This is a genomic window from Gordonia sp. SGD-V-85 (genome assembly GCF_001456905.1).
Lineage (GTDB): Bacteria > Actinomycetota > Actinomycetes > Mycobacteriales > Mycobacteriaceae > Gordonia > Gordonia hongkongensis.
In genome coordinates this window covers 173,015-230,685 of record NZ_LNQO01000005.1, presented here as the reverse complement: position 1 = coordinate 230,685, position 57,671 = coordinate 173,015, and the positions used below count along the sequence as shown (strand labels likewise).

At 68.1% G+C, this 57,671-nt stretch carries 54 protein-coding genes, 1 tRNA gene, 1 other RNA gene and 1 pseudogene (2 of these 57 running past the window's edge); 33 read left to right on the top strand and 24 right to left on the bottom strand.

Features of this window, described 5'->3' with window-relative positions:
• From leuA to AS181_RS08045, 6 genes are all read left to right on the top strand, one after another.
• Positions 1–400: the 3' portion of a 2-isopropylmalate synthase gene (gene leuA, locus AS181_RS08070; protein WP_058251144.1), read on the top strand. The gene continues 1,451 nt to the left of window position 1, outside the view; 400 of the gene's 1,851 nt are visible here — the last part of the coding sequence; its start codon lies beyond the left edge, outside the window; the stop codon is at positions 398–400.
• Between the two features lie 104 nt (positions 401–504).
• Positions 505–1,524: an LLM class flavin-dependent oxidoreductase gene (locus AS181_RS08065; protein ID WP_058251059.1), complete on the top strand. Its 1,020-nt coding sequence runs from the start codon at positions 505–507 to the stop codon at positions 1,522–1,524.
• A 137-nt stretch (positions 1,525–1,661) separates the two neighbouring features.
• A complete protein-coding gene (locus AS181_RS08060; protein ID WP_058251058.1) occupies positions 1,662–1,982 on the top strand; it encodes a putative quinol monooxygenase in 321 nt (106 codons plus the stop codon).
• A 176-nt stretch (positions 1,983–2,158) separates the two neighbouring features.
• Positions 2,159–3,352, top strand: a complete 1,194-nt coding sequence (locus AS181_RS08055) for a thiolase family protein (RefSeq protein ID WP_058251057.1) — start codon at positions 2,159–2,161, stop codon at positions 3,350–3,352.
• The gene (locus AS181_RS08050) at positions 3,345–4,016 is read left to right on the top strand and encodes a TetR/AcrR family transcriptional regulator (protein ID WP_058251056.1); all 672 of its coding nucleotides are present in this window, start codon (positions 3,345–3,347) and stop codon (positions 4,014–4,016) included. Before AS181_RS08055 ends, AS181_RS08050 begins: the two co-directional genes overlap by 8 nt.
• A 51-nt stretch (positions 4,017–4,067) precedes the next feature.
• Positions 4,068–5,219 carry an acyl-CoA dehydrogenase family protein gene (locus tag AS181_RS08045; RefSeq protein WP_058251055.1) on the top strand — a complete coding sequence of 384 codons (1,152 nt, stop codon included), beginning with the start codon at positions 4,068–4,070 and terminating at the stop codon, positions 5,217–5,219.
• An 80-nt stretch (positions 5,220–5,299) separates the two neighbouring features.
• Here AS181_RS08045 and AS181_RS08040 read toward each other — a convergent pair whose 3' ends face one another.
• Positions 5,300–6,181, bottom strand: a complete 882-nt coding sequence (locus tag AS181_RS08040) for a LysR family transcriptional regulator (protein ID WP_058251054.1) — start codon at positions 6,179–6,181, stop codon at positions 5,300–5,302.
• 103 nt (positions 6,182–6,284) lie between these two features.
• Between AS181_RS08040 and trxA the strand changes: the two genes are divergently transcribed.
• Positions 6,285–6,647: a thioredoxin gene (gene trxA, locus AS181_RS08035; protein ID WP_058251053.1), complete on the top strand. Its 363-nt coding sequence runs from the start codon at positions 6,285–6,287 to the stop codon at positions 6,645–6,647.
• Positions 6,648–6,722: 75 nt separating this feature from the next.
• Positions 6,723–7,715, top strand: a complete 993-nt coding sequence (locus AS181_RS08030; protein WP_058251052.1) for an EamA family transporter — start codon at positions 6,723–6,725, stop codon at positions 7,713–7,715.
• On the opposite strand, the gene AS181_RS08025 is transcribed toward AS181_RS08030, so the two are convergent.
• The gene (locus tag AS181_RS08025) at positions 7,704–8,786 is read right to left on the bottom strand and encodes an alpha/beta hydrolase (RefSeq protein ID WP_058251051.1); all 1,083 of its coding nucleotides are present in this window, start codon (positions 8,784–8,786) and stop codon (positions 7,704–7,706) included. The two genes, AS181_RS08030 and AS181_RS08025, sit on opposite strands and share 12 nt — an antisense overlap.
• Before the next feature lie 75 nt (positions 8,787–8,861).
• On the opposite strand from AS181_RS08025, the gene AS181_RS08020 reads away from it, so the two are divergent.
• Both AS181_RS08020 and AS181_RS08015 read left to right on the top strand, forming a co-directional pair.
• Positions 8,862–10,163, top strand: a complete 1,302-nt coding sequence (locus AS181_RS08020; RefSeq protein WP_058251050.1) for a Mur ligase family protein — start codon at positions 8,862–8,864, stop codon at positions 10,161–10,163.
• The gene (locus tag AS181_RS08015) at positions 10,160–10,882 is read left to right on the top strand and encodes a type 1 glutamine amidotransferase (protein WP_058251049.1); all 723 of its coding nucleotides are present in this window, start codon (positions 10,160–10,162) and stop codon (positions 10,880–10,882) included. Before AS181_RS08020 ends, AS181_RS08015 begins: the two co-directional genes overlap by 4 nt.
• Positions 10,883–10,917: 35 nt before the next feature.
• Here AS181_RS08015 and AS181_RS08010 read toward each other — a convergent pair whose 3' ends face one another.
• The 8 genes from AS181_RS08010 to AS181_RS07975 all read right to left on the bottom strand — a co-directional run bounded on the left by AS181_RS08010 (position 10,918) and on the right by AS181_RS07975 (position 16,839).
• On the bottom strand, positions 10,918–11,640 hold the full coding sequence (locus AS181_RS08010; protein WP_058251048.1) for a uracil-DNA glycosylase: 723 nt from the start codon (positions 11,638–11,640) through the stop codon (positions 10,918–10,920).
• An 84-nt stretch (positions 11,641–11,724) separates the two neighbouring features.
• Positions 11,725–12,267, bottom strand: a complete 543-nt coding sequence (locus AS181_RS08005; protein WP_091344307.1) for a uridine kinase family protein — start codon at positions 12,265–12,267, stop codon at positions 11,725–11,727.
• 14 nt (positions 12,268–12,281) lie between these two features.
• The gene (locus AS181_RS08000) at positions 12,282–13,913 is read right to left on the bottom strand and encodes an alpha/beta fold hydrolase (protein ID WP_058251046.1); all 1,632 of its coding nucleotides are present in this window, start codon (positions 13,911–13,913) and stop codon (positions 12,282–12,284) included.
• A 44-nt stretch (positions 13,914–13,957) separates the two neighbouring features.
• Positions 13,958–14,569 carry a recombination mediator RecR gene (recR, locus tag AS181_RS07995; RefSeq protein ID WP_058251045.1) on the bottom strand — a complete coding sequence of 204 codons (612 nt, stop codon included), beginning with the start codon at positions 14,567–14,569 and terminating at the stop codon, positions 13,958–13,960.
• 67 nt (positions 14,570–14,636) lie between these two features.
• Positions 14,637–15,053, bottom strand: coding sequence for a YbaB/EbfC family nucleoid-associated protein (locus tag AS181_RS07990; protein ID WP_388028923.1), 417 nt, complete (start codon positions 15,051–15,053; stop codon positions 14,637–14,639).
• Positions 15,031–15,360 (bottom strand): hypothetical protein, encoded by a 330-nt coding sequence (locus tag AS181_RS07985; RefSeq protein ID WP_058251043.1) that lies wholly within the window; start codon positions 15,358–15,360, stop codon positions 15,031–15,033. The genes AS181_RS07990 and AS181_RS07985 overlap by 23 nt, the downstream gene beginning before the upstream one ends.
• A complete protein-coding gene (locus AS181_RS07980) occupies positions 15,357–16,277 on the bottom strand; it encodes a pseudouridine synthase (protein WP_189340148.1) in 921 nt (306 codons plus the stop codon). Before AS181_RS07980 ends, AS181_RS07985 begins: the two co-directional genes overlap by 4 nt.
• Positions 16,278–16,401: 124 nt before the next feature.
• Positions 16,402–16,839, bottom strand: coding sequence for an SRPBCC family protein (locus AS181_RS07975; protein ID WP_058251042.1), 438 nt, complete (start codon positions 16,837–16,839; stop codon positions 16,402–16,404).
• Between the two features lie 82 nt (positions 16,840–16,921).
• Between AS181_RS07975 and AS181_RS07970 the strand changes: the two genes are divergently transcribed.
• Positions 16,922–18,304, top strand: coding sequence for an FAD-binding oxidoreductase (locus tag AS181_RS07970; protein ID WP_058251142.1), 1,383 nt, complete (start codon positions 16,922–16,924; stop codon positions 18,302–18,304).
• Positions 18,301–19,623, top strand: a complete 1,323-nt coding sequence (locus AS181_RS07965) for a class I SAM-dependent methyltransferase (RefSeq protein WP_058251041.1) — start codon at positions 18,301–18,303, stop codon at positions 19,621–19,623. Before AS181_RS07970 ends, AS181_RS07965 begins: the two co-directional genes overlap by 4 nt.
• Before the next feature lie 108 nt (positions 19,624–19,731).
• Here AS181_RS07965 and AS181_RS07960 read toward each other — a convergent pair whose 3' ends face one another.
• The 5 genes from AS181_RS07960 to AS181_RS07945 form a co-directional block, all read right to left on the bottom strand.
• Positions 19,732–22,224, bottom strand: a complete 2,493-nt coding sequence (locus tag AS181_RS07960; protein ID WP_058251040.1) for a DNA polymerase III subunit gamma and tau — start codon at positions 22,222–22,224, stop codon at positions 19,732–19,734.
• Between the two features lie 43 nt (positions 22,225–22,267).
• Positions 22,268–23,776 (bottom strand): glycosyltransferase 87 family protein, encoded by a 1,509-nt coding sequence (locus AS181_RS07955; RefSeq protein WP_058251039.1) that lies wholly within the window; start codon positions 23,774–23,776, stop codon positions 22,268–22,270.
• A gap of 88 nt (positions 23,777–23,864) precedes the next feature.
• Positions 23,865–25,139 (bottom strand): aminotransferase class I/II-fold pyridoxal phosphate-dependent enzyme, encoded by a 1,275-nt coding sequence (locus AS181_RS07950; protein ID WP_058251038.1) that lies wholly within the window; start codon positions 25,137–25,139, stop codon positions 23,865–23,867.
• 71 nt (positions 25,140–25,210) lie between these two features.
• An RNA gene (gene ffs, locus AS181_RS24530) (signal recognition particle sRNA small type) lies at positions 25,211–25,305 on the bottom strand.
• A 147-nt stretch (positions 25,306–25,452) separates the two neighbouring features.
• Positions 25,453–25,541: transfer RNA gene (locus AS181_RS07945), tRNA-Ser, on the bottom strand.
• A gap of 78 nt (positions 25,542–25,619) precedes the next feature.
• Here AS181_RS07945 and AS181_RS07940 point away from each other — a divergent pair.
• Positions 25,620–26,468 carry an NmrA/HSCARG family protein gene (locus AS181_RS07940; RefSeq protein WP_058251141.1) on the top strand — a complete coding sequence of 283 codons (849 nt, stop codon included), beginning with the start codon at positions 25,620–25,622 and terminating at the stop codon, positions 26,466–26,468.
• A gap of 19 nt (positions 26,469–26,487) precedes the next feature.
• Here the strand turns inward: AS181_RS07940 and AS181_RS07935 are convergent, their stop codons facing one another.
• Both AS181_RS07935 and AS181_RS07930 read right to left on the bottom strand, forming a co-directional pair.
• On the bottom strand, positions 26,488–27,588 hold the full coding sequence (locus AS181_RS07935) for a DNA polymerase domain-containing protein (protein WP_058251037.1): 1,101 nt from the start codon (positions 27,586–27,588) through the stop codon (positions 26,488–26,490).
• A gap of 2 nt (positions 27,589–27,590) precedes the next feature.
• Positions 27,591–28,643 (bottom strand): ATP-dependent DNA ligase, encoded by a 1,053-nt coding sequence (locus AS181_RS07930; RefSeq protein ID WP_058251036.1) that lies wholly within the window; start codon positions 28,641–28,643, stop codon positions 27,591–27,593.
• Between the two features lie 138 nt (positions 28,644–28,781).
• Between AS181_RS07930 and gluQRS the strand changes: the two genes are divergently transcribed.
• The gene (gene gluQRS / locus AS181_RS07925; RefSeq protein ID WP_058251035.1) at positions 28,782–29,690 is read left to right on the top strand and encodes a tRNA glutamyl-Q(34) synthetase GluQRS; all 909 of its coding nucleotides are present in this window, start codon (positions 28,782–28,784) and stop codon (positions 29,688–29,690) included.
• 27 nt (positions 29,691–29,717) lie between these two features.
• On the opposite strand, the gene AS181_RS07920 is transcribed toward gluQRS, so the two are convergent.
• Complete coding sequence (locus AS181_RS07920; protein ID WP_058251034.1) at positions 29,718–30,731, bottom strand: hemolysin family protein; 1,014 nt, start codon at positions 30,729–30,731, stop codon at positions 29,718–29,720.
• The gene (locus AS181_RS07915; RefSeq protein WP_058251033.1) at positions 30,724–32,190 is read right to left on the bottom strand and encodes a hemolysin family protein; all 1,467 of its coding nucleotides are present in this window, start codon (positions 32,188–32,190) and stop codon (positions 30,724–30,726) included. The genes AS181_RS07920 and AS181_RS07915 overlap by 8 nt, the downstream gene beginning before the upstream one ends.
• A gap of 265 nt (positions 32,191–32,455) precedes the next feature.
• Between AS181_RS07915 and AS181_RS24525 the strand changes: the two are divergent.
• From AS181_RS24525 to AS181_RS07900, 4 genes and pseudogenes are all read left to right on the top strand, one after another.
• A pseudogene (locus AS181_RS24525) lies at positions 32,456–33,116 on the top strand (class II aldolase/adducin family protein).
• Positions 33,113–34,066 carry a carbohydrate kinase family protein gene (locus tag AS181_RS07910; RefSeq protein WP_058251140.1) on the top strand — a complete coding sequence of 318 codons (954 nt, stop codon included), beginning with the start codon at positions 33,113–33,115 and terminating at the stop codon, positions 34,064–34,066. The pseudogene AS181_RS24525 and the gene AS181_RS07910 overlap by 4 nt, the downstream one beginning before the upstream one ends.
• 49 nt (positions 34,067–34,115) lie before the next feature.
• Positions 34,116–35,033: an SDR family NAD(P)-dependent oxidoreductase gene (locus AS181_RS07905; protein WP_058251032.1), complete on the top strand. Its 918-nt coding sequence runs from the start codon at positions 34,116–34,118 to the stop codon at positions 35,031–35,033.
• 230 nt (positions 35,034–35,263) lie between these two features.
• Complete coding sequence (locus AS181_RS07900; RefSeq protein ID WP_058251031.1) at positions 35,264–36,973, top strand: HNH endonuclease signature motif containing protein; 1,710 nt, start codon at positions 35,264–35,266, stop codon at positions 36,971–36,973.
• 13 nt (positions 36,974–36,986) lie between these two features.
• Here the strand turns inward: AS181_RS07900 and tgt are convergent, their stop codons facing one another.
• The 4 genes from tgt to AS181_RS07885 all read right to left on the bottom strand — a co-directional run bounded on the left by tgt (position 36,987) and on the right by AS181_RS07885 (position 40,228).
• Entirely contained in the window at positions 36,987–38,255 is a 1,269-nt protein-coding gene (gene tgt / locus AS181_RS07895; protein WP_058251139.1) for a tRNA guanosine(34) transglycosylase Tgt, read from the bottom strand.
• A gap of 243 nt (positions 38,256–38,498) precedes the next feature.
• Complete coding sequence (locus AS181_RS25715; protein WP_331456750.1) at positions 38,499–38,627, bottom strand: hypothetical protein; 129 nt, start codon at positions 38,625–38,627, stop codon at positions 38,499–38,501.
• Positions 38,620–39,270, bottom strand: coding sequence for a DUF1877 family protein (locus AS181_RS25710; RefSeq protein ID WP_058251030.1), 651 nt, complete (start codon positions 39,268–39,270; stop codon positions 38,620–38,622). Before AS181_RS25710 ends, AS181_RS25715 begins: the two co-directional genes overlap by 8 nt.
• 64 nt (positions 39,271–39,334) lie before the next feature.
• Positions 39,335–40,228, bottom strand: coding sequence for an SGNH/GDSL hydrolase family protein (locus AS181_RS07885; protein WP_058251029.1), 894 nt, complete (start codon positions 40,226–40,228; stop codon positions 39,335–39,337).
• A gap of 224 nt (positions 40,229–40,452) precedes the next feature.
• Here AS181_RS07885 and AS181_RS07880 point away from each other — a divergent pair, with 224 nt between their 5' ends.
• Both AS181_RS07880 and AS181_RS07875 read left to right on the top strand, forming a co-directional pair.
• Entirely contained in the window at positions 40,453–41,217 is a 765-nt protein-coding gene (locus tag AS181_RS07880; protein WP_058251028.1) for a MerR family transcriptional regulator, read from the top strand.
• A gap of 46 nt (positions 41,218–41,263) precedes the next feature.
• Positions 41,264–42,688, top strand: coding sequence for a glutamate decarboxylase (locus tag AS181_RS07875; RefSeq protein ID WP_058251027.1), 1,425 nt, complete (start codon positions 41,264–41,266; stop codon positions 42,686–42,688).
• Positions 42,689–42,754: 66 nt separating this feature from the next.
• Here AS181_RS07875 and AS181_RS07870 read toward each other — a convergent pair whose 3' ends face one another.
• Positions 42,755–44,068, bottom strand: a complete 1,314-nt coding sequence (locus AS181_RS07870; RefSeq protein WP_058251026.1) for a UDP-N-acetylmuramoyl-tripeptide--D-alanyl-D-alanine ligase — start codon at positions 44,066–44,068, stop codon at positions 42,755–42,757.
• Between the two features lie 69 nt (positions 44,069–44,137).
• On the opposite strand from AS181_RS07870, the gene AS181_RS07865 reads away from it, so the two are divergent.
• From AS181_RS07865 to nuoL, 13 genes are all read left to right on the top strand, one after another.
• Entirely contained in the window at positions 44,138–45,214 is a 1,077-nt protein-coding gene (locus tag AS181_RS07865; protein ID WP_058251025.1) for a D-alanine--D-alanine ligase family protein, read from the top strand.
• Between the two features lie 85 nt (positions 45,215–45,299).
• Positions 45,300–45,707: a hypothetical protein gene (locus tag AS181_RS07860; RefSeq protein WP_058251024.1), complete on the top strand. Its 408-nt coding sequence runs from the start codon at positions 45,300–45,302 to the stop codon at positions 45,705–45,707.
• 161 nt (positions 45,708–45,868) lie between these two features.
• Complete coding sequence (locus AS181_RS07855; RefSeq protein WP_004021559.1) at positions 45,869–46,273, top strand: NADH-quinone oxidoreductase subunit A; 405 nt, start codon at positions 45,869–45,871, stop codon at positions 46,271–46,273.
• A 38-nt stretch (positions 46,274–46,311) separates the two neighbouring features.
• Positions 46,312–46,866, top strand: coding sequence for a NuoB/complex I 20 kDa subunit family protein (locus AS181_RS07850; protein WP_004021558.1), 555 nt, complete (start codon positions 46,312–46,314; stop codon positions 46,864–46,866).
• Positions 46,863–47,570, top strand: a complete 708-nt coding sequence (locus tag AS181_RS07845) for an NADH-quinone oxidoreductase subunit C (protein WP_058251023.1) — start codon at positions 46,863–46,865, stop codon at positions 47,568–47,570. Before AS181_RS07850 ends, AS181_RS07845 begins: the two co-directional genes overlap by 4 nt.
• A complete protein-coding gene (gene nuoD, locus AS181_RS07840; RefSeq protein WP_058251022.1) occupies positions 47,570–48,877 on the top strand; it encodes an NADH dehydrogenase (quinone) subunit D in 1,308 nt (435 codons plus the stop codon). The genes AS181_RS07845 and nuoD overlap by 1 nt, the downstream gene beginning before the upstream one ends.
• Positions 48,874–51,093 (top strand): NADH-quinone oxidoreductase subunit NuoF, encoded by a 2,220-nt coding sequence (gene nuoF / locus AS181_RS24515; protein WP_082652889.1) that lies wholly within the window; start codon positions 48,874–48,876, stop codon positions 51,091–51,093. Before nuoD ends, nuoF begins: the two co-directional genes overlap by 4 nt.
• A complete protein-coding gene (locus AS181_RS07830; protein WP_058251021.1) occupies positions 51,090–53,507 on the top strand; it encodes an NADH-quinone oxidoreductase subunit G in 2,418 nt (805 codons plus the stop codon). Before nuoF ends, AS181_RS07830 begins: the two co-directional genes overlap by 4 nt.
• Complete coding sequence (gene nuoH / locus AS181_RS07825) at positions 53,504–54,784, top strand: NADH-quinone oxidoreductase subunit NuoH (protein WP_058251020.1); 1,281 nt, start codon at positions 53,504–53,506, stop codon at positions 54,782–54,784. Before AS181_RS07830 ends, nuoH begins: the two co-directional genes overlap by 4 nt.
• Complete coding sequence (nuoI, locus tag AS181_RS07820) at positions 54,777–55,340, top strand: NADH-quinone oxidoreductase subunit NuoI (protein WP_058251019.1); 564 nt, start codon at positions 54,777–54,779, stop codon at positions 55,338–55,340. Before nuoH ends, nuoI begins: the two co-directional genes overlap by 8 nt.
• A complete protein-coding gene (locus AS181_RS07815; RefSeq protein ID WP_058251018.1) occupies positions 55,337–56,125 on the top strand; it encodes an NADH-quinone oxidoreductase subunit J in 789 nt (262 codons plus the stop codon). Before nuoI ends, AS181_RS07815 begins: the two co-directional genes overlap by 4 nt.
• Complete coding sequence (nuoK, locus tag AS181_RS07810) at positions 56,122–56,421, top strand: NADH-quinone oxidoreductase subunit NuoK (RefSeq protein WP_058251017.1); 300 nt, start codon at positions 56,122–56,124, stop codon at positions 56,419–56,421. The genes AS181_RS07815 and nuoK overlap by 4 nt, the downstream gene beginning before the upstream one ends.
• 10 nt (positions 56,422–56,431) lie before the next feature.
• A protein-coding gene (nuoL, locus tag AS181_RS07805; protein WP_058251016.1) for an NADH-quinone oxidoreductase subunit L crosses the window boundary here: on the top strand, positions 56,432–57,671 show its 5' portion. The gene runs 674 nt beyond the window's last position; the window shows 1,240 of its 1,914 coding nt (coding positions 1–1,240); the start codon lies at positions 56,432–56,434; its stop codon lies off the right edge, out of view.

Below are 57,671 nucleotides of genomic sequence, written 5' to 3'. Positions count from 1 at the left end.
CTGGCCGCTCGAGCGCATCCGGCAGAAGGTGGACGCGGCCGAGGTCGACGGCGGCGACGACCACATCACCGCCGTGGTGAAGGTCGAGGGCAACGAGCGGGAGATCTCCGGCTCCGGCAACGGTCCGCTGGCGGCCTTCGTCGACGCGCTCGGCGCCGTCGGCTACGAGGTACGGGTCCTCGACTACAGCGAGCACGCGCTGACCGCCGGCGGCGACGCCAGCGCAGCGGCGTACGTCGAGACCGAGGTCAACGGCGAGACGGTCTGGGGTGTCGGCATCGCGTCGTCGATCACCACCGCCAGCCTGCGTGCAGTCGTCTCGGCGGTGAACCGCGCTTACCGGGTCACCTCGGTTCCGGTCGCCGACGGCGAGGCAGCCCCGGGCACCTGGGCGCCCTGACCCTCCCCCTTCGAAGACCCGATTCCGTCCCGTCGATCGCGCCGATCGGCGGGACGGAATCGTTCTGACGGGAACAAAACGGACCAGAGTTTCATTTAGAGGGCATGAAGAACATCGGTTTCCTGTCGTTCGGTCACTGGTCGGACGCCCACGGGTCCCAGGTGCGGTCCGGCGCGGACACGCTGCTGCAGTCCATCGACCTCGCGGTGGCCGCCGAGGAGCTCGGCGCCGACGGTGCGTACTTCCGCGTCCATCACTTCGCACGGCAACTCGCATCGCCGTTCCCGCTGCTTGCGGCGATCGGCGCCAAGACCAGTCGCATCGAGATCGGCACCGGCGTCATCGACATGCGCTACGAGAACCCGCTGTACATGGCCGAGGACGCCGGCGCCGCGGATCTCATCTCCGGCGGCCGGCTGCAGCTCGGGATCAGTCGTGGGTCCCCCGAGCAGGTCATCGACGGCTACAAGTACTTCGGCTACGTCCCGCCCGAGGGGTCGACCGATGCGGACATGGCGCGACAGCACACCGAGGTGTTCCTGAAGGTCATCGAGGGCGGCGGTTTCGCCACGCCGAATCCCCGTCCGATGTTCCCCAACCCGCCGGGACTCCTGCCCATCGAGCCGCAGTCCCCCGGCCTGCGGGACCGCATCTGGTGGGGCGCCGGGACCCGGGCGACCGCGGAATGGACCGCCCAGCAGGGCATGAACCTGATGAGCTCGACGCTGTTGACCGAGGACACCGGGGTGCCGTTCCACCAGTTACAGGCCGAACAGATCCAGCGGTTCCGCAAGGCCTGGGCCGATGCCGGACACCCGCGTGAGCCACGAGTATCGGTGAGCCGCAGCATCTTCGCCATCGTCGACGACCGAGACCGCGCCTACTTCGGCCGCGGCGGCGCCGAATCCGATCAGGTCGGCGTCATCGACAACAGCGTCGCCCGCTTCGGACGCAGTTACGCCGATGAGCCGGACAAGCTGATCGAGCAGTTGCGCGAGGACGAGGCGATCGCCGCGGCCGACACCCTCTTGCTGACCGTGCCGAACCAACTCGGGGTCGAGTACAACGCACACGTCCTCGAGTCGATCCTCACGCACGTCGCACCGGCTCTCGGCTGGCGCTGACCTCCGACGACCCGCGGTCCTGACGAAACCGCCACACCGGGTCGTCTCGCTGACCTAACGTCACCGGGGTGTCCGGCGTCCACGTGCCAGGCATGTCCCGAGTCCACGACCCGCTGGACGCGAATGGAGTTCCACGAATGTCCGAAGTCATCGTCGTCGCCACCATCTCCCCCAAACCCGGTGAGGAACAGGCCGTGCGGGAGGCCGTGCTCGCCGCGATCCCCGAAGTCCACGGCGAGCCGGGATGCGGGAAGTACGCGTTGCACGAGGCCACCGGCGACTCGACCGACCTGGTGATGATCGAGCGCTGGGAATCCACGGAGGCCCTGGCGACGCACGGCTCCGCTCCGGCGCTCACCGCGCTCGGCAAGGCGATCGGGGGCCTGCTTTCCGGACCGCTGGACGTCCGGACCTTCACCGCCGTTCCTGCAGGTCAGCCGGACAAAGGCACCATCTGACCCACCGCGACATCTGCCCCCATCCGACCTGTCGGGTGGGGGCTTCGCGCATTTCCGCGGCCAGTGTTGTTGATTCCCCTGCCGGGCGCGTGCTAGACCGGTATAACGATCGTTAGATAAAGTACGCCGCGCGAAGCGGTGCGCTGCGCCGTGACCCGCTCCCGAGAGGAACCCTCATGCCCGAAGCCGTCATCGTCGACGTCGTCCGCCTCGCGTCCGGAAAGGGCAAGCCCGGTGGCTCGCTGTCGGAGACCAAGCCCGTCGAGCTCCTCGCGCATGTGCTGCGCTCCCTGGTCGAGCGCAACGACCTCGATCCGGCACTCGTCGAAGACGTGATCGGCGGCTGCGTCGGTCAGGCCGGCGAGCAGGCCCTGAACATCTCGCGGACCGCGCTGCTGTCCGCCGGCTTCCCCGAATCCGTACCCGCCACCACCGTCGACCGGCAGTGCGGATCGAGCCAGCAGGCCGCCCACTTCGCCGCGCAGGGCATCATCGCCGGCGCCTACGACGTGGTGATCGCCGCCGGCGTGGAATCGATGAGTCGCGTCCCGATGGGCTTCACCACCGCCGGGCGCAGCCCCTACGGCCCGAGCATCGAAGCACGGTACCCGGATGGACTTGTCGGACAGGGCATCTCCGCTGAACTGGTCGCCGCCAAGTGGAAGTTCGACCGCGACACGCTCGACGCCTTCGCCGCGCAGTCCCACCAGCGTGCCGCCGCGGCGGCCGGCGAGGGCTTCTTCGATCGCGAGATCCTGCCCATCGACGTCGCTGACGCCGACGGCACGACGTTCACGCACAAGACCGACGAGACGGTGCGCGCGACCACCACTCCCGAGGGCTTGTCGGGCCTGAAGCCGTCGTTCTACAGCGAGGACTTCGCGGCTCGCTTCCCGGAGATCAACTGGCACATCACCCCCGGTAACTCGTCGCCGCTGACCGACGGCGCGTCGGGCGCACTGATCATGAGCGACGTCATGGCCTCGAAGCTGGGCCTGACCCCCCGCGCACGGTTCCACTCGTTCTCGGTCGCCGGCGACGATCCGATCTTCATGCTGACCGCTCCCATCCCGGCCACGCACAAGATCCTCGCGCGCTCGGGACTGTCCATCGACGACATCGACGCCTACGAGGTCAACGAAGCCTTCGCCTCCGTGCCCCTGGCCTGGGCCCACGAGTTCGGCGCCGACCCGGCCAAGCTGAACCCGCGGGGCGGCGCGATCGCGCTGGGCCACGCGCTCGGATCGTCGGGCACCCGCCTGCTGGGCACGCTCGTCAACCATCTCGAGGCGACCGGTGGCCGGTACGGCCTGCAGACCATGTGCGAGGGCGCGGGCATGGCCAACGCCACCATCATCGAACGTGTCTGAGCCGGCCCGGGCGGTTCCCGCCCGGAAATTCACGATCGAGACCGACGGTCTGGACTGGCGGCTGCGCGAACAGGTTCCGCTGCCGGCCACTCTCGTCGCGGCGAAACACGCGTTCTATGAACGCGGTTACCACGGCACCTCGATCCGCGACATCGCCTCGCGAGCGGGGGTGTCGCTGCCGACGCTGTACTACCACCACGACAACAAGCTGGGGATCCTGGTCGAACTGCTCGAGGCGGCGATGACCGCTGTGCTCGCGTGGGTGGGTGCGGCCATCGAGTCCGGACGGACGCCGAGCGAGCAGCTGTCCAACGCGATCGAGTCGATCGTCCTGCACATGACCAACGACGTCGAACTCGCCAGCGTGGCAAGCGAGTTCCGCCACCTCGACGTCGAGGATCCGCGACGGGAGACCTACGTCGCGATGCGGACCGAGACCGAGGAGCTGCTCGCCAGTGTCATCGAGCGTGGCGTCGAATCCGGTGAGTTCCACTTCGACGACGACGTGAAAGACGTGCTGCGCTACCTGTTCGGCGCATGCCAGGCGATCACCACCTGGTACCGCCCCTCGGGTGCCCGGACACCGGCCGAGGTCGCGGCGTCGTATGCGCTGCTCTCACTGCGCGTCGTCGGCGCGCGCGACGCCGACCAGAACGACAACTGACCGACCGACAACTCCTGAACGACGATCGAGTAGAGCAGAAAGGCAGAAGCCATGAAACGCACCATCTTCGAAGACGAGCACGAGGCCCTGCGGGAAACCGCGCGGCAGTTCCTGCAGCGCGAATGCGCCCCGTACACCGAGGAGTGGACGCGAGCCGGTCAGGTCGATCGCATCGCATTCAAGAAGGCCGGTGACGCAGGTCTTCTCGGATTCAACATCCCCGAGGAGTACGGCGGCGGCGGTGCCATGGACGACTTCCGGTTCAACGCCGTGGTGGTCGAGGAGTTCGCGAAGTTCGACGGCGCGGCACCCGGCCTCAGCCTGCAGAACGACGTCGTCGCACCGTACTTCGTGCACCTCGCCAACGACGAGCAGAAGAAGCGCTGGATGCCCGGGATCGCCACCGGCGAGACGATCCTCGCCGTCGCGATGACCGAGCCGGGCGCGGGCTCCGACCTGGCGGGCATCAAGACCTCGGCCAAGCTCGAGGGCGATCACTATGTCCTGAACGGCAACAAGACGTTCATCTCGTCGGGCATCAACTCCGACCTCGTCGTCGTGGTCTGCCGGACCAACCCCGATCCCGAGGCGGGCCACAAGGCGTTCTCGCTGCTCGTCGTCGAGCGCGGCATGGAGGGCTTCGAGCGCGGCCGCAAGCTCGACAAGATGGGCCTCAAGGCCCAGGACACCGCCGAGCTGCACTTCAACGACGTGCGCGTGCCGGTCGAGAACCTGCTCGGCCAGGAGGGCATGGGCTTCTACCACCTCATGCAGAACCTGCCGTCGGAGCGGCTGTCGATCGGCATCGGCGCCATCGCCGGTGCGCGTGCGATCTTCGACGAGACCCTGCAGTACACCAAGGACCGCAAGGCCTTCGGCCGCCCGATCGGCACTTTCCAGGCGAACCGCTTCTCGCTCGCCGAGATGGCGACCGAGCTCGACATCGCCGAGGTCTACATCGACCGCTGCCTGCAGGGCGTTCTCGATGGTGAACTGAACGCCGTCGACGCCTCGAAGAACAAGTGGTGGTGTACCGAGCTCGCCAAGCGGGTCATCGACAGCTGCCTCCAGCTGCACGGCGGCTACGGCTACATGAACGAGTACCGGGTTGCCCGCGCCTACACCGACGCTCGTATCCAGACGATCTTCGGTGGCACCACCGAGATCATGAAGGACATCGTCGGCAAGAGCCTCGGCGTCTGAGTTCTCGCAATCGTCGACAGCCCGGGGCACGCGCCCCGGGCTGTCGGTGTATCCGGGCCCGCTCAGGTGGCGTCGGGCCGTCAGCCCTGCTCGGCACCCACCACACGTAGGTGATCGACGACCTGCTGCACGGCGGACCGCGAACGCGGACGGGCGAGCGCCTCGTACACCCGTGCGGCGCGAACTCCCTTGAGCACCAGCCGTTTCACCTTCGGATGGCGGACCGCGAAGCGCGGCATCAGCGCGATGCCGTGCCCATGGGCGACGAGCGCCTCGATGGTGGTGAAGTCCAGCATCCGCTGCGTGACCCGCGGCGCCACTCCGGTCGCCGCCGAGATCGACACCAGCACGTCATCGACCGGGAACCCGCCCTCGACACTGATCCAATCGTGGTCGGCCAGTTCGGTGACCGCGACCTGATCTCGTGTGGCCAACTCGTTGTCGGCCGCGACGATCACGTCGACCGGTTCGCGCATCAGCTCGGTGACCCGGACCCGGGGCACGTCGATCGCCGGCGTGCGTTCGTCACGGTGGGTGACGACGATATCGTGGTCGGCGAGAGCCGGTGCCGCGTCGTGGTATCCGACGTCGAGATGGACCGCGTGTACGTCGATGCCCGATGCGGTGGCCCGCTCCAGGACCGCCGGCAGCAGCAGGGTCGCACCGGACGGGAACATCGCCAGGCGGACCCGGGCCTTGCCCGACCGATACGACGACATCTCCTCCTGCGCCCGATCCACCGCCGCGATCACGTCATCGGCGCGCAGCACGAGCGCACGCCCCGCCTCGGTCAATCGGATTCGGCGGCCATCGGGTTCGAACAACGCGACACCGGCCTCCTCGGCCAGGACCTTCAGCTGTTGCGACACCGCCGACGGGGTCATGTGCATCGCCTCGGCGACCGCGCCGATCGACTCCCGGTCGGCGAATTCCCGCAGCAGCCGCAGACGCCGGACTTCCATGCGACAACGGTACTCAGGCCCACGTCGTCGTCAGGCGGTGCCGTGGGTCACGGCATGACCTCCGGGGTGGAATGTCCGAGCGGTCCGATCCGTTGGTGGGGGCATGGCATCACAAGACATCACCCTGGAAACCTTCGAGGACACCATCGCCTCGGACGGCATCGTCCTCCTCGACTTCTGGGCCGGCTGGTGCGGCCCGTGCCGACAGTTCGCGCCCGTCTTCGAGAAGGCCTCCGAAGCACACTCCGACATCGTGTTCGGCAAGATCGACACCGAGGCCGAGCAGCAGCTCGCCGGCAGTCTCGGAATCCGTTCCATCCCGACGCTCATGGCATTCCGGGACGGGATCCTGGTCTTCAACCAGCCCGGTGCACTACCTGCGGCTCAGCTCGAGGAACTGATCGGCGCCGTCGAGGGGCTCGACATGGATGACGTGCGGGCGAAGGTCGCCGCGGCGCAGGAGTAACCGTTCAGAGAAACTGAATAGTTATTCCGGTTAAATTCGATTGTCCTTCACATCGTCCACGCCGACGATGGGGCCATGTCCACTCGTGATCGCCTCCTCGCGTTGTTCGTCGTCCTGCTCTGGGGACTGAACTTCATCGCGATCCGAGTCGGGCTGGACCACTTCCCGCCGTTTTTCCTCGCCGCGATGCGATTCGCGGTGATGGCGATACCGGTCATGTTGTTCGTCCGGTTCCCCAAAGTTCGCCTGAAGTGGTTCCTGCTGTACGTCGCCGGCTTCGGCAGCGTGCAGTTCATCATGCTGTTCCTGGCCATGGACCTGGGCATGCCGACCGGGCTCGCCTCGCTGGTCCTCCAGACCTCGGCGCCCTTCACGGTCATGCTCGGCGTGCTGTTCCTCCGCGAACGGATGACGACCGGACAGATCCTCGGCCTGGCGGTCGCGGTCCTCGGCATGGCGGTCATCGCGATCGACCGGATGCGCGGCAGCGACCTCGGCGTGGCCGCTCTGCTCCCGATCGGTCTCACCGTGCTCGGTGGTCTGAGCTGGGCAGCGGGCAACATCGGGGGCAGACTCGCCCGTCCCGACGACTCCTTGCGGATGACGTTGTGGATGGCCGTCGTCGCCACTCCGCCGCTGTATGCGGTGAGCTTGATCGTCGAGGGACCCTCCGCCGGCTTCGACGCGCTCGCCACGCTCGGTACCGAGAGTGGACTCCGTGCCCTGGGTGGCCTCGCCTACCTCGCGATCTTCGGCACCGTCATCGGTGCGGGTCTGTGGACCACGCTGCTGGGACGCAACGACGCAAGCCGGGTGTCGCCCATGTCGCTGCTCGTGCCCGTGGTTGGGATCTCGGCAGCATTCTTCGTTCTCGGCGAAGTCCCCAGCGTCGGGGAGATCGTCGGTGCGGTCATTGTCGTCGCGGGGTGCGCTGCCGGGGTGATGGCCCGGCCGCGAACCCGTAGGCGCCCGACCGTTCCAAGTGCCACCCCGGCGCCGGCCGATTCCGTGTCGGCGGTGACGGGCGCTCGGGAGGGCGCCGGAACACCGGTGCGCTCAGGCGGCTGAGCTGGACCCGGCCGGCGGAAGGGCCTCGCGCACCACCGCGCACAGACGGTCGACCGCGGCCCGGGCACCCGGACTGATCAAGGTCATGTTGACGAACCCGTGGATCATCGCGCCCTCTCGCCGGACCGTGACCGGCACGCCGGCCTCCTCGAGCCTGCGCGCGTACGCGAGGCCCTCGTCACGCAGCGGGTCGAAGCCGGCGACCATGACATGCGCGGGCGGGAGACCGCTGAGATCGTCGGCAAGCAGTGGCGAGCAGCGCGGGTCGCTCCGCTGCGCGGCGTCGGGCAGGTAGCGATCGGTGAACCAGCCGATGCCGTCGGCGGTGAGGAAGTACCCCGACGCGAACTCCCGGCGCGAGGGTGTGTCGGCGGCCTGGTCGGTCACCGGGTAGATGAGCAGCTGGAAAGCCGGGGTGACCGCTTCGCCACGGACCTCCCGGGCGACGACGGTCGCGAGATTTCCGCCCGCGCTGTCACCGGCGACGACGATCCGCGCCGGATCGAGACCCCACCGCGGCGCCACCTCGACAGCGAAGCGCCACGCCGCCACCGCGTCCTCGACGGCCGCGGGGAACGGGGCGTCGGGGGCCAACCGGTAGTCGACGGAGAGCACGTCGAGGCCGGTGCCATGTGCCAGACGCCGGACGAAGGTGTCGTGGCTGATCCGGCTGCCGGTGACGAAGCCGCCGCCGTGGAAGTAGACGAGCAGCCCGGCCGAGTCGGTGGTGGAGCGATACCGGGTGGCCGGGATCGGGCCGGCGGGTCCGTCGATGACGAGGTCCTCCTCCACCGCCATGGGCGGCAGCGCCTCGGCCATGGCGGCGCCGACCTCGTCGGTCTGCGCACGCGACTGCGCCACCTCGCCCTGGAAGGGATTCAGCCCGGGCACGTTGTCGTTGGCCCAGCCGATCGCGGCAAGCTCGGGGGCGACCCGCTCACCGTCGGAGTTGACCGGTGCCCGTCGCCCCAGAACGGCCAACGCTCCGGCCGGGATTCGTGCGACGGCGAGCAACAGTCCGCGTTGCACTCGGGCGGGCAGGGACAGGCGCAGATGGGTGTCGCGACTCACAGCCGCCGAGCCTACGCGGCGTCGGCGCACGGCACGACCACTCCCGTCGGATCGGCCTGTGACACACTCGTGCGCATGCCCGACCGACTCTCTTCCGCCGGTTCCGCAACCCGCACGAACACCCGTGTTCCCGCCCGTACCGCCGTCGCCCTGGGTGCTGCGGCCGCGGCCCGGTGGGCGTCGCGCACCGCGGGACGGGGCAAGGGGTCGATGATCGGCGGGCTGGTCGCCGCGAAGATCGACCCCCAGATCATGGGTCGGCTCGCCGCGGGCAAACGCACCGCGATCGTCACCGGCACCAACGGGAAGTCGACGACCACACGGATGACCGCGGCCGCGATGGCCGAACTCGGCGAGGTCGCCACCCAGGCCGACGGCGCCAACATGGACGCCGGCATCATCGCGACGCTGACCCTGAGCCGGACGGCGCCGTTCTGCTCGCTCGAGGTCGACGAACTGCACGTCCCGCACGTCAGCGACGCCGTCGACCCCGAGGTCCTCGTGATGCTCAACCTCTCCCGGGATCAGCTCGACCGAGTCGGGGAGATCAACATGATCGAGCGTCGGCTGCGTGAAGGCATCGCACGTCATCCCGAGACCACGGTGATCGCCAACTGCGACGACGTCCTGGTGACGTCGGCCGCCTTCGACGCCCCGGACGTGGTCTGGGTCGCCGCCGGCGCGAGCTGGGTCGGCGATTCCGTCAGCTGCCCCCGTACCGGCGAGCCCATCGTCCGTTCCGAGGAGGGGTGGCGGTCGACCGGCGACGACAACTTCCGCCGCCCCACCCCCGACTGGTGGTTCGACGACGAGAACATCTACGGCCCCGACGGTTTCAGCGCTCCCCTGGAGCTCGCGGTGCCGGGCAGGGCCAACCGCGGCAACGCGACCCAGGCGGTGGCCGCGGCCGTCGCGATGGGCGCCGACCCGCGCAACGCGGTGGCCGCCGTCGGCACCGTCGGCGAGGTCGCCGGCCGGTACGGCATCCACCAGGTCGGAAACCACTCCATCCGAACACTTCTCGCGAAGAACCCGGCCGGATGGCAGGAAGCGATGTCGATGATCGACCAGGACGCCGACGGGCTGGTGATCGCGGTCAACGGCCAGGTGCCCGACGGCGAGGACCTGTCCTGGTTGTGGGACGTGCGCTTCGAGGCATTCGAGACCATGCAGGTCGTCGCGGCCGGCGAGCGCGCCGCCGACCTGTCGGTCCGGCTGCTCTACGCGGGCGCCGAACACACCACCATCCCGGATCCCATGGCCGCCATCGCATCCTGCCCGCCGGGACGCGTCGAGGTCCTGGCGAACTACACGGCGTTCCGCGATCTCGGCACCGCCCTGGAACGCGCAGCACGATCACGGAAGGCGGAGCAGTGAGCGAATCGACCCTGCGGATCGGCCTCGTCCTGCCCGACGTCATGGGTACCTACGGGGACGGTGGGAACGCCCTCGTCCTGAAGCGCCGCGCACTGATGCGTGGCATCGACGCCGAGGTCATCCACATCACCCTCGACGATCCGGTCCCCGACTCGCTCGACGTCTACACCCTCGGTGGCGCCGAGGATTACGCGCAGCGGCTCGCCACCCGGCACCTGACGCGCTACCCGGGTCTGCAGCAGGCGGCGGCGGCCGGACGGCCGGTGCTGGCCATCTGCGCCGCCATCCAGGTGCTCGGCCACTGGTACGAGACATCGGCGGGCGAACGCGTCGACGGCATCTCCCTGTTCGATCTCACGACGGCGCCCCAGGCGGAGCGGAGTATCGGCGAATTGCTCGTCGATCCGACCCTCCCAGGACTGTCACAGTCCCTCACCGGTTTCGAGAACCACCGCGGCGGAACGACTCTCGGGTCCGACGCGGCCCCACTGGGTCGGGTACGGCACGGCGTGGGCAACGGCGTCGGCGACGGCACCGAGGGCGTCGTCCAGGGCAGCGTCATCGGCACCTACATGCACGGTCCGGCACTGGCCCGCAACCCCGAACTCGCCGATCACCTCCTGGCCACCGCGCTCGGCGTCGAATCCCTTGCCCCGCTTGACCTCCCCGAGGTAGACCGGCTCCGCCGGGAACGCCTCGCCGCGGGACGGCGTCGGTAACGTCGACGACGGCCTTCCGCTGACCGAGGGCTCCCTCAAGCACTCTCGATCCCCGCCGACCGCGCCGCCGCGGTGAGTACGTCGACGACCATCTCCACAGTGAGCCGTCCGGTGAAGGTGTTCTGCTGGCTCACGTGGTAGCAGCCGAAGACCTCGAGTTCGGCACCGTCGCGGACGAGGGTGGTGGAGACACCGTGACCGAACTTCGGCATCGGCTTCGGGACCGTCCAGCCGAGCCTCGCGAAGGTACGAAGCGTTGACTGCCAACCGAATCCACCGAGTGTCATCACGGAACGGACCGTCGGCGCGAGCAACTCGAGTTCGGCGTGCAGCCAGTACGAACAGGTGTCGCGCTCTTCGACCGTCGGCTTGTTCTGCGGTGGTGCACAGTGGACCGGTGCGGTGATCCGCGTGTCGAACAGCTCCAATCCGTCGCCGATCGCGACCGAGAGCGGCTGGCTCGCAAGGCCGGCGCGATACAGCGCCGAGAACAGGACATCGCCGCTGCGGTCACCCGTGAACATGCGCCCGGTCCGATTCCCGCCGTGCGCCGCGGGGGCGAGGCCGACGATCAGCAGTCGCGCATCCGCCGGACCGATACCGGCCACCGGCCTCCCCCAGTACTCCTCGTCGGCGTACGCGCGTCGCTTCTCCTGCGCGACCAACTCCCGCCATTCGACGAGGCGCGGGCATGCACGGCACTCGATCAGCTGCGCGTCGAGCTCCGCCAGATCACGGAAGCGTCGTCGGGTGGCCATCCCTCGACACTAACCGCGGCGTCCGCTCGGCATCCCGGTCGGCCGACGGGACCGTCAGTCCGAGACCCCTCAGTCCAAGCCGGCTCAGTCCAGTACGACGCACCGTTCTCGCGTGCGATCCACGCCGAACCAGCCGCGCTCGAACTCCTGCCACGCCTGAAGATGACCTCGCGCGTCCTCGCCGTCGCGGGCGACCGTCCGCTCGAGCCGTTCGCTCGGGGTCCCGCCGTCGAGCCACAGCGCGTGGGACAGGCGGCCGGCGATCCGGCGCCGCGCCGACGACACCCCTTCGATGATCAGGAGCGGCTGCCACTCGATCCACACGCGGGGCCCGGGGGCCGGGACGCCGTCCTGCCACACGCGGGGCCGGTACCGGTAGTCGCGTCGTCGGGTGAAGGGGTGCAGCACATCGGTTTCCAGCTCCGGCCACCACGCAACCGGATCGTCCCACGTCGCGAAGTCGTCGGTGCGGACCAGGGTCACCCCGACTCCCCGAGCGCGCAGGTCCGCGACCAGGAGATCGGCGATCGTCGACTTGCCCGCTCCGGACGGTCCGTCGATCGCGACGATCCCGGCGTCGAGGCGAGCGGCCAGTTCGGTCACACGGGCGCGGGTCTGCGGGCTCACCAGATCAGGGTGGGTCACCGACCGGCCGCCCCGGACGCGAACGCCGAGGGCAACCGGGTGAGCGGAGCCGTGATCGGGGCTTCGGGGACGCGCTGCACCGAGGTCCGGCCGGTGCGGAAGTACTCGACGATGGCGTCGTCGAGTGGCTTGTTGGCGCGACCGAGCTGCGCGTGGTCGCCACCACCGACGGTGATGAGGTGGCTGCGCATGAGTTCACGCATCTTCAGCGACCCGCGATACGGGGTCTGCGGGTCGCCGACGCTCTGGATCTGCAGGGGCGCCACCGCCAGCCCGCGGTTGCGGATCTCGACCGGCCGCGCAAGCGCCGGCGCTCCGGCACACGCGAGGCCGGACTCGTAGGCGAGACCAGGCGCTTCGAACGGATCCCCGGTCACGTAGTTCGCGACGAACGCCTGGAAGCCGAGCGACGGCTGCGCGGGGACCTGGTTCTCGTTGCACAGGACCGCGGCCTGCATGTCCTGCGAGACCTGGGCGGCCTCGAGCGCGGCGGGGCCCGGGGTGGGCAGCTTCCGGCCGGGGGTCGCGGTCATCAGCGCCACCGTCGGCCAGGAGTTGCGATCAGGAGCGAGCGCGCGGGTGAGCACCAGTAGCTGCGACGTCAGCTGTAGCGACCCGGGCCGGAGCAAGGTGAACACCAGGTTCTCGAACCTGGCACGCGCGTCGGCGGTCAGATCGGTTCCCGCGATGTACTGCTGCGCGACCGCCCGCAGGCCCGGCGGCACGTCCCCGACCTGCGCGGGAGGTGCCAGCAGCGATGGCGGCACACCGGCCTCGGCACTGACCCGGTCGCTCCACTTCCGGTACACGGCGAGTGGCGTCGTGCCGAGATGGTAGATCCGGTCGTGGCGCGCGATCCACGCCATCATCTCGTGCACCCGCGCCTTGTAGCCGGGTGTCTGCACGGAGAGAAGGCTGTTCCACACCACGCCCGGGTCGAAACCGGAGTCGAGGACCATCCGGTCGACGCGCTGCGGGAACAGTGTCGCGTACGTCGACATCAGCAGGGTGCCGTACGAGATGCCGTAGAGGCTGACCTTCGGTTCGCCGAGCAGCCGCCGGACGACCTCCATGTCACGGGCGGTGTTCTCGGTGGTGAGCGTCGCCCCGAGGCCCGGCGTACGCGCCTCGCAGCGATCGCGATTCAGCTTGCCCAGCGCCGTCATCAGTTCGGGCTCGTCGCCGGTGATCGGATCGCAGCGCAGCGGTGTGCCCGACACCAGACCACGCGGCTGCACGGCCACCAGATCCCATTCGTCGAGCATGGCCGCCGGCGGGCGCAGCTGACTGAACATCGCGATGCCGTCGCCGCCCGGGCCGCCCGGGTTGCCCATCACGACACCGCGACGCCGGGATTGGTCGCGCGCCTGCATACGGCTCACGCCGATCTCGATGGTCTCGCCGTTCGGCTCGGAGTGGTCGAGCGGAACTTCGACCGTCGCGCACCGGACCGTCGCCGGTACGCCGTGCACCGCGGGGCATGCCTGCCAATCGAGCGCCGGCGCAGCGGATGCTTCGGGCGGCTGCACGCCTTGTACGGCACCCACCAGGCCGCCCGCGACCACCACCGTCAGGCCTGCTGCAACACCCCGGACACGACGACGCCACCCAGTACGCGAGATCACCACATGACCCTAGCCGTCCGGTTTGCCGGGTACGACGGCCACCGACCTCACGCCAGGATGCGACGACCCGACAGTGCACGACCCAAGGTGAGTTCGTCGGCGAACTCGAGGTCGCCGCCCATCGGCAGCCCCGACGCGAGCCGGGTGACCGACAGGCCGGGAAAGTCCTTCAGCATGCGCTGGAGGTAGGTCGCGGTCGCCTCGCCCTCGGTGTTCGGGTCGGTCGCGACAATCACCTCGGAGACGTCGACGCCGTCTTCCTGATTGGCCAGCCGACGCAGCAGTTCACGGATACGCAACTGATCCGGGCCTATCCCGGACAACGGGTCGAGAGCACCACCGAGTACGTGGTAGCGCCCGGTGAACTCCTTGGTCCGTTCGATCGCGTGCACGTCTTTCGGCTCCTCGACGACACAGATCTTGCTGGCGTCGCGGCGGGCGTCGGAACAGATCCGGCACAGGCGATTGGCCGAGACGTTCCCGCACTCCGCGCAGAAGACGACGTCGTCGCGGACCCGTCCCAGCGCGGCGACAAGTCGATCGATGTCGGACTTCTCCCCGGCCAGCAGGTGGAACGCGATGCGCTGGGCGCCCTTCGGACCGAGGCCCGGCTGTTTGGCCAGCTCGTCGATCAGGTCCTGGATCGGTCCCTCATACATGCTGATCTGCGTCCACGGTGTCCGGGATTCCTACTCGTCGTTCGGCGTCGTACGCGGGTGGGCGTACTCAGCCGCCCAATCCGGGGAGGCCGCCGCCGAGACCCCCGGCGAGCGGGCCCATCTTCTCACTGGCCAGCTGCTCGCGCTTCTCCGACAGGTCGGCCAACGCACCGAGCAACAGGTCCTGCAGGGTCTCCACGTCGTCGGGATCAACGACCTTCGCATCGATCGACACGGCGGTCACCTCACCGGTGCCGTTGCCGGTCACGGTCACGAGCCCGTTGCCCGCACTGCCGACCACCTCCGCCGCCGCGATCTCGTTCTGCGCCGACAGGAGCTTCTCCTGCATCTGCTGCGCCTGGGCCAGCAGTCCGGCCATCGGGTTCTCCCCGCCCTGACCGCCGCCGAACAACGCGCTGGGATCGAATGGTTGCGTCACCCGGCCCAGGGTAGTCGCAGCGTCAGCGCAGCAACCGATCGACATGCGCGGCGATGTCGTCGACGGTCGACTCCTCGACGGCGGCCACCTCGAAGGACAGGACCTCGTCGCCGAACAGCCGACCGGCGCGCGCGGTGAGCGCGAACTCGAATCGGTCGTCGATGCGACGCCACTGCGTGATCCCGCCGTAGACAGGCGCACTGGCTCCCGTGGTGACGCAGTATTCGTCGGCGCGCGGCCCGCCGACCAGATCGCGCTGGATCTGGAAACAGGCCAGCGACTCGTCGTCGATGAAGACCACGGCCTCGCAGCCCAGGTCGGGATGCCGTTCGTAGGACGCGCGGATGGTCATGGCGCCAGGGTAGATCGTGGCCCTATCCCGACCACCGGGCGTCGGCTCTCGAACCGGCGCTCCTCGCCGGTCAGCGGGTCGGTGAACTCCAGCGCCCGGGCGACCAGGCGTAGCGGCCGGGTGAAGTCCCCGTGATCGGGAAGCGCGGCGAGTCCCGGCCGCACGTCGGGGTAGAGCGGGTCGTCGACGATGGGCACCCCGAGCGACGCCATGTGCAACCGGAGCTGATGGGTGCGGCCGGTGTGCGGCACCATTCGGTAGACGCCGAGGCCGCCGACGACCTCGGTCAGGGTGATGTCGCTGATGGCGTTGACCGGCCCGTCCACCACGAGGGCGCGCAGGTCGCCCGCGGTCTTCTCGATCCGGTCCCGCACGGTCACGGTCGACGCCAGCGCCTCGTCGGCCGGCGCGAGCGCGAGGTACTCCTTGCGGGCGGTCCGGGACGCGAACAGGTCCTGATAGGCCGCGCGCACCTCGGGCCGCAGAGTGAACAGCAGCACCCCGGCGGTGAGGCGGTCCAGGCGGTGCGCCGGCGAGACGGTGTCGGAGCCCAGTTCTCGACGCAGCCGCACCAGCGCGGTCTCGGTCACGTGACGGCCCCGCGGCATCGTGGCGAGGAAGTGCGGCTTGTCCACCACGACGATGTTCTCGTCGTGGTGGATCACCGGCAGGTCGAACGGGACCGCGATCTCGTCGTCGAGGTCGCGGTAGAGGTACAGCGAGACATTGCGGCTCGACGGCGCGGCCAGATCCGCGGGTCGGCCGTCGGCATCGACGATCTCGCCCGCGGCGGCGCGTCGACCCAGATCGTCGGCGGTCAGCCCCGCCAGCACGGGCGCGGCCAGCAGCGCCTGACCGACGGTCAGCTCCGGCCCCGAACGCAACACCACGCGCGTGGCGTCGACGCCGTCGCGCATGGGCAAGGGCGACGGCCTTGCCCGGCCACGGCGGCGCCGGACGGGATCGGTCGATCCCGCGCCGGTCATCGCACGCTGTCGGGTGAGCAGGTCATCGAGCGCCGCGGTCGGAGATGCCGAGCCGTCAGCTCTCGAGGCGCTTCTTCAGGTTGCCGAGGACCTCGGCCTGAATCCGGTTGAGACCCTTCGGCGCAAATGTCTTCTCGAAGAACCCACCGATGCCGCCGGCCCCTTGCCACGTGGTGGTGGTCGTGACGCGCGAACCGCTGCCCGATGCCGCGACGGAGTAGGTGGTCACCATCGTCGAGTTGGCGTCGCGCTCGGTGACGGTGTCCGGGGTGACGCTGACGGTCGCCTGCACGTCGCGCTGCCGCTTCGACGTGGCCTGCAGAATCCAGTGCACGACGGTGCCGTCGCCCTTGCCGCCGCTGATCACCTTGTAGTCGCGGTACTGCTCCGGGAGGATGGCCGGCCGCACGACCTCATAGTCGGCGAGAGCTCCGACCACGGCGTCCGGGGCGGCGGCGATGTCGAGCGACTGCGATGCGGAAACCTGACCCACGATTGGACACTCCTCAGTTACGAAACGATTGGCGGGCGAACTGATCAAGTCCTAGGCTAACCGGGTGACCAACGGGCTCGAGATGGGGGGAGCGGCATTCGACCAGGGGGTTGCCGACCTTCTGGCCAGCTATCGTGCCATCCCGCCGCAGGCAACCGTGCGTCTTGCGAAGAAGACGTCCAACCTCTTTCGTAAGCGCGCCGCCAATCCGCATCCGGGACTGGACGTCTCCGGGCTCGACCGGGTCATCTCGGTGAATCCCGAAGCGCGGACCGCCGACGTCGCCGGCATGTGCACCTACGAGAACCTCGTCGCGGCCACTCTGCCGTACGGCCTCGCACCGCTGGTAGTCCCACAGCTCAAGACGATCACCCTCGGCGGCGCGGTCACCGGACTCGGCATCGAGAGCACGTCCTTCCGCTCCGGACTGCCCCATGAGTCGGTTCTCGAGATCGACATCCTCACCGGCGACGGCGAGATCCTGACCGCGACGCCCACCAACGAACATGCCGACCTCTTCTTCGGTTTCCCGAATTCCTATGGCACGCTCGGCTATTCGGTGCGGTTACGCATCGAGCTGGAGCCGGTGAAGCCGTATGTGGCACTGCGCCATCTTCGGTTCACGAGCATCGTCGACCTCCAGTCGGCGATGGACACGATCGTCACCACGAAGTCGCACGACGGCGAACCGGTCGACTACCTCGACGGAGTCGTGTTCTCCGCCAACGAGTCCTATCTGACGCTCGGCCGCCAGACCGGCGAGGACGGACCGGTCAGCGATTACACCGGGATGGACATCTTCTATCGATCCATCCAACAGAAGACGACCGATAGGTTGACGATCCACGACTACCTCTGGCGCTGGGACACCGACTGGTTCTGGTGCTCACGCGCCTTCGGCGCACAGAATCCGCGAATCCGGCGCTGGTGGCCGAAGCGGTACCTCCGCAGCAGTTTCTACTGGAAGCTGATCGGTCTCGACCAGCGATTCGACATCGGCGACCGGTTGAACGCCCGCAAGGGACTACCGGCGGGTGAACGCGTCGTGCAGGACATCGAGGTTCCCATCGACCGGACCGCCGACTACGTCGAGTGGTTCCTCTCCGAGATTCCCATCGAACCGATCTGGCTGTGCCCCCTCCGGCTTCGCGAGCCCGCCCTCCCCGGCGCCGATCCGGTACGCCCCTGGCCGCTGTATCCCCTTGCCCCGCAACGCACGTACGTCAATGTAGGCTTCTGGTCCGCCGTGCCGGTCACCCCGGGCGATCCCGGGCACACCAACAAGACCATCGAACGCAAGGTCGCCGAACTCGACGGCCACAAGTCGCTGTATTCAGAGAGTTTCTACACGCCGGAGGAGTTCGACGAACTCTACGGCGGAGAGAGTTATCGGCTCCTCAAGAAGCGGTACGACCCGCGGGGTCGTCTGCTGGACCTCTACTCGAAAGCGGTGAAACGCCAATGACCACGTTCAAGGAGAGTTCGGCGTCGAGTGTGGACTCGCACGCCGGCAAGATGACCCTCGCCGAGATCTTCGAAACACTCCTCGGCGGAAACCTGTCGATCCGGATCACCGCCTACGACGGCAGCAGCGCCGGACCCGTCGACGCCCAGTACGGCCTCGACCTGAAGACCCCGCGCGGAACAACGTATCTGGTGACCGCACCCGGCGATCTCGGACTCGCGCGCGCCTACATCGCAGGCGATCTCGAACTCATCGGCGCGCACCCCGGTGATCCGTACCCCGCGCTGAAGGCACTGGCCAGCAACCTGCAGTTCCACCGCCCCTCCCCCCTGTCGCTCGCCCACATCGCGCGGTCGCTGGGCATCGATCACTTCAAGCCGATCGCACCGCCGCCGCAGGAGGCCTTGCCGCGCTGGCGTCGATTTGCGGAAGGACTGCGGCACAGCAAGTCTCGTGATGCCGAGGTCATCCACTACCACTACGACGTCTCGAACACGTTCTACGAGTGGGTGCTCGGACCTTCGATGACGTACACCTGCGCCGTCTACCCGGAACGCGACGCATCGCTGGAAGCCGCACAGGAGAACAAGTACCGCCTCATCTTCGAGAAGCTCCGCCTCAAGCCCGGCGACCGCCTCCTCGACATCGGTTGCGGCTGGGGCGGAATGGTCCGCTATGCCGCGCGTCGGGGTGTCCACGCGATCGGGGCGACGCTGTCCGCCGAGCAGGCACAGTGGGCCCAGAAAGCGATCGCCGACGAAGGGCTCGGCGAGTTCGCCGAGGTCCGGCACAGCGACTACCGCGACGTCACCGAAAGCGGCTTCGACGCCGTGTCGTCCATCGGGCTCACCGAGCACATCGGTGTCCACAACTACCCGTCCTACTTCGGGTTCATGCGCGACAAGCTCCGTCCCGGCGGCATGCTGCTGAACCACTGCATCACGCGCCCCGACAACGCGAGCCGCAGCAAGGCGGGATCGTTCATCGACCGCTACGTCTTCCCCGACGGCGAGCTCACCGGCTCCGGCAAGATCATCTCCAAGCTGCAGGACATCGGCGGCATGGAGGTCATCCACGAGGAGAACTTCCGCGAGCACTACGCGATGACGCTCCGCGACTGGAACATCAACCTCGTCGAGCACTGGGACGAAGCGGTGGCCGAGGTCGGCGAGGGCACCGCGCGGCTGTGGGGCCTCTACATGGCCGGTTGCCGAATCGGGTTCGACCGCAACATCATCCAGCTCCACCACGTGCTCGCCACCAAACTCGACGAGGACGGCGGCCATCAGGTGCCACTCCGGCCGTGGTGGGACGCCTGAGCCCGACCCGCCTCTGAAAACCGCCCTCAGAAATCGGACACGCGGCATATCGTCGTCGAACCTGTTGCGCGGGGCAGTTTTCAGACAAAGCTTCCCGAGCGCACCCGGTCACTCGAGCGGCCGTGCCCCCAGCTCCGATTTGAGCAGTTCCAGCGCCACCTGGTCGGGGTCGAGCCGCTGCTCGGGGCTGCCGGTGCGTGCATCGGCCACCATCTCCGCGCGTTCGTCGTGCGGGATGTCCTCGTCGGCACGTGGCGGCTCGGGCTCCTCCGGTTCGGCGACCGGCTCCGGTGCGGGCACCGGCGTCGCCGACTGGTCACGCGCGCGGCTCGGACGTGAGTACGACTGCCGCGCCTTGGCCGCTTGCTTCGACGGCGGTGCGGTCGACGTGGCGGAGGGTGCGGCGGCGCCCGGCGCCTGGTGCACGGTACGCACGTCGAGTTCGGTGCCGAAGACCTCGGTGAGCGCCTCGCGGATGATCGTCACGGCGTGCGGCGCGGACAACCGCCCGACCAGCACCTCGACCGGATGCGAGAGCACGACGGTCGTGCCGTCGACGTCGGCGATGACCGCCGCCGACAGCATCGGCTCGAGACTCTTCGACCGTTCCCGCACCGCGGCCCGGATGTCCTGATACCGCTTGCGAACCGAGTCGGCGTCGAGCCCGACGGGCGCCTCGGGCTCGGGCTCCGGTTCGGGTACCGGCTCGGGCTCGGGCCGACGGGCTCGGACCGGCATCGCGTCGGGTGGCGGGACGTCGTCCTCGTCGACGGGCTCATCGGGCAGCGGGATGTCGTCGTACGGCGCGTTCGACGCCGGTTCGGCAATCGGTTCCGGTTCGGGCGAGGACGCGTCCCGATGGCGCGACGGCGGTTCGGGTGCGGACGGGGTCCGGTCGGACCGTGCCGGCGGCTGAGTCGGCGTCGGCGGGGCGGGCACCTCGATCAGGGACGCCGTCTCGTCGTCCGATGAGGCGTCAGCGACCGGCGCCGGGTCCGTCGCCGGTTCGACCGCTGCCGCCTCGGCATTCGGTTGGTCGGCGATCAGTTCGTCGAACATCGACTCGTCGTCGGCGGGCTCCTCCGCGGGCAGCACGGCCCCGGCCTCGGCCTCGACCTCCGAACCCGTTGCGACACCGGTCGAGTCAGGATGAACTGCCTCGGGCGCTGCTCCTGCCGCGACCGCCTCGGCAATGACGGGTTCCGGCGCAGGAGTCTCCACCACCATCTCCGGCGCAACCGGCTCAGACACCACCGGTTCCGGGACCACCGGTTTCGGCACCCGGCCGGTGTCGGGTTGCGCGGCATCGGCCTCGACGGCTTCCGCGGCCGCGCGCTCGGATGCCTCGGCAGCCTTGGCCTCTTCCATCGCCTTGCGCTGCGAGGGTCGAACGAACTTCGGTTCCGGTTCCGGCTCAGCCGGTTTCGCGGGTACCGGGATCGACGTCGTGCCGATCCCCGACTCGAGTCGTTCGAGTCGCTGCAACAGAGCTGCGTCGTCGTCGGAGACCGCGGGCAGCAGCATCCGCGCGCACATCACCTCGAGCAGGAGTCGCGGCGACGTCGTGCCGCGCATCTCCCCGAGCGCGTTGTGCACGATCTCGGCGAACCTGGTCAGCGACGCGGGCCCAAGGGTCTCGATCTGGGCGCGCATGCGGGCGAGCTGGTCACCCGGCGCCTCGACGAGTCCGCGGTCCGCGGCGTCCGGAACAGCCTGCAGCAGAATCAGATCGCGCAGACGTTCCAGCAGGTCGACGGCGAACCGTCGAGGATCGTGCCCGGCGTCGACCACCTTCTCCACCGTGCCGAACAATGCCGAACCGTCGGCGTCGGCGAGAGCGTCGACCGCGGTGTCGATCAGCGCCACGTCGGTGACACCGAGCAGCGCGAGTGCGCGTTCGTAGGCGACACCCTGGTCGTCGGCGCCGGCCAGCAGCTGATCGAGGATCGACAGCGAGTCACGAGGCGAACCGCCACCCGCCCGGATGACGAGCGGGTACACCTCGGACGCGACGGTCACGCCCTCGCGCTCACAGATCGTCTCCAGGAGACCGCGCATGACCGGCGGCGCGAGCAGCCGGAACGGGTAGTGGTGGGTGCGCGACCGGATGGTCGGCAGCACCTTCTCGGGTTCGGTGGTCGCGAACACGAAGATCAGATGCTCCGGCGGCTCCTCGACGATCTTGAGGAGCGCGTTGAATCCCGCGTTCGTCACCATGTGCGCCTCGTCGACGATGAACACGCGGTAGCGCGACTCGGCGGGCGCATAGAAGGCGCGGTCACGCAGCTCGCGGGTGTCGTCGACACCGCCGTGACTGGCGGCATCGAGCTCGATGACGTCGAGGTTGCCCGGACCCCCCGGCGCGAGCGCCACACAGGAGACACACGTTCCGCACGGTGTGGAGGTGGGGCCCTGCACACAGTTCAGCGAACGAGCCAGGATCCGCGCCGACGACGTCTTGCCACAACCGCGGGGACCGGAGAAGAGATACGCGTGATTGATGCGACCGGAATCCAGGGCACGGCTCAACGGATCGGTGACGTGCTCCTGCCCCACGACGTCGGCGAAGGTAGCCGGGCGATAGGTGCGATACAGAGCCACGCGTCGAGACTACCGGCGACCCGTGACAGTCGATGAGTGTGCCTCACACTGGTGCAGCGGGCCCCTGATCGGGTGTCTCGGTGACGGGTTCGCCATCGGTTCCGACCAGGTCATCGGCCATCCCGCGGGTGTCTTCCGAAGGACGCAAAGTGTGCCCGGACGTGCCTCGCGAGTCGCGCGGCCCGGACTCCTCGCCACCCGTGTCCGGCCGTCGTGTGCCCTCACTGCCGGTGCCGCCCGCATCGCCGGTCGGCAGCCCGCCCTCGGCGATCACCGCAGCCGCGACGCCGGGCGGGATGATCGGGTCGGCGGGCGTCGGCGTGGAGTAGCCACGGCTGCCGACCATCCGCAGGCCGACGACCGTCGCGACGAGCACGCCGAGGTAGGCCCACAGATAGGGGCTGACCGTGAACCAGTTGAGCCACGTGATGCGGGTCTTGACGTACAGCCCCGTGTAATAGCCGTCCGGGATCAGCGCCGGTACATGCGTCGGCCACGAGAACGCGAGTAGCACCAGTGCCGCCACGCCCACGCCGGCCCACACCCGCGGTGCCCGCGGCTGCCGGGCGTCGAGAACGAGGTGGATTCCGATGACCAGGATCGGGATGAACCACACCCAGTGGTGGCCCCACGACATCGGCGACACCACGCAGGCGGTCATCCCGACGATGCTGACGGCAAGGAGTTCCTGACCTTTGCGATGGGCGTACGTCGCCACCGCGAAGCCGACCGCCAGCACTGCCAGCACCAGGGCGAGCCAGAGCAGCGTCGGCGGATTGTCGGTGTCGAGGTGGTTGGCCAGCATGCCGCGCAGGGACTGGTTACCGCGCAACTGAGCGGAACCGACCCGGTCGGACTCGAACAGTTTGCCCGTCCAGTACGACCACGAGTCCCCGGGCAAGGCGGCGAACCCGATGAGCATGGTGGTGGCGAAGCCGCCCACCACCCCGGCGAGGGCGCGCCAGTTCCGTTGCACGAGGAAGTAACCGGCGAAGATGAGGGGCGTCAGCTTGATCCCCGCGGCGACTCCGGTCCAGAACCCCTTGAGGCGTCCACCGTCCGGGCGCGCCAGATCGGCCACGATCACGAGCATCAGGAACACATTGATCTGCCCGTACCAGATCGTCGTACGAACCGGCTCGAACAACATCGCCACCGCCACCAGCGACGCCGCGATCACGCGCAACGGCCAGGTCACCGGCCGGCCGAGGCTGCGGAAGCTCAGCATGATCACCAGATAGAGCGCCACGACGATGCCCGCCGACCACAACATGCGGGCGACGTCGAAGGACATCCAGGCCAGCGGACTGAACAGCAAGGCGGAGAACGGCGAGTAGGTGTAGTCCAGGTCGCCGATCATCTTGACGTCGTAGAGACTGACGCCGTTGGCGACCGCCCGGGCACCCGCCTGATACACCGAGAGATCGATCTGGTTGTGCAGCAAACCCCAGAATTGGGCGCCCAGGGGTACGACGACATCCTGGAGTGCCAGTGCGATGACCCCCACGACGGCGAAACCGGTTGCGAGAAGAACCGGCCTGGGCAGATTCACGATTTGAAAGCCTGTCACAAAGTGGCGCGCACGCCAGCGCACTCGCCGGAGAATGAGAGCAATCTAACGCCGGGATCGGCGTGTCGGGTCAGCTGGAGCGGGCGAGCAGGGTCTCCGCCGCGGCCAGCAGCACGCACGTGGACACCCCGTCCATCGCAGCCCGCAGGTCGTCGGTGTTCGGGAACGTCGGTGCGAGTCGGATGTTCTGATCGTGCGGATCGGTCTTGTACGGGAACGCCGATCCGGCGGCGGTGAGCGCGATACCGGCTTCTTTGGCCAGCTCGATGGTGCGTCGGGCCGCGCCGTCGACGACGTCGAGGCTGATGAAGTAGCCGCCCTCCGGCTCCGACCACGACGCCACCTTCGACTCCGTGAGCCGGTCCTCGAGGATGTCGAGCACGAGCTTGAACTTCGGGGCGAGGATCTCCCGGTGGCGGGCCATGTGCGCCCGCACACCGTCGGCGTCGCCGAAGAACTTGAGGTGACGCAGTTGATTGACCTTGTCGGGTCCGATGGTCTTCAGCGACAGGTACTTGCTGAACCAGGCCAGGTTCTCCGGCGACGACCCGAAGAACGAGACGCCGGCGCCGGCGAAGGTGATCTTCGACGTCGAGCCGAGGACGTACACGCGGTTCGGGTGCCCGGCCTGCGCCGCCATCTCCAGGATCGGCAGCGGCGTCGGCGGGGTCTCCACCAGCGTGTGGACGACGTAGGCGTTGTCCCAGTAGATCCGGAAGTCCGGCGCCGCGGACATCTCGAGCAACCCGCGGGTGACCTCCTCGGAGAAGGTGACGCCGGTCGGGTTCGAGTAGGTGGGCACCGCCCACATGCCCTTGATGCTCGGGTCGGCGGCGACGAGTTCGGCGCACACCCGCACGTCGGGACCGTCGGGCAGCATCGGCACCGGGATCATCTCGATGCCGAAGCTCTCGGTGATCGCGAAGTGGCGGTCATAACCGGGCGACGGGCACAGGAACTTGATCGTCTGACGTCCCCACGGCTCGTCGGAGTCGGCGGTGCCGTGCAACAGCCCGAAGACCGTGAGGTCGTGCATGATCTCGAGGCTCGAGTTGCCGAGCGCGAGCAGGTTGTCGGGGTCGACGGCGAGGAGTTCCCCGAAGATGCCGCGCAACTCGGGCAGTCCGTTGAGTCCGCCGTAGTTGCGGGTGTCGGTGCCCGCGCCGTCTCGGAACTCGTCACCGGGCAGCGACAGGAGACCGTTCGAGAGATCGAGTTGCTCGGGGGCCGGCTTGCCGCGGGTGAGGTCGAGCTTGAGACCCAGCGCGCGCAGCGCCTCGTATTGCTTGGTCAGTTCCGTCTGGGTGTTCCGGAGTTGGTCGGCACTCATCGAGTGAAAATTCAACGTTGGCCCTCTCGCGGCTCGACGCCGGTGCGGGTGGCCGACGCCCCTGACCTGAAACTTCGTATCGGGAAAATAGGGGACCCCGCGCACCCGAGAGAGCCCGTTGACCCTTGCTGCCTTCCGGCCCTGGGGGAGTTCACAGGATGCACGCCGCGCGGGATCCGTCGTCCAGTGTAGCGAGGGGTTCCGGCGGCCGGAGCCGGGGTCCTCGAACCGGTCCGCGCGGCTCGATCGCACTCGGCCCGCACGCTCGGGGATACGACGAAGGTCCGCGGTGTCACCCGGAAAGACGGGTGTCACAGCGGACCTTCGGTGGCGGAGGATAGGGGATTCGAACCCCTGAGGGCTGTTAACCCAACCCGCGTTCCAGGCGAGCGCCATAGGCCACTAGGCGAATCCTCCAACGTCGAGATGATAGCCGCCGACGGCGCACTCACCCAAACCGTCCGGCCGTCGAGTGTGACCGCTAGGGTCGACGACATGGCCGATTCCTCCCCTGTCGTTGTCGTCGGAGCCACCGGAGGGCAGGGCGGCGCCGTGCTCGACGCGCTGCTCGAGGCCGGTTTCCCGGTCCGCGCCGTTGTGCGGGACGCGGTGTCGAGCAAGGCGGCACGCCTGGCCGACCGAGGCGTCGAACTCGCCGTCGGGGACATCGTGAGCGGGTCGGGTCTCACCGAGGCATTCACCGGGTCCGCGGGCGTGTTCGCGCTCACCACCCCGTTCGAATCCGGCGTCGAGGCCGAGATCGGTCAGGGTCGTGCGCTGATCGAAGCCGCCACGTCCGCATCGATCCCCTACCTCGTGTTCTCCTCGGTGGCCTCGGCCGATCGCCAGACCGGCGTGCCGCATTTCGATTCCAAGTTCGAGGTCGAACAGATGCTGGCGGCCACCGAGATCCCGCACACGATCGTCGGCCCGGCCTACTTCTTCGACAACCTACTCGGCGGAGCCGACGCCCTCGCGGCGGGCGTGATGCCGATCGCGATGCCCGCGGACAAGCCGCTGCAACAACTCTCGCGGCGCGACCTCGGCCGACTCGTCGCCACCCTGTTCGCCGCCCCCGACGTCCACGTCGGCCAACGCATCGACCTCGCGTCCGATCAGCCGACGCCCGAGGAGATGGCGCGCATCATCGGCGACGTTCTCGGCACCACGGTCACGGCGGAGTCCTACGATCCCGAACGTATCGAGTCCGAGGACATGCGGGCGATGTTCACGTTCCTCGGCGACCGCGGGTACGAGGTCGACATCCCGATGCTGCACCGCCGGTTCCCCGATGTCGGCTGGCAGAGCTTCGCGACCTGGGCCGCGGAGGCGTTGCGCCGCTGATCCCTACGGAATCCGACCCTCAGCCGTCGGAGCGTCGGTTGCCCTGCTCGTCCCAGTGCTCGGCGACCTTCTTGCTCGGCTGTACGCGCGGCGGCTCGCCCGGCATCTTGGGATAGCTGGGCGGATAAGGCATGTCGCCCAGGCCGTTTGCGTCGTCGGCCTGGACCATCTCCAGCAGCTTCTCGACGCCGCGCCGGTGGTCGGCGATGTCGGCCCATGGGTCGCCGCGATCTTCCAGGAGCTTCGGGACGGTCGCGATGGTGCAGTCGTCCGGATCGACGTCGGCGAGTTCGTCCCACGTCACCGGCGTCGACACCCGGGCGCGGGCGCTGCGTCGAACGGAGTACGGGGACGCCATGGTGCGGTCGCGGGCGTTCTGGTTGTAGTCGATGAAGATCCGCTCTCCGCGTTCCTCTTTCCACCACGATGTGGTGACCGCGTCCGGGTCGCGGCGTTCGAGTTCCCGGGCGATCGCGATGACGCAGCGTCGGGTCGCGATGAAGTCCCACAGCGGTTCGATGGGCACGTACACGTGTACTCCCCGACCGCCCGAGGTCTTCACGAAACCGACGAAGCCCAGTTCGTCGAGCAGCGGCTTGAGCCCCTCGATCGCCACGCGCCGCACATCCTCGAAGGTCGTGCCGGGTTGCGGATCGAGGTCGATGCGAAGCTGATCGGGATGGTCGTTGTCGGGATGCAGGGTCGGCCAGGTGTGGAAGGTGACGGTCCCCAGGTTCGCGCCCCACACGAGATCCGCGGGCACCGTGGGTCGGATCGCGTCGCCGGTTCGCTTGGAGGGGAACACGATCGGGGTGGACTGCACATGCTCCGGCCGCTTCTTCGCGATGTGCTTCTGGTAGATCTCCTCGCCCTCGACGCCGTCGGGGAAGCGCTGCAGAAAGGTCGGGCGGTCGCGGGTGGCGCGCATCAGCGGTCCGTCGCCGCTGTCGTCGGCCCGGCCACCCGTGTCGCCGAGTGCGACGGTGCGGTAGTACCCGACGAGATCGCGCTTGCGGCCGCCGTTCTCGCCGAGTTCGGGGAAGTAGATCTTGTCCGGGTTGCTCATCCGGACAGCGACCCCGTCGACGTCGAGTTCCTCGGCGGGCGAGCGAGATGCCATCGTCATTCTCCTTCGAGGACGTCGTGCAGGTCGTAGGTCAGCGGGACGTCGAGCTGGTCGTAGCCGCAGCTCTCCGGTTCTCGATCGGGCCGCCAGCGAAGGAATTTCACCGTGTGCCGGAAGCGATGGTTCTCCATCTGGTCATAGGCGAACTCCGCGACCAGCTCCGGACGGATCGGGATCCACTCCCCCGACTTCTCCGAACGCCACCGCGTCGGCTCGCCCGGCGACGCCTTCTCCGGGTCCAGCCGCATCGGTTCGAACATCTGCTGCAACTCGATCCGTTTGGCGTCGGAGAAGGCTCCGGCCCCGCCGACCATCCGCAGTTCGCCGTCGTCGCCGTACAGTCCGAGCAGCATCGACCCGATCCCGGTGCCCGACTTGTGGATTCGATACCCGAAGATCACACAGTCCGCGGTCCGTTTGTGTTTGATCTTCAGCATCTCCCGCTTGTTCTCGATGTACACGCCGTCGAGTCGCTTGGCGACGACACCGTCGAGCCCGGCACCTTCGAAGGCGGAGAACCAGTCCTCGGCGACCGCGGGGTCGCTCGTCACCCGGCTGACATGCACGCGACGGTCCCGCCCACCCGGACCGACGGCCCGCAACAGCGCTTCCCGGCGCACCTCGAAGGGTTCGCCCATCACGCTCGTCGACTCCAGCGCCAGCGCGTCGAATCCGATGAAGATCGCCGGCGTCTTCTCCGCGAGCATGGTGACGCGCGATTCCGCCGGATGGATGCGCTGCGCGAGCGAATCCCAGTCGAGCCGATGCGTGTCGCCGATCAGTGCCGGCACCCCGATCTCACCGTCGAGGACCACCTTGTCGGGCAGTTCGTCCTTCACCGCCGCGACGATCTCGGGGAAGTACCGGGCCAGGTCCTTGCCGCCTCGCGATCCGATCGTCACCTCGTCGCCGTCGCGGAAGACCAACGCGCGAAAACCATCCCACTTGGGTTCATACGACCACGCCACCGAACCGTCGGGCTGCGGCGGCACGCTGGTCACCGCCTTGGCCAGCATCGGCGCAACAGGCGGCATGACCGGGAGATCCATGAAACTCATCGTTCCTCACTCGTCGACGGGACCGCAACGCCTACACGCCGCCGCATACCCGGCGTGTCGTCGTCCGGGCCGTTACAGGCAGACCGGCCGCAGCGCGGATTCTCATCGCCGACCGGTAATCTCGACGCGGTGTCGACGCAGCGAGCGGGCCGGTACGCGCCCTCCCCCTCCGGGGACCTCCACGTCGGCAATCTGCGGACCGCCGTGCTCGCCTGGCTCTTCGCGCGAACCACCGGCCGGCAATTCCTGATCCGGATGGAGGATCTCGACCGAGCCGTCGAGGGTGCGGATTCCCGGCAGTTGTCCGATCTCGCGGCCCTGGGCCTCGACTGGGACCCGCCCGTCGTCCACCAGACCGACCGGCTCGAGGCATACCGTGCCGTCCTCGACGACCTGCGCGACGCCGGCCGCACCTTCGAGTGTTTCTGCACCCGCCGAGAGATCCTCGACGCGCCGTCCGCACCCCATGCGCCGCAGGGCGCCTACCCGGGCACGTGCCGCGACCTCACCGCCGCCGAACGCGACGAACGCCGTGCCACCCGGCCACCCGCGATCCGGCTGCGGGCCGACGTCCGGGAGTACGGCGTCGATGACCTGCTGCACGGTCCCTACATGGGCGCGGTCGACGACTTCGTGCTGCTGCGCAACGACGGCACCCCGGCCTACAACCTGGCCGTCGTCGTCGACGATGCCGCGCAGGGCGTCGACCAGGTCGTCCGCGGGGACGATCTGTTGTCGTCGGCGCCCCGGCAGGCCTACCTGGCGGCGCTGCTCGGGAAGGCCCCACCGACGTACGCGCACGTCCCGATGGTGCTCAACGCCAACGGAATCCGGCTCAGCAAGCGGGACGGGGCGGTGACCCTGGCCGACCTCGCCGCCGCAGGGGTGGCGACGTCGACCGTGTTGTCCCGCATCGCCCATTCACTGGGGCTCGGCGGCCGGGACGAGCCCGTGCGCGCAGAGCAACTGGCGAACCGGTTCGACCCCGCCGCGCTGCCGGCCGAACCGTGGTTCCTGACGGCCGACGAGTGGACCTAGCGGCCCACCCTGCGCCCCGACCGCCTCCTACGCCGTGGTCGCCAGCAACCGCTGGAGCACGTCGTTGATGGTGATGAGTCCGACCGCGCGGCCCCCATCGGTGACGAGCGCGAGGTGGGCGCGCTGTTCCCGCATGGCGGTGAGCGTCTCGTACACCGGCTGCGCCGACTCGACGCTCAGGACCGGGCGCATGAGATCGGCCGCCGTGGTGCCGGGCGACGCGGCCAGGCTGTCGCGCACATGCACGACACCGCGGACCGGCGCCCCGGACGCATCGTCGCGCACCAGCAGCCGCAGGTGGCCCGAGGTCCGGCCGGCCGTCTGGATCTCATCGGCGTCCGCGGCCGGACCGACCACGGCCAGATGGTCGTTGGGGGTCACGACGTCGCCGACGGTCAACGACTCCAGTTCCAGGGCACTCGTCAGGTGGGCGTGGTACCGCTCGTCGAGTGTGCCCACGGTGGCCGAGTGCTCCACCAGGTGGCGGAGGGCGTCGCTGTCCTGCCCGGTCGCGACCTGGTCCACCGGCTCGACGCCGACGCGCTTGAGGCACCAGTTGGCGAGGTGGTTGAGCTGGACGATGAACGGACGGGTCACCCACATGAAGGCGCGCATCGGGATCGCGAGCATGATCGCCGACTTCTCGGGGTGGGCGATGGCCCACGACTTCGGCGCCATCTCACCGACGACGAGGTGCAGGAACGTCACGATGACGAGGGCGAGGACGAAGCCGATCACGTCGGCCGACCAGTACGGCAGACCCCACCCGGCGAACAGCGGCGTGAGCCAGTGGTGCACAGCGGGTTTCGTGACCGAACCCAGTGCGAGCGTGCACACCGTGATGCCGAGCTGCGACCCGGCGAGCAGCACCGACAGTTCTGATGCGCTGCGCAGAGCTGCGCGGGCGCTGCCGCTGGTCGCAGCCGCGTCTTCGAGCCGGTGCCGACGCGCGGCGATGAGGGCGAACTCGACCGCGACGAAGAAGGCGCTGGACGCGATCAGGGCCACGGTGACAGCCGCGACGACCCACGGGTTATCCATTGTCGCTCTCCTCTCCGTTCTCGGCCGGGTTCTTCTTCTCGCCCCGGTTCGTGTCGTCCGGGCTCTTCTCGCCCGGGTTGTTGTCGTTGTGTGCCACGCTCATCGACAGCAGAGCGGGGACGCGCTTGTCGACTTCGAGGACCGTGGCCCGCACGGTGCGGGGTGGCGCCTCGTCGTCTTCGAGCAGGGTCGACGGATCGGGATCGATCTCGATCGTCACCGTGTCCCCGACCTCCGGGAGTCCGACGAATTCGGCGATCACCAGTCCGGCCATCGTCTCGTAGTCGCCTTCGGGGAGGTCCCAGCCGACGGTCCGGGAGACCTCGTCGACGTGTGCGTCACCCCGCACGCGCCATCCCTCGGGGCTCTCCTCGATCGCGACGGTCGCCTCGGAGTCGTGTTCGTCGTCGATCTCGCCGACCAGTTCCTCGGCGATGTCCTCGGCGGTCACGACCCCGGCGAAGCCGCCGTATTCATCGATGACCACCGCCATCTCGTCATGTGCGTCCGCGAGGGTCTCCAACACCTCGGGCAGCGGGAGCGTCGAGGGCACCACCACCGCGGGACGACACAGGTCTACCGCGGTGGCCGACGAATCAGCCTGCGGCGGTTGTTTTTTCAGCGCGTAGCTCCACTCCAGGAGGTCCTGGAGGTGGATCACGCCGCTTACCTCGTCGTCACCGCCGGCCAGCACGGGGTACCGCGTGTGGCCGGTGCTCATCAGTGTCAGCACCTCACCCGCCGCCAGATCGGCGTCGACATGATCGGTGTTCGGTCGCGGGATCATCGCGTGTTCTGCGGTGCGCGTGGGGAATTCGAGCACACGGTCGAGCAGGACGGACAGCTCGTCGGGCAGGTCACCCGCGTCGCGGGACTCGGCGACGATGTGCTCGAGGTCGCGCACCGACGCCGAATGCTCGACGTCGTGCACGGGCTCGATGCGCAGCGCTCGCAGCAGCAGGTTCGACGACTTGTCGAACAATGCGATGAGCCAACCGAATACGGCCAGGTAGATCGTCGTCGAACGGGCGAGCCACCGTGCGACCGGCTCGGGCCGGGCGATGGCGAGGTTCTTGGGGAACAGCTCACCGAAGACCATCTGCACGACGGTGGAGAAGATGATCGCGATGATCGTGCCGATCGCGACACCCACGCCCACCGGGATACCCACGCCGCCGAGCAGCTCGCCGACGCCGGAACCGATCAGGGGTTCGGCCACGTAGCCGACGAGCAGGCCGGTGACAGTGATGCCCAGCTGGGCGCCGGAGAGCATGAAGGACGTGCGGCGGGTGACCGCGAGCGCGCGTCTCGCGGCGGCGTCACCGGTTTCGGCACGGGCTTTGAGGCGGGACCGGTCGACCGCCATGTAGCCGAATTCCTGGGCCACGAAGTAACCGGTGAGGGCGGTGATCAGGAAGACCACCAGGATTCCGAGTCCGATTCCGAGGAGGGTCAGCATGAGACCGTCCCGGTGTCGGGGCCGGGCGGAACACCCGGGTCATTCAATTCACAACAGGGGGCCGACTGGTGTCGTCGGCGTTTTCGGCGCTTTCCGCGTCTCATCGTCTCTCTCGCTGGTGCTCGGGTGTTTCATACCGGGTGCCGGGAGCAAAGGCATGTGCGTAAATGTCCGGTATGTGGTCCCAACGTACCGAATGCGCTCCGAGTTCCGCGACATGCCCGGCGATCCTTCTCCGCGGAGTGCGGACCGACGCATTCGGCCGATGAGCGACCCGTCGATACGCGACGAGGTCGCCGCAGCCGCTCGACGGCTGGCGGCCGAAGGTCTGCTGATCGGCACCTCCGGCAACGTGTCGGCGCGTGCGGGCGATCACGTCGCGATCACCGGAACCGGGGTCGTGCTCGCGAACTGTGCCGCGACCGACGTGACGGTGGTGTCCCTTGCCGGCGACGTCGTCGACGGGCCGATCGCGCCGTCGTCCGAGCTGGACCTGCACCTCCGCGTCTACGAGGAAACCGGCACACAGGCGATCGTCCACACCCACGCACCCTTCGGGACCGCGGTCGCCTGCGTCAGCGGACTGACCTCGTTACCGGTGCTTCACTACCAACAACTCGGCCTCGGCGGTGCCATCCCGGTCGCGCCGTACGCCACGTTCGGGAGCCCGGAGCTCGCCGGGATCGTCGCCGACGCGCTGGTCGACACCCAGGTCGCGCTGATGGCGAACCACGGTTCGGTGGCACGCGGCTCCAGCCTGGCCCACGCGGTGGAGAACGCCCTGCTGCTGGAGTGGCTCGCGACCCTCTTTCACCCGGACCAGCAGCATGGGCCGGCCTCGCGAACTCACCGAGGACCAACAGCAGTCCACTGTCGCCCAGGCGATCCGGCTGGACTACGGGACACCCAAGGAGAACCGGACGTGACACCCTCACCGCTGCTCGAACCGCCGACGATCGCAACCGTGGGCGTCCATGTGCTGGACATCCACGTCGTTGGGATCGAGTCCATCCCGGCGGGGTCCGACGGCGCGCTCGTCCAGTCCATCGGTTTCTCCGCCGCCGGTACCGCGGGCGGAACCGCGCTCGTCCTCAGTCGGCTGGGCGCCACGGTACGGACCCACGGAGCGATCGGCGACGACTCGATCGGGCGTTCGCTGACCGCACTGCTGGACGCCGAAGGCGTCGACACCGGCGGCCTGGTTGCGAAGCCCGGGATCCAGTCGTCGTCATCGGTCATACCCGTCCGACCCAACGGGGACCGTCCCGCATGGCACTGCATCGGGGCGAATGCGCAGTTCACGCTCGACGACCTGGGTGCAGACGCGCTGACCGGGCTCGACCACCTGCACCTCGGTGGCCCGGAGTTCCTGGGCGGCGCCGTCGCCGCAGAGCTCCTCGGCCGGGCGCGCGACCGCGGGATCACGACGTCGGCCGATCTGCTGTCGGCTGGCGACCCCGGCCTTCTCGAGTGGATCGCCGACGCACTTCCCCACCTCGACTACCTGCTGCCCAACGACGAGCAGACCCGGGGACTGACCGGAACTGACGACCTCACCGACGGCGCACGGGTGCTCCTGGACCGCGGTGTCGGTTGCGTGGCGCTCACCCGCGGCGCCGACGGCGCGCTGGTCGTGACCGGCGACGATGTGGTCACGGTGCCGGCGTTCGAGGTGGACGTCGTGGACACCACTGGTTGCGGCGACTCGTTCTCCGCCGGGTTCTTGACCGGCCGCCTGCGCGGGCTCGGTCTCGCCGACTCCGCCGAACTCGGTTGCGCGGTGGCCGCGCACGTCGCCCAGGGCATCGGGACCGGGGCGAACTCGTACGATCTCGCCGCGATCGAGTCCTTCCGGCAGTCCCGCGCCGCGGGCTGAGCGCGCCTCCTCTCGGTTTGGTGAACCCCGCCTCGGGTAGGCGATCACCATGACAGACAACAAGGAAATCAACGGCTCCACCGTCGTCATCGCCGGCGCGTCGAGCGGATTCGGACGCGGCGCCGCGGTGCGACTCGGAGAACTCGGCGCGAACGTCGTCGTCGCGGCGCGTCGAACCGCGGTCCTCGACGAGGTCGTCGCGGAGATCACCGGCAAGGGCGGGTCGGCGCTGGCGGTGCCCACCGATGTCAGCGATCCGCGTGCCGTCGCCCATCTCGCGTCCGCCGCGCTCGAACGGTTCGGGTCGATCGACGTGTGGGTGAACAACGTCGGCGTCGGCGCGGTCGGATACTTCTGGGACATCCCGATCGAGGACCACGCTCGCCTCGTCGACGTGAACCTGAAGGGCCTGATCTACGGCGCACATGCGGCGCTGCGCGTCTTCCGGTCGCAGGGTCGCGGCACACTCATCAACGTGGGCTCGGTCGACAGCGAGGTACCCATCGCACTCCAGAACACTTACGCCGCAACGAAAGCGGCGGTTCGGAGCCTCGGGCACTCGATCAGCGAAGAGCTGCGCATGGCCGGCGACGACGCCATCAAGGTCGGCACCATCATGCCGTGGGGCGTGGACACCCCATGGTGGGTCCACGCCGCCAACTACACCGGACACGAACCGCGGATGTCCGCGATGGACGATCCGCAGATCGTGGTCGACGCGATCGTGGCAGCCTGCACCGACCCGAAGCTGGAGCAGACGGTCGGCTACAAAGCCAAGGCCGCCAACGCTTCTCATCACCTCCTGCCCGGGATCACCGAGCGGTTCTCGGCGGCGACGGCGAAGTCCGAGACCGAGAAGGGGACGCCGGTCGAGCCGCACGCGGGTGCGATCCACGACCCCAACCCGGACAGCACCGGGGTCGCCGGCGGCATCCGCGAACGGATGGTTGCCGAGGACTCCCGCTGACACCCGTCCGCCGTCGCTCGTTGTGGTGCGCCGCCCTCTGCTGGTCGAGCACCGCCGCGGTGTCCCGCTGGTCGAGCAGCTCGACCGAGCGAAGCGAGGACGCAACGCCCGTCGAGGCCACCGAGGCGACGCGTCACTCTTGTCGGTGCGGCGTGATTCGATTGCCAGACCACCCCGAGAAATCCAGAGATCACCCTTGACTCGAACCTATATTCGAGTATCGTGGAGGTATGTCATCGGGGGCGGGGGCCGGATCCACTACATCGGTGGACCCATTACAGGAGTCGGTCGAGCCGCGCTTTCGTCCCGACCATGAACTCTCCGCATCCGAACTCGTCGAGGTCCTCAACCACTGCGCGGGCTTGGCGGCAGCGTCCGCGCATCGAATGATGGTCGTTGCCAGCCTCATTCACGATGAACGCGAGATGGACTACGCGCAGCGGCGCGCCGAGACGCACAGCGGCGAACTTGATTCGATTGAGGCCTTCGATGCCCTGTCCGCGCGAGTGGCCGCGGGTGAGAACCCCTACGAGCAGTTCGGACCGAACGGTCTCGAACAGGCCATCGCCGAAGTCGGCGCCACCCTCACCGTGACACCGGCCGAGGCGAAAGACCTCATCGAAGCCGGCGACGCACTGCGCTACCGACTCTCCTTCACCGGACACGCACTCGCGTGCGGTCGAATCGACAAGCGCCGCTTCCTCATCGCCCTCAAACGCACCGACCTCATCACCGACGACGAAGAGATGCAGACCGTCGACGCCCATCTCGCCGAGGCGATCTTCGCCCGCGCACCGATGTCGACGGCCCGGTTCACCGCCATGGTCGATTCCATCGTCACCAAGTGGGCACCCGACGCGATCCGCCGACGTAAGGAGCGCGTGAAGTGTGATCGCAAGGTGACGGTGAGCCCCGATCGGTTCACACCCGGGCAGTCCCGGATCTCCGGCACGCTGCCCACTGCTGATGCCGCCGAGTTCGACGCCCGCCTGACGGCGATGGCCACCGCGGTCCACGCCGGTGACCCTCGAAAGTTGGCCAACCGCCGAGTCGATGCTCTGAAAGCGCTCGCGCGGGGCGAAGCTTCTATCGCGTGCGAATGCGACGACTGCCGACCTGCCGCAATGGACATTGAAGCCAACACCACCGGCGACGTCGACGCAGCGACAGTGGACACCGCCGACCACACGACTGAGGCACCCGCGCGCCACTCCGGGAACGATGACACCGACACCCCGGACAGCGACACGGTTGTCGCCGACCCTCCGGGTCCGGACGCGTCGCCGTCGTCATCGCCGGCGCCGCGCGCGACCTTTCACATCGTGGTGAACCTGTCGACCCTGTTCGGTCTCGACAACGACCCCGCTTTCCTCGACCGCCACGGCATCATCGACGCCGACACCGCCCGAACACTCCTCGCCGAAGCCCGCCGCACCTACATCCATCCCGCACCCGACGCACCCGACGGTTCACCGCCTCCCGACGCGGACAGTTCGACAACGCGATACACCCCCTCGAAGAAGCTGCAGGCGCTGGTGCGCGCCGGCGAACTGTGCTGCACCTTCCCCGGCTGCAACGCCCCGGTCTGGCAGATCGATCTCGACCACACCGAACCCTTCGATCACGCCGACCCGCGTCGCGGTGGCCCGACCGATGCGCGCAACCTCAAACCGCTGTGCCGGTTCCATCACCGCATCAAGACCTTCACCAGCTGGCAGGACCACCAAGACGAACTCCAGACCGCCTGGTTCACCACACCCACCGGGCACATGTTCGTCGGCAACGCCTTCAGCGGACGCGACCTGTTCAACAAGCTCTTCCCCAGACGGTCACCCGATCACCCCGCCCGAGACAGACTCAACACCCAGCGCGACAACGACTTCCGACGCCACCAACGCGCCGAGAAGCGCTGGAACGACGCCAACCCGCCACCGTTCTGAGCAATGGTCACGCCTACCGGGGACCTCCGTAGTAACGCCGGAGGAACTCGTCGCGGTACTCGGTGTATGTGCCGTTCTCGATGGCCTGGCGGGCCCGGTCGACGAGCGTGACGATGAAGGACACGTTGTGCAGCGTCGCCAGCGTGGGGCCGAGGCCTTCCTTCGCCTTGAACAGATGATGCAGGTAGGCCCGGCTGTACTGCGAGGTGTAGTTCTCGACCTCGGGGTCGAGCGGCCGGAAGTCACTGCGATACTTGGCATTCGTGACGTTGTACCGGCCGTCGAGTGAGTAGATCGCACCGTTGCGGGCGACCCGGGTCGGCGATACGCAGTCGAAGGTGTCGACGCCGTTCTCGATGGCGGTGAAGATGTCGTCGGGTTCACTGATCCCCAAGAGGTGTTTCGGGGAGTCCTCCGGGAGTTCGTCGTTGACCCAGCCGACGATGGTGCCGAGGTTGTCCTTCTCGAGTGCTCCGCCGATGCCGTAGCCGCCGAAGCCCTTTCCGCCGGCCGCGCGGTCCGCCTCGCTCAAGGCGACGAGGTCGCGAGCGGCCTTGCGCCGCAGATCCTCGTACTGGGCGCCCTGGATGACACCCCAGAGCGACTGCTGCGGCCGGTGTGCGCGTTCGACGCTCAGCCGATTGTGTTCGGCGAGACAGCGAATCGCCCACAACCGGGTGCGCTCGAGCGAATTCACCTGGTACTCGCGAGTGTTCATCAGGGTGGTCAGCTCGTCGAAGGCAAAGATGATGTCGGCGCCCAGCTGGTGTTGGATCTGCATCGACACCTCCGGCGTGAAGCGATGCGCCGAACCGTCGAGGTGCGACTTGAAGGTCACCCCGTCGTCGTCGACCCGCGAGAGCCGTTCTTTGCCGTTGGCGGTGAGGTCGTCGTCGGGCGTGCCGGTGGCCTCCATCGAGATGACCTTCTTGAACCCCGCGCCCAGCGACATCACCTGGAAGCCGCCGCTGTCGGTGTACGTGGGCCCCCGCCAGTTCATGAACGCGCCGAGCCCGCCGGCCGCGTCGATGATCTCCGGCCCCGGCTGCAGATACAGGTGGTAGGCGTTGGCGAGCACGGCCTGGGCGCCGAGGGCGGAGACCGATTCCGGGAGGACCGTCTTCACGGTCGCCTTGGTACCGACGGGGATGAACGCGGGGGTGTGGATCTGACCATGCGGTGTGGTGATCGTCCCCGTGCGCCCACGGGTGCCGGCGAGGGTGGTGCCGACGGCGTAGGTGGGGTCGGCGACTTCGGTTCCGGTACTGCTCACGTCCAGCATCTTCGCAGGTCGGGCGCGCCCATCCCAAACCGCCGACCGACACCGGCCACCGGTGCGGTCGACGAGACCGCATTCGCTACCGTGGTGAACCATGTCGCGCAGATCTCGTCCCACCGGTCCCTCCACGAGCCGCTCTCGCCGACCGATCAGGGTCGCGGCGGCGACCCTCGGACTCGCGGCGGCGATGTCGATGCTCGTGGCCTGCGGCGCGGAACAGGACGTGACCACCGCGTCGTCGACCTCTCAGGCCGTTGCCGCGGAGTCGGGATCACCGTCCGCCGAACAACCCGCCACCTCGCCGCCGGTGGTCCCCGGTCGCAAGCCGGTGTCGACGACGACGTCGAGTGCGACCGCGTCCGACGATTCAGACACCACTTGCGGCACCATCCCGGGCCCCGACGGCGCGTTGCGAGTCATGATCCTCGCCGGCGACGTGTCCTGTGATTCGGCGCGGACCATCGCCACCCAGTACGGACCGAAGATCACCACCGGCCAGCAGCAGTCGGTGGCCGGTTGGACCTGCGCACCGTCTCAGCTCGAAGGCGTCCTCGCGGCCTGCCAGAAGGGCACCGCGGTCATCGGTTTCGCGCCGTAGTTCTTCTATGGGGCCCAGATGTTCGACAGCCCCATCGTCCCAATGGCGCATCATCGGCCACACCTCCTGGCGAGCGAGTTCTGTCGCGGTGGTGTCATCGAGCAACGTGTCGAAGGTGATGTGCGCGAGGATGTCCCGGGTGGCCACCACGTACTCGGGACTCATGTAGTTCGGGATACCTTCGCCGAAGTCGATGTTGCCGGGCACCATTCCTTGCCCTCGGACCGGGTTCACCGGCATCGCCGATCGGTCGAACATCAGCTCGAGTGCCTGATACGCCTTGTCGATGTCGGTGGAGATGGTCGGGTCGGCTTGACGGAGGCTGCTGACGAAGTCGGCGGTGTCCCGGGCCGAACCCATCATGTTGATTTCGCGCAGTTCATCGTCGCTGAGCCTGGTGTACGACCGAATGAGTCCCATGAGTACCCCCCTACCGACCAGTGAGCAGTGCCTCTACACGGCGAGCAGCCCGCACAGCGGTCCCTCACCGCAGCGCGGCCACGACCTGGTCGGCCATCGCCTTCTGGCCGCGCGCGTTGGCGTGCATCGCGGGGAAGCTGACCGCACCGAGCGTCGGCTCGACCCATCGCCGTTCGCCCGCGCAGGCGTCGTGGCCCGCGGAGACCTTGGTCATGTCGACGAAGGTCACGCGGGTGGCTGCGGCGGCGCGGCGCATGGCGTCGTTGAGGGCTTTGAAGACACGATGCAGGTATGCGGTGTCCCCGGGTGTCGTGAGCAACGACGCCGAGCAGAGCGCCGAACCCGTGGCCGGGAAGATCTGCGGATATCCGACGAGGACGACGCGTGCGCGCGGCGCTTCGCGGCCGACGAGGCGCAGGGCGTTCACGAGGTCGGGGTAGGTCGAGGATTTGATCTTGTCGACCAACGAGGTACCGAACTCGTCGCGACATGGGGTCGCTGACAACGGCGCGGCCATCCACGCCCGCTGGCAAGCCGAGGTCGAATTGCTGAACAGTCCGTTGTTGTTCGCGCCGATCGTGAGGGTGATCAAGCGGGTGGCCGGTCCGATCGCGCTGATCTGCGGTCCCTGCCACCGATACTGCGACTTGGTGAGGTCTTCGGTCGTCGCGCCCGCGCAACTGACATCGACGACCTCGGTCCCGCGTCGTTTGGCAACGAGGCTGGAGTAGTTGATCGCCGAGTTCGAGCAGAAGGTCGCCGCGCTCGTCGCCTGGGGGAACACCGATGCGCCTGCGCTGTAGCTGTCACCGAGATTCACGTATGCGTATCCGTCCGCTGCCTGGGCCCCGCCGGCCGTGACGAGTCCGGCGAGGAGAGCGAGGATGGTGGCCGCCGCCGTCAGCAGGGTTCGGATGCCGAGGCCTCGGCGGGGGCTGCGGCCATACGGCACGGACATGCGGTGACTCCAGATCGTGGTACGCGTGTTACTGGTGTTGCAGGTGATACCAACACTACCGGGCCGACGGCCCGAGATCGGTGCACACGTACCCCAGTTTCCAATCTGATACACATGTCAAGTTTCCGTGACGCCGACGGCACCGGTCGCTCCGCACACTTGACCCTCACGCGACGTCAGGCAGCAGGGTTGTCGATGTGAGCGAGGAAAAGCACACTTCCAAGGTGGACACCCGGGAGCTGACCGTCGGTGTCGTCGCCGGCATGGTCGGCGTCAGCATCCGCACGCTGCATCACTACGACCAGATCGGCCTGGTGGTGCCATCCGGTCGGACACCAGCCGGGTACCGCGTCTACGACGACACCGACGTCGAACGTCTCCACCAGGTTCTCACCTACCGTGAGCTGGGCTTTTCCCTCGAGCAGATAGCGACCCTGCTCGACGACCCCGATGTGGACCCGCTGAGTCATCTCGAGACCCAGCGCGAGATCCTCGCCGGCCGGATCGACCGCTTGCACCGGATGGTCGCGGCACTGGAGGAGATGATGAACGCCAAGAAAGATGGCATTGCCCTGTCGGCGGCCGAGCAGGCCGAGATCTTCGGGGACGACTGGACCGGCGAGGAGTACGCCGCCGAGGCGGAGGAACGCTGGGGCGACACCGTCGCCTGGAAGCAGAGCCAGAAACGGACCGCACAGTTCACCAAGGCCGACTGGCAGCGCATCAAGGCCGAGACCGACGATCTCGAACGTCGTCTCGCCGAGGCGATGCGCCGCGGGGTGACACCCGGAACCGACGAGGCGAATGCACTCGCCGAGGAGCATCGCGCGCAGATCGGTCGCTTCTACGACTGTGATCACGCCATGCAGGTCTGCCTGGCCGACATGTACGTCGCCGACCCACGCTTCACCGCACACTACGACGCGCAGGCCCCCGGCCTGGCCGTCTACCTGCGGGAGGTGATCCAGGCCAACGCTAGACAAGGGTGAAAGATCGCCACCCGCCGGTCGTCCGGGTCGGATAGGTTCGGTGTCCATGACCACCGACCCGGGCGTCCACAACAAGAGCGGTGGCGCCCGCGCCACCACCAACATCGGCGATGCGATGACCCTGCGCACCGTCTTCAACCGCGACGGCGAGGCGACCGACCTCCCCAAGTTCGCACTGGGTGACTCGATGTTGTTGCCCGACACCGCCTATCAGATCGTGCACGACGAGGCGATGCTCGACGGGAACGCCCGCCTGAACCTCGCGACCTTCGTGTCGACGTGGATGGACGACGAGGCCAAGAAGTTGTACTCGGAGACCTTCGACAAGAACATGATCGACAAGGACGAGTACCCGCAGACGGCCGCGATCGAGGACCGGTGCTGGCGCATCCTCGCCGACCTGTGGCACAACCCGGACGTCGACAACGCGATCGGTACCTCGACGATCGGCTCGTCGGAGGCCTGCATGCTCGGTGGGCTCGCGCTCAAACGGCACTGGCAGACCCGGCGCCGCGCCGAGGGCAAGTCGACCGAGAATCCCAACATCGTGCTGTCGACGGCGGTCCAGGTGTGCTGGGAGAAGTTCTGCAACTACTTCGAGGTCGAGCCAAAATGGGTACCGATCAGCCCCGACCACCTCGTCCTCGACGGTCACGAGCTCGAGAAGTACGTGGACGAGAACACGATCGGGGTCGTCGCCATCATGGGACAGACCTACACCGGGATGTACGAGCCGGTGACCGCGATCGCGGCCAAGCTCGACGAGATCCAGGCCGACACCGGGCTCGACGTCAAGATCCACATCGACGGCGCGTCGGGTGCGATGATCGCCCCCTTCTGTCAGCCGGACCTCGAATGGGACTTCCGTGTCGACCGTGTCGTCTCGATCAACACCTCAGGCCACAAGTACGGACTGGTCTATCCGGGTGTCGGCTGGATCGTGTGGCGCGACACCGACGCACTGCCCGAGAGCATGGTGTTCCACTGTTCCTACCTCGGCGGCGACATGCCGACCCTGGCACTCAACTTCTCCCGCCCCGGCGCACAGGTCCTGCTGCAGTACTACGTGTTCCTGCGGCTCGGCCGCGACGGCTTCACCCAGGTCCAGCAGGGTTCTCTCGATGTGGCGCAATGGCTTTCCGGACAGATTGCTCAGATCGACGGCCTCGAATTGGTCAGCAAGGGCGACACGATCCCGGTCTTCGCCTGGAAACTGAAGGCCGGGCACAGCGAGAACTGGAACCTCTACGACCTGTCCGACCGCCTGCGCATGAAGGGCTGGCTGGTTCCCGCATACCCGATGGCCGACGACCTCGCCGACCTGACCGTGCAGCGAATCGTCGTGCGCGCCGGGCTGAGTCACGACCTCGCCCGTGCACTCATCGCCGACATCCGGACCGAGGTCGACTTCCTCAATCGCCTGGAGAGCCCGATGCCACGCGAGGGCGACGGGTCACACTTCCACCACTGATGCCCGCCGGTTGAGCTCTCCCCCGCCGGTTGAGCCCCCCCTGCCGGTTGAGCTTGTCGAAACCCCTCAGTCCAGCAGCGCCTGCGCCACGCGCTCGAGCGCGGCGACCCGACTCCCCTTGACCAGCACTGCGGTCCCGTCGTCGAGGTCGCCGAGTTCGGCCGACACGCCGTCGACGTCGGAAACGTGCCGGGCGGTGTCACCGTAGTCGGCCTCGGCGACCGCGATGACCTCGATGCCCAGATCCCTGGCCTCCAGTGCGATCGCACGGTGCTGGTCTGGCGAGTCGGCGCCGAGTTCGGCCATTGTGCCCAGGACCGCCACCCGACGCGACGCGGGGAGTGTCGCCAGCGACCGCAGCGCAGCCGACATCGACGTCGGGTTGGCGTTGTAGGCATCGTTGAGGACCGTGACGCCTCGCGACGAGGTGGCGAGTTCCATTCGTAGACCGGACAATTCGGCGGCGAGGAACCCGTCCGCCATCGACTCGACCGGCACCCCTAGCCCGCCGGCGGCGGCCGCCGCCGCCAGCGCGTTGGGGACCTGGTGCTCGCCGCGGGCGCCCAGTCGGACCTCCGTCGAGCCCCACGGTGTGTGCAGCCGGAACGACGCGCGCAACTCGTCGTCCAGGACGATGTCGGACGCGTACACATCGACGTCCGGCGAGAGCCCGTAGCGCAGGACACGCGCCGAGGTGCGATCCGCCATCGCCGCGACGTACCGATGGTCGGCATTGAGCACCGCGATCCCGTCGGCCGGGAGCGATTCCACCAGTTCGCCTTTCGCGCGCGCGACGGACTCGATGTCACCGAACAGCTCCAGGTGCACGCCCTCGACGCGGGTGATCACGCCGACCGTCGGTTTCGCGATGGAACACAGCAGGTCGATGTGCCCGACGCCGCGGGCGCCCATCTCGAGGACCACCGCCTCCACGTCGTCGGCGGCCGCGGCGAGGGTGATCGGCAGCCCCAGCTCGTTGTTGAACGACTTCTCGCTCGCCGCGGTGCGGTAGGTGGTGCGCAGCACGCCCGCGAGCAGATCCTTGGTCGAGGTCTTGCCCACCGAGCCGGTGATGCCCACCACGCGATCGCGGACCCGGGCGCGGACCGCTCGACCGAGGTCGGCGAGGGCGAGCGCGGTGTCGGCGACGCGGATGGCGGTCCCGCCGACCGGGTCGACCCTCGAGGAGAGGTAGGCGGTGGCCCCGCCGTCGAGTGCGGACTTGATGAAATCGTGGCCGTCGCGCTCGGCGACGATCGGCACGAACAGCTGGCCCGGCCGAACACTCCGCGAGTCGATGCTCGCCCCGTCGATCTGCACGTCGGGGCCCAGCAGCTCCCCGCCCACGGCCTCCGCGACCTCGCTTGCTCTGAAATGCACGGTCTCACGCTAGCCGAGTCCCCAGCACACGCCGAGAACCCGATTGCACGGGGCCGTATCGTGACAGGCATGTCTTCTCGGCTGTTGCGTCTGGTGGTTCTCTACGGTGGCGTCTCCGCCGAGCACGATGTGTCGCGGGTCACAGCGGCTCATGTCCTGGCCGCGGCCGACCGGGCCAAATACGACCTGGTCCCCATCGGCATCGCCAAGGACGGCACGTGGTTGCGCAACGACAAGGCGATCGCCGCCATCGCCGACGGCACGCCACTCCCCGACACCCTCGAGGTCGCCGGAACCGCCGTCGACCCGCTGACCGAACTGCGTGGTCACGCGGACGAGGCCATCACGGTCGTCCTTCCCCTTCTCCATGGACCGCATGGCGAGGACGGCACCATCCAGGGGATGCTCGAGTTGTTCAAGCTGCCGTATGTGGGCGCGGGTGTGTTGTCGTCCGCGGTGTGCATGGACAAGGCGATGGCCAAGATCGTCGCCGAGCAGGCAGGCATCCCACAGTGCCGATGGGTCGAGTTCCGCGACGGTGTTGACGACCCGGAGACGATCACCGCCTGCGCGATCGACGCCCTGGGGCTCCCGGTGTTCGTCAAGCCGGCGAACCTCGGCTCGTCGGTGGGCATCACCAAGGCGCACGACGAGGCCGAACTCGACGCGGCGGTGAATCTCGCGCTCCGCTACGACAACGTGGTCATCATCGAGGAGTCCGTCACCGGGCGCGAGATCGAGGTCGCCGTTCTCGGTGACACGGCGCCCGAGACCTCGGTGCCGGGCGAGATCAAACCCGGGAGCGAGTTCTACGACTACGAGGACAAGTACGTCACCGGCGCCGCCCAGCTGGTCATTCCCGCTGCGGTGTCCGACGCGGCGGCCGTCGAGGTCCGCGAGCTCGCGGCGAGGACGTTCACCGCGATGCGCTGCACCGGCATGGCCCGCGTCGACTTCTTCTACGAGGAGTCCGGCCGTGGCTGGCTGCTGAACGAGGTCAACACCATCCCGGGGTTCACCCCGGGATCGATGTACCCCAAGCTGTGGGAGGCGACCGGCGTGCCCTATCCGGACCTGATCGATCAGCTCGTCACGTTCGCGCTCGAGGTGCACCGCCGTCGCACGGGGTTCTCCACCGAGCACTGAGCGCGGCGCACGCTCGTGACGCCGATCTGCAGACGCGCGCATGTTCCAGGGCTCGGCGAGGGTGCCGGGTTGTAGCATGCCAACCGTGACCGACTCCCAGTCTGCGCGGGCCCTGCGGGTGCTGGTCTATTCCGACGACGCGCAGACCCGCGCGCAGGTCATCGGCGCGATCGGAACCCGGCCCGACCCGGGCAGCCCACCGGTCAGCTACATCGAGGTCGCCACCGCCCCAATGGTGTTCGCGCAGCTCGACGCCGGGGTCGTCGACGCCGTGATCGCCGACGGGGAAGCCACCCCGGCCGGTGGCATGGGCCTGGCCAAGCAGATGAAAGACGAACTCGATCCCTGTCCACCCGTGCTCGTCCTGCTCGGGCGTGCCGACGACCGGTGGCTCGCGGATTGGTCCCGCGCCGACGCCGTGGCCGTCCTGCCCGTCGACCCGATCACTCTTCCACGCGCGTTCGTCGACATGATCGGAAACGCCGAACTCTAGAAAACAGTGACTCGCGCCACACACTCACACTAGTCTTGTGTTGCAGCTCACATTCGTACTGCCGGACCAGATCGGCCGACGGCACGGATAGGACAAACACCCGGGCCGGCCGCACCGAACAGATGCCTTCCGGTCGCCACAAGCGAGGAGGGGTCCGCGCTTTGAACGCCTACGTCCCGATCATGGTCCTCGGGGCAATCGGCGTGGCGTTTGCCGTTTTCAGCGTCTTCATCGGCATCGCGATCGGTCCGAAACGGTACAACCGCGCCAAACTCGAGCCCTACGAGTGCGGCATCGAGCCGGTCGAACAGAGTCTGCTCTACCCGACGCGACGCACCGCCGGCGGCACGGTGGCAACCGGCTCGATCCAGCGCGTACCGGTCAAGTACTACCTCACCGCGATGCTCTTCATCATCTTCGACATCGAGATCGTGTTCCTCTACCCGTGGGCGGTCGCCTTCGACTCACTCGGGTGGTTCGGCCTCATGGCCATGCTCCTGTTCATCGTCAACGTCTCCGTCGCGTACGCCTACGAGTGGCGTCGCGGCGGACTGAGTTGGGACTGAGCGCTTTTCACCGATCCGATACGGCAAGGAGGTCACCCATGGGACTCGAGGAACGACTCCCCAGCGGATTCCTGCTGAGTACCGTCGAGGATCTGGCCGGGTTCATGCGCAAGGGCTCGCTCTGGCCGGCGACTTTCGGACTGGCCTGCTGCGCCATCGAGATGATGGCCACCACCTCGGGACGGTACGACCTCGCCCGGTTCGGCATGGAGGCGTTCCGGGCGTCGCCGCGACAGGCCGATCTCATGATCGTCGCCGGCCGCGTCAGCCAGAAGATGGCCCCCGTCCTCCGGCAGATCTACGACCAGATGCCGGAGCCCAAATGGGTTCTCGCCATGGGGGTCTGCGCGTCGTCGGGCGGGATGTTCAACAACTACGCGATCGTCCAGGGCGTCGATCACGTGGTCCCTGTCGACATCTACCTGCCGGGTTGTCCGCCACGCCCGGAGATGTTGCTGCACGCCATCCTGAAGCTGCACGAGAAGATCCAGGAGATGCCGCTCGGTGTCAATCGCGAGGAGGCCATCTGGGCGGCCGAACGTGCCGCCCTCCAGGCCACCCCGACGATCGAGCTGAAGGGGTTGCTCCGATGACCACGCCCGCAGGCCATCAGGACCCCGAGAACCCGGCACCCCCTCCGCACGACGCGGAGCAGATCGGCGTCCGACACGGGTTGTTCGGTCCGCCCGGAACCGGCGACACGTCGGGGTACGGCGGCCTGGTCCGGCCGGTCACGCTGCCGCCCAGTACGTCCCGACCCTACGGCGGGTATTTCGACGAGATCGCCGACCGTCTGCTCGACGAGATGGGCGACGGCCACGACGACGCGATCGAGAAGGTCGTGATCTTCCGGGGTGAGATGACCATCCACGTTGTACGACAGCACCTTCCCGCCGTCGCACTGACTCTGCGCAACGCGCCCGCGTTGCGATTCGAACTCTGCCTCGGCGTGAGCGGGGTCCACTATCCCGGCGACCCGGGCCGCGAACTCCATGCCATCTATCCGCTCGCCTCCCTGACCCACGGGCGTCGCGTCCGCCTCGAGGTCGCGGCGCCCGACGCCGACCCGCACATCCCGAGCATCTGCGACATCTACCCCACCAACGACTGGCACGAACGCGAGACCTACGACTTCTTCGGCATCGTCTTCGACGGCCATCGCTCGCTGACCCGGATCGAGATGCCCGACGACTGGGAGGGCCACCCCCAGCGCAAGGACTACCCGCTGGGCGGAGTCCCGGTGGAATACAAGGGAACCCGCGTCGACCCGCCGGACCGGAGGAGGTCGTACAACTGATGACCGACACCCACACCTACACCGTGTCCGGACAGGACTGGGACTCGATCGTGTCCGACGTCCGCACCCGCGCCGAGCAGCAACCGGGAGACGAACGCATCGTCGTCAACATGGGTCCGCAACACCCGTCGACGCACGGCGTCCTGCGCCTGATCCTCGAGATCGAAGGCGAGACCGTCACCGAGGCCCGCTGCGGAATCGGCTACCTGCACACCGGGATCGAGAAAAACCTCGAGTACCGCAACTGGACGCAGGGCGTCACGTTCGTCACCCGGATGGACTACCTGTCACCGTTCTTCAACGAGACCGCCTACTGCCTCGGCGTCGAGAAGCTCCTCGGCATCACCGACGACATCCCGGAACGCGCCACCGTCATGCGGGTGATGCTGATGGAGCTCAACCGCATCTCCAGCCATCTCGTCGCGCTGGCCACCGGCGGAATGGAACTCGGTGCCGTGACGGCGATGTTCCTCGGATTCCGCGAGCGGGAGATGATCCTCGACCTGTTCGAACTCATCACCGGCCTGCGGATGAACCACGCCTACATCCGCCCCGGAGGTGTCGCGCAGGACCTGCCAGAGGACGGCATCGACCGGGTCGCCGAGGTGATCCGACAGCTCCCCGGCCGCCTGGACGAACTCGGAGACCTGCTGAACGACAACTACATCTGGAAGGCGCGGACCCAGGGCGTCGGTTATCTCGACCTCACCGGTTGCATGGCACTCGGGGTCACCGGTCCGGTGCTGCGGTCGACCGGCTACCCGCACGACCTGCGCCGCGCCGAGCCGTACTGCGGCTACGAGAACTACGAGTTCGACGTCATCACCGAGGACACGTGCGACTCCTACGGCCGCTACCTGATCCGCGTGCGCGAGATGCGCGAGTCGATCCGCATCGTGGAGCAGTGTCTGGAACGGCTCCGGCCGGGGCCGGTGATGGTCGCCGACCGCAAGCTCGCCTGGCCGGCCGACCTCGCGCTCGGACCGGACGGACTGGGCAACTCGCCCGAGCACATCGCCCGGATCATGGGCACCTCCATGGAAGCCCTCATCCACCACTTCAAACTCGTCACCGAGGGGATGCGCGTCCCGGCCGGCCAGTGCTACGTCGCCGTCGAATCACCGCGGGGCGAGCTCGGCGTGCACATGGTCAGCGACGGCGGCACCCGGCCGTACCGCGTCCACTTCCGCGACCCGTCGTTCACGAATCTGCAGGCCGTCGCGGCGATGTGCGAAGGCGGGATGGTGGCCGACGTCATCACCGCGGTGGCCAGCATCGACCCCGTGATGGGAGGCGTGGACCGATGACCGATCCCGTGTTCGTGGACCTGAGCACCGCACCCCCGCCGGAAGGATCGGCGCCGGCACACGGCACCCCGGTCCCGCCGATCACCTTCGACGGCCCGGCCGGGTATCCCGACGTGGTCATCGAACAGCTGACCGCAGAGGCACTTCCGATCATCGCCCGCTATCCGCAGGCGCGGTCGGCGCTGCTGCTGCTGCTTCACCTGGTGCAATCCCACGACGGTCGTCTCACGCGTGCCGGGATCGAATTCTGTGCCGCACAACTGGATCTGACGCCCGCACAGGTGGCCTCGGTCGCCACGTTCTACTCGATGTACCGGCGCACGCCCACCGGCGAGTACCTCGTCGGGGTCTGCACGAACACCCTCTGCGCGACCCTCGGCGGCGACGAGATCCTCCGTTCGGTCTGCGAGCACCTGGGCGTGGAACCCGGGGACACGACGGCCGACCACCGCATCACCGTCGAACACGTCGAATGCAATGCGGCCTGCGACTTCGCGCCGGTGGTGATGGTCAACTGGGAGTTCTTCGACGACCAGACCCCAGAGTCGACCATCGAGCTCATCGAGGACCTTCGCGCCGGTGTCGAGGTCACCCCGGCTCGCGGTACCGGCCCCGTGCGATCGTTCCGCGAGACCGAACGCGACCTCGCCGGGCCCCCGACTCCGCCGACCGAGCCGGCACCTTCTCCGCTGGTTCAGCCCACCCCGCCGCTGGCTGAGCCCTCCCCTCCGCTGGTTGAGCCGGCACCCTCCCCGATGGTTGAGCCGGCCCCGAGCGAAGCGAGGCGCCGAGTCGAAGCCACCTCGCAACCACCCTCTCCGCTGGTTGAGCCGGCCCCGAGCGAAGCGAGGAGCCGAGTCGAAGCCACCTCGCAACCACCACAACCCGACCCCGAACCCGAACCCCCCGAGACCCCGGTCCTCTCCCGCCACTGGGACGAACCGCAATCCTGGACCCTGGACAACTATCTGCGCCACAACGGTTATCGAGCGTTGTCGACCGCACTGACCACTCCCCCCGACGACATCATCGAGACGGTCAAGGCCTCCGGTCTCCGTGGCCGAGGCGGCGCGGGCTTCCCGGTCGGGATGAAGTGGTCGTTCATTCCCCAGCAGGATTCCACGCAGACCGACCCGTCTGTCCCGCACTATCTCGTGGTCAACGCCGACGAATCCGAGCCGGGCACGTGCAAGGACATGCCGCTGATGCTCGCGTCGCCGCACACCCTCGTCGAAGGCGTGATCATCGCGGCGTATGCCATCCGCGCGCACCACGCGTTCATCTACGTGCGCGGTGAAGTCGCCTCGGTTCTCCGTCGACTGCGCACCGCCGTCGACGAGGCGTACGCCGCAGGCTATCTCGGCACGGACATCCTGGGATCCGGCTTCGATCTCGAACTGATCGTCCACGCCGGCGCGGGCGCCTACATCTGCGGCGAGGAAACCGCCCTGCTCGATTCGCTCGAGGGCCGCCGGGGACAACCCCGTCTGCGCCCGCCCTTCCCGGCGGTCGCCGGCCTGTACGCGAGTCCGACGGTCGTGAACAACGTGGAGTCGATCGCGAGCGTCCCGGCGATCATCCGCAACGGCGTCGACTGGTTCCGGTCCATGGGCACCGAGAAGTCACCCGGGTTCACCCTCTACTCGCTGTCGGGGCACGTGACGCGTCCCGGACAATACGAAGCACCACTCGGGGTTTCGTTACGGCAACTACTCGACCGGGCGGGCGGGGTGCGCGCCGGGCACGAGCTGAAGTTCTGGACACCGGGCGGGTCGTCGACACCACTGCTGACGCCGGAGCACCTCGACGTCCCGCTCGACTACGAGGGCGTCGGCGCGGCCGGTTCGATGCTGGGCACCAAGGCCCTGCAGATCTTCGACGAGACGACCTGCGTCGTCGGCGCGGTCCTGCGGTGGACGGAGTTCTACGAACACGAGTCCTGCGGTAAATGCACCCCGTGCCGCGAGGGCACGTACTGGCTGGTGCAACTGCTGCACCGGCTGGAGCACGAGGGCGGAACCGCCGCGGACCTCGACACCCTCGCCGATGTCACCAACAGCATCGTCGGGAAGTCGTTCTGCGCGCTCGGGGACGGAGCGGGCAGCCCGATCGTGTCGTCGCTGAAGTACTTCCGCGACGAGTACCTCGCCCACCTCGACCACGGGTGCCCGTTCGACCATTCACGCTCGACCGTCTGGGCAGGAGGCGTCCGATGACACTCACCCACGGGAGCGACCCGGCGGCCGCGACCGACAACCTGGTCGGCATCACCATCGACGGTCGCGCCGTCCGGGTACCCAGGGGCACGTTGGTGATCCGCGCGGCCGAGCAGATCGGCATCATGATCCCGCGCTTCTGCGACCATCCGCTCCTCGAACCGGTCGGTGCCTGCCGGCAGTGTCTCGTCGAGGTCGAGGGGCAGCGAAAGCCGCTCGCATCGTGCACGACCGTCGCCACCGAAGGAATGGTGGTGCGGACGCAGCTCAGCTCGGAGATCGCGGCGGGAGCGCAACGCGGGGTGATGGAACTCCTCTTGATCAACCACCCGCTGGACTGCCCGGTGTGCGACAAGGGCGGTGAGTGCCCGTTGCAGAATCAGGCGATGTCGGCCGGACGTTCCGAGTCGCGGTTCGACGGCGTCAAGCGGACCTTCACCAAGCCGGTCCCGTTGTCGTCGGAGGTCCTGCTCGACCGGGAGCGATGTGTGCTGTGTGCCCGCTGCACCCGATTCTCCACGCAGGTCGCGGGTGATCCGCTCATCGAGCTCGCGGATCGCGGTGCGCTGCAACAGGTCAGCATCTACGCCGACGAACCGTTCGACTCCTACTTCTCCGGCAACACCGTCCAGATCTGCCCGGTCGGTGCGCTGACGGGGGCGCAGTACCGGTTCCGCGCCCGGCCGTTCGACCTGGTGTCGACGCCGAGCGTGTGCGAACACTGTGCGAGTGGGTGCGCCCAGCGCACCGATCACCGCCGTGGAAAGGTGCTGCGCCGGCTCGCCGGTGACGATCCCGAGGTCAACTCGGAGTGGAACTGCGACAAGGGACGATGGGCGTTCGCCTACACGTCGTCACCTGATCGGATCACCGCCCCACTCGTCCGCGACCGGCACGGCGAACTCCGTGAGGCGTCGTGGGCCGACGCCGTGCGTACGGCGGCCGAGGGATTGACCCGTTCACCGGGCAACGTCGGTGTACTCACGGGCGGCCGGTTGACCGTGGAGGACGCGTACGCGTACTCACGCTTCGCGCGAACCGTGTTGTACACCAACGACATCGACTTCCGAACCCGGAGCCACAGCACCGAGGAGGCCGCCTTCCTCGCCGCGCGTATCGCCGGCCACGGACTCGCGACCACCTACGACGACCTGTCCGCCGCACCAGCGGTGCTGCTCGCCGGTTTCGAACCCGAGGAAGAGTCCCCGATCGTCTTCCTCCGTCTCCGGCGGGCGGTACGCACCGCCGGGCAGCGCGTCGCGACGGTCGCCCCGTTCGCGAGTCGCGGCGCCACCAAACTCGACGCCGCGGTCTTCCGGTCCGTTCCCGGCAGCGAGGCAGAGGTGCTCCGGTCGGCGGAGGTGACCGCGCATCTGCGGCCCGCCGGCTCGGTCATCCTCGTCGGCGAACGGCTGGCCACCCGGCCCGGCGCGTTCCCCGCAGTCGCGGAACTGGCCGACCGTACCGGCGCCCGGCTGGCCTGGATTCCGCGCCGCGCCGGCGAACGAGGCGCGCTCGAAGCGGGCGCCTTGCCGGGCCTGCTACCCGGCGGCCGGCCGCTCGACGACGAGGACGCCCGTACGCCGGTGGCGGAGATCTGGGGCACCGATCTCGACCCGCGGCCCGGACGCGACACCGCCGGGATCATCGACGCCGCGCGCTATCACGGGCTCTCGCTGGTGGTCGGCGGCGTCGACGTCGACGACCTCCCCGACCCCGTCGCGGCGACCGAGGCGCTGACCGCCGCACCGTTCGTCGTCAGCCTCGAGCAACGCCTCAGCGCCGTGACACGCTGCGCGGACGTGGTCTTCCCGGTGGCTGCCGTCGCGGAGAAGGAGGGCACGTTCGTCGACTGGGAGGGCCGCCCGCGGAGCTTCACCACCGCCCTGACGGACTCGGGCCACCTGTCCGACCACCGCATCCTCGACGCGATCGCCCGGCAGATGGGTGTCGACCTGCGGTGCGCCGACGTCCCGACCATCCACATCGACCTGCGACGCATCGGCGCATGGTCCGGCCGGCGGGCCCCCATCGACGCCGAGGACCGGCCCCAGCCCGACCCGGCTGCCGGCCAGGCGGTGCTTGCGGGGTGGCACACCCTGCTCGACGACGGCCGGATGCAAGACGGGGAACCGCACCTCGCCGGCACCGCCCGCCCGCCGGTGGCCCGGCTCGCGCCGTCTACCGCCGCCGAAGCCGGTGTCGGGTCAGGCGACCTCCTGCGCGTCAGCACCGCCGACGGCGCCATCGTTCTGCCGGTGGCGATCACCGACATGCCGGATCGGGTCGTCTGGCTCCCGCTGTTCTCACCCGGCTCGCACGTCCACGCCGCGCTTCGCGCGCAGGAGGGTGACCTCGTGGCCCTCGCGCCGGCCCCGGTCGACGCCACCGACGCCGCAGGGGGTGCCGCGTGAACCTCGCCACCGATTTCCCGACCCTCGACGACTTCGGCCAGGACCCGATCTGGCTCGTCGTCGCCAAGGCGCTGGCCGTGTTCGTGTTCCTTGTGCTCAATCCGCTCATCGCCATCCTGCTCGAGCGAAAGATCATGGCACGCATGCAGACCCGCCTCGGGCCGAATCGGGTCGGCCCCAAGGGGATCCTGCAGAGCCTCGCCGACGGCGTGAAACTCGCACTCAAGGAGGGGATCATCCCCACCGGCGTCGACAAGGTGATCTATCTGCTGGCACCGATCATCGCGGTCGTCCCGGCGGTGATGGCCTTTGCGGTCATCCCGTTCGGGCCGATGGTGTCGGTATTCGGTCACCAGACTCCGTTGCAGCTCACCGATCTCCCCGTCGGAGTGCTGTATGTCCTGGCGGTCACGTCGGTGGGTGTCTACGGGATCGTGCTGGCCGGCTGGTCGTCGGGCTCGACCTATCCGCTGCTCGGCGGACTCCGCTCGACGGCACAGGTCATCTCGTACGAGATCGCGATGGGACTCACCTTCGCCGCGGTGTTCCTCGACGCCGCGACGATGTCGACGTCGGGAATCGTTGCCGCCCAGGAGCACCACTGGTACGTGTTGTTGCTGCTGCCCTCGTTCGTCATCTACGCCATCTCGATGGTCGGCGAGACCAACCGGGCGCCCTTCGATCTGCCCGAGGCCGAGGGTGAGCTGGTCGGCGGGTTCCACACCGAGTACTCGTCGTTGAAGTTCGCCATGTTCATGCTCGCCGAGTACATCAACATGGTCACCGTCTCCGCGCTCGCCACCACTCTGTTCCTCGGCGGTTGGCAGGCGCCGTGGCCGCTGAGCACGTTCGACTGGGCGAACTCCGGTTGGTGGCCCGTCCTCTGGTTCACGCTCAAGGTGTGGGCGTTCCTGTTCGTGTTCATCTGGCTGCGAACCAGTCTGCCGCGCTTGCGATACGACCAGTTCATGAATCTGGGTTGGAAGGTCCTGATCCCCATCTCCCTCACCTGGGTGATGGTCGTCGCGATCATCCGCGCCGCCTTCGCCGGCGAGGACGCCGACCTCACCCGCGCGCTCGTCTCCGCCGGCGCCGGACTCGTCGTCACCGGGCTCATCGCCTACGCGGTGTGGCGGTTGATGCGGGTCCCCGACATCTCGGACCCGACGCTGGACTCCGCAGACCCGTCCGCCGCACCCGACGAGTTCGACCCGATGGCCGGCGGATTCCCTGTGCCGCCGATGCCCAGCACCGTGAGGGAGACCACCGATGCCTGACTTCCTGAAACCGGTGAGCGGATTGCGCGTCACCTTCGGCGGCATGTTCCAACCCACGATCACCGAGCAGTACCCCGAGCAGAAACGGCCGACCGCAGCGCGCTATCACGGTCGCCATCAATTGAATCGGCACCCCGACGGTCTCGAGAAGTGCATCGGGTGCGAGCTGTGCGCGTGGGCGTGCCCGGCCGACGCCATTTACGTGGAGGGCGCCGACAACACACCCGACGAGCGCTATTCGCCCGGCGAGCGGTACGGACGGGTCTACCAGATCAACTACCTGCGGTGCATCGGCTGCGGGCTGTGCATCGAGGCGTGCCCCACGCGAGCGCTCACGATGACCAACGACTACGAACTCGCCGATGACAACCGCGCCGACCTCATCTACGAGAAGGACCGTCTGCTGGCCCCGCTGCAACCCGGCGTCGACGCGCCGCCGCACGCGATGGCGCCGGGCTCCACCGAGAAGAACTACTACCGGGGCGAGGTGACCGCCGACGGCCGCGTGACCCTGCCAACTCCGACTGTCCCGACCGAACGCGAGCCGCGGTCATGACTCCCGGTGGCACCCTGTGGCTCGCCGACGAGGTGGTGCGCACCTCCACCGGCGAGGCGATCCAGTTCTGGGTTCTCGGGGCCGTCGCGGTCGCGGGTGCGCTGGGTGTCGTCTTCGCCACCAAGGCCGTGTACTCCGCGATCTTCCTGGCCACCACGATGATCGTCCTCGCCGTGTTCTATGTCGCACAGGGGGCGCTGTTCCTGGGCGTGGTGCAGGTGGTCGTGTACACCGGTGCGGTGATGATGCTGTTCCTGTTCGTCATCATGCTGATCGGCGTCGACTCGTCGGACTCACTGCGGGAGACCCTGCGCGGCCAGCGACTGTCCGCGGTGTTGATCGGTGTCGGCTTCGGAATCCTGTTAATCGCCGGGATCGGCAGCGCCACCGTCGGTGTCGTCACCGGTGCCACCGACCCCGGCGTCGTGGCCGCGCAGAGCGACGCCGGTGTCGAGGCCATCGCCGAGCTGATCTTCGTCCGCTACCTGTGGGCGTTCGAGCTCACCGGAGCCCTCCTCATCGCCGCCACGCTCGGCGCCATGGTGCTCGCGCACCGGGAGCGTTTCGGGCCACGACTCACCCAGAAAGAACTGTCGCAGGCGCGGTTCCGCAGTGGGGTCAACCTGACCCCGCTGCCGACACCCGGGGTCTACGCGCGACACAACGCGGTCGACGTGCCGGCCCGTCTGCCCGACGGGTCGCCGTCGGACCTGTCGGTCAACGCCATCCTGGCCGCGCGGACACTCCGCACCCGCCCGGCCGACGACCCGGGGACCGACCGGTGAACCCGGAGAACTACCTCTACCTCGCAGCGCTGCTGTTCACCATCGGCGCGGCCGGAGTATTGCTGCGACGCAACGCGATCGTCGTGTTCATGTGCGTCGAGCTCATGCTCAATGCGGCCAACCTCGCCTTCGTCACCTTCGCCCGGATGAACCAGTCGTTCGACGGCCAGGTCATCGCTTTCTTCACCATGGTCGTCGCCGCGGCGGAAGTGGTGGTCGGGCTGGCGATCATCATGACCATCTTCCGATCACGCCGCTCGGCGTCGGTCGACGACGCGGATCTGCTGAAGAGGTAGAGGAGGATTGGTGAACGCCGAACTCACTGCGTCATTGCTCTGGCTGATCCCGGCTCTGCCGCTCCTGGGTGCGGCGATCCTCCTTCTCGGTGGTCGCGCCACCGACCGGTGGGGGCATCTGCTCGGGACGGGCCTCGCGATCGCGTCGTTTGCGGTGGCGCTGATCATGTTCACCGGCATGGTGTCCCGATCTGCTGACGACCGCGTCGTGTCGGACGTCCTGTTCAGTTGGGTACCGGTGGGCGAGCTCCAGGTCGACTTCGGGTTTCTCCTCGACCAGCTGTCGATGTGCTTCGTCCTGCTGATCACCGGCGTCGGCTCGCTCATCCACGTCTATTCGATCGGCTACATGCAGCACGATCCAGATCGTCGCCGATTCTTCGCCTACCTCAACCTGTTTCTCTCGGCCATGCTCGTCCTCGTCCTGGCCGACAACTACCTGGGTCTCTACCTCGGCTGGGAAGGCGTCGGACTCGCGTCGTACCTGCTGATCGGTTTCTGGCAGCACAAGCCGTCGGCGGCCACCGCGGCCAAGAAGGCATTCGTCGTCAACCGGGTCGGCGACATCGGGCTCGCTGTCGCCCTGATGATCATGTTCGCCGCCTTTGGCTCAGTGGCCTTCACCGCGGTGTTCGATGGTGCTTCCCAGACAGGCGAGACGACACTCACCGCACTGGGTTTCGTGCTGCTTCTCGCCGCATGCGGCAAGTCGGCGCAGGTGCCGCTGCAGTCGTGGCTGGGCGACGCGATGGAGGGCCCGACGCCGGTGTCGGCGCTGATCCACGCCGCGACCATGGTGACCGCCGGCGTCTACCTCATCGTGCGCTCGGGCCCGATCTTCGACCTCGCCCCCGCCGCCCAGGTCGGGGTCGTGGTCGTCGGCGCGGTCACCCTGCTGTTCGGCGCCGTCATCGGTTGCGCGAAGGACGACATCAAGAAGGCGCTCGCCGCGTCGACGATGAGCCAGATCGGGTACATGGTCCTGGCCGCCGGGCTCGGTCCGGCGGGTTACGCGTTCGCCATCATGCACCTCCTCACCCACGGCTTCTTCAAGGCGGGGCTGTTCCTCGGCGCGGGATCGGTGATGCACGGGATGAACGACGAGACCGACATGCGCCGCTACGGCGGACTGCGCTCCCTCATGCCGATCACGTTCGTCACCTTCGGCGTCGGGTATCTCGCGATCATCGGTGTGCCGCCGTTCGCGGGCTTCTACTCGAAGGACCACATCATCGAGGCCGCGTTCGGCG

Excerpts from the sequence above, each read along its gene's own strand:
- AS181_RS08065 (WP_058251059.1), top strand. The coding sequence starts at position 505 with ATGAAGAACATCGGTTTCCTGTCGTTCGGTCACTGGTCGGACGCCCAC.
- AS181_RS08060 (WP_058251058.1), top strand. The coding sequence starts at position 1,662 with ATGTCCGAAGTCATCGTCGTCGCCACCATCTCCCCCAAACCCGGTGAG.
- AS181_RS08055 (WP_058251057.1), top strand. The coding sequence starts at position 2,159 with ATGCCCGAAGCCGTCATCGTCGACGTCGTCCGCCTCGCGTCCGGAAAG.
- AS181_RS08045 (WP_058251055.1), top strand. The coding sequence starts at position 4,068 with ATGAAACGCACCATCTTCGAAGACGAGCACGAGGCCCTGCGGGAAACC.
- AS181_RS08040 (WP_058251054.1), bottom strand. The coding sequence starts at position 6,181 with ATGGAAGTCCGGCGTCTGCGGCTGCTGCGGGAATTCGCCGACCGGGAG.
- trxA (WP_058251053.1), top strand. The coding sequence starts at position 6,285 with ATGGCATCACAAGACATCACCCTGGAAACCTTCGAGGACACCATCGCC.
- AS181_RS08030 (WP_058251052.1), top strand. The coding sequence starts at position 6,723 with ATGTCCACTCGTGATCGCCTCCTCGCGTTGTTCGTCGTCCTGCTCTGG.
- AS181_RS08020 (WP_058251050.1), top strand. The coding sequence starts at position 8,862 with ATGCCCGACCGACTCTCTTCCGCCGGTTCCGCAACCCGCACGAACACC.
- AS181_RS08010 (WP_058251048.1), bottom strand. The coding sequence starts at position 11,640 with ATGGCCACCCGACGACGCTTCCGTGATCTGGCGGAGCTCGACGCGCAG.
- recR (WP_058251045.1), bottom strand. The coding sequence starts at position 14,569 with ATGTATGAGGGACCGATCCAGGACCTGATCGACGAGCTGGCCAAACAG.
- AS181_RS07990 (WP_388028923.1), bottom strand. The coding sequence starts at position 15,053 with ATGTCGATCGGTTGCTGCGCTGACGCTGCGACTACCCTGGGCCGGGTG.
- AS181_RS07985 (WP_058251043.1), bottom strand. The coding sequence starts at position 15,360 with ATGACCATCCGCGCGTCCTACGAACGGCATCCCGACCTGGGCTGCGAG.
- AS181_RS07980 (WP_189340148.1), bottom strand. The coding sequence starts at position 16,277 with ATGCGCGACGGCGTCGACGCCACGCGCGTGGTGTTGCGTTCGGGGCCG.
- AS181_RS07970 (WP_058251142.1), top strand. The coding sequence starts at position 16,922 with ATGGGGGGAGCGGCATTCGACCAGGGGGTTGCCGACCTTCTGGCCAGC.
- AS181_RS07965 (WP_058251041.1), top strand. The coding sequence starts at position 18,301 with ATGACCACGTTCAAGGAGAGTTCGGCGTCGAGTGTGGACTCGCACGCC.
- AS181_RS07940 (WP_058251141.1), top strand. The coding sequence starts at position 25,620 with ATGGCCGATTCCTCCCCTGTCGTTGTCGTCGGAGCCACCGGAGGGCAG.
- AS181_RS07935 (WP_058251037.1), bottom strand. The coding sequence starts at position 27,588 with ATGGCATCTCGCTCGCCCGCCGAGGAACTCGACGTCGACGGGGTCGCT.
- AS181_RS07930 (WP_058251036.1), bottom strand. The coding sequence starts at position 28,643 with ATGGATCTCCCGGTCATGCCGCCTGTTGCGCCGATGCTGGCCAAGGCG.
- AS181_RS07920 (WP_058251034.1), bottom strand. The coding sequence starts at position 30,731 with ATGGATAACCCGTGGGTCGTCGCGGCTGTCACCGTGGCCCTGATCGCG.
- AS181_RS07915 (WP_058251033.1), bottom strand. The coding sequence starts at position 32,190 with ATGCTGACCCTCCTCGGAATCGGACTCGGAATCCTGGTGGTCTTCCTG.
- AS181_RS07905 (WP_058251032.1), top strand. The coding sequence starts at position 34,116 with ATGACAGACAACAAGGAAATCAACGGCTCCACCGTCGTCATCGCCGGC.
- AS181_RS07900 (WP_058251031.1), top strand. The coding sequence starts at position 35,264 with ATGTCATCGGGGGCGGGGGCCGGATCCACTACATCGGTGGACCCATTA.
- tgt (WP_058251139.1), bottom strand. The coding sequence starts at position 38,255 with ATGCTGGACGTGAGCAGTACCGGAACCGAAGTCGCCGACCCCACCTAC.
- AS181_RS25710 (WP_058251030.1), bottom strand. The coding sequence starts at position 39,270 with ATGGGACTCATTCGGTCGTACACCAGGCTCAGCGACGATGAACTGCGC.
- AS181_RS07885 (WP_058251029.1), bottom strand. The coding sequence starts at position 40,228 with ATGTCCGTGCCGTATGGCCGCAGCCCCCGCCGAGGCCTCGGCATCCGA.
- AS181_RS07875 (WP_058251027.1), top strand. The coding sequence starts at position 41,264 with ATGACCACCGACCCGGGCGTCCACAACAAGAGCGGTGGCGCCCGCGCC.
- AS181_RS07865 (WP_058251025.1), top strand. The coding sequence starts at position 44,138 with ATGTCTTCTCGGCTGTTGCGTCTGGTGGTTCTCTACGGTGGCGTCTCC.
- AS181_RS07850 (WP_004021558.1), top strand. The coding sequence starts at position 46,312 with ATGGGACTCGAGGAACGACTCCCCAGCGGATTCCTGCTGAGTACCGTC.
- AS181_RS07845 (WP_058251023.1), top strand. The coding sequence starts at position 46,863 with ATGACCACGCCCGCAGGCCATCAGGACCCCGAGAACCCGGCACCCCCT.
- nuoD (WP_058251022.1), top strand. The coding sequence starts at position 47,570 with ATGACCGACACCCACACCTACACCGTGTCCGGACAGGACTGGGACTCG.
- nuoF (WP_082652889.1), top strand. The coding sequence starts at position 48,874 with ATGACCGATCCCGTGTTCGTGGACCTGAGCACCGCACCCCCGCCGGAA.
- AS181_RS07830 (WP_058251021.1), top strand. The coding sequence starts at position 51,090 with ATGACACTCACCCACGGGAGCGACCCGGCGGCCGCGACCGACAACCTG.
- nuoI (WP_058251019.1), top strand. The coding sequence starts at position 54,777 with ATGCCTGACTTCCTGAAACCGGTGAGCGGATTGCGCGTCACCTTCGGC.
- AS181_RS07815 (WP_058251018.1), top strand. The coding sequence starts at position 55,337 with ATGACTCCCGGTGGCACCCTGTGGCTCGCCGACGAGGTGGTGCGCACC.